The sequence below is a fragment of the Mesobacillus subterraneus genome, from assembly GCF_003937825.1.
GTDB lineage: Bacteria > Bacillota > Bacilli > Bacillales > Cytobacillaceae > Mesobacillus > Mesobacillus subterraneus.
On sequence record NZ_RSFW01000003.1, the window covers coordinates 1 to 57,671 of the forward strand.

Sequence of the window (57,671 nt, forward strand, 5' to 3'; positions counted from 1 at the left end):
GTCTATATACAGAAGGGCGGGCAAAAGGGGCAGGGTAGGGCAGGGTATGTTGTGTCTGTTTTGTGTCATGTGTTATTTTTGCAAGTAGCTATTGAATCTGTTACGATTAAATCGCACACGATATAATTTTTCTCTAAGGAGGAGCAAAAATATGCAGACAGTTTATGATTTTACCGTTAAAAAGACGAATGGCGAAAACCAATCTTTACGGGACTATGAAGGAAAGCCATTGCTGATCGTCAATACAGCCAGCAAGTGCGGCCTGACACCTCAATTCGAAGGACTACAGGAAATGTATGATGAATACAAGGAGCAGGGCTTGGAGATTCTTGGCTTTCCTTGCGGCCAGTTCAATAATCAGGAGTTTGAAAACATTGAGGAGACGACACAGTTCTGCCAGCTGAATTACGGTGTCAGCTTCCCAATGTATGCCAAGCTTGATGTCAATGGCGCCAATGCCGATCCGCTTTTTAAATACTTGAAAGAGCAGAAAGGCGGAGTCCTGACAAAAGATATTAAATGGAATTTCACGAAGTTCCTGGTGGACCGCAATGGCCAGGTCGTCAAACGCTATGCTCCAACCACAGAGCCGGAAAAAATCAAGAATGACCTTGAGGAATTATTATAAGGATGAGTAACCTGGACGACTTTTTAACATTGGAAAATCAACTGTGCTTTGCTGTTTATGAAGCAGGCAGCCAGTTCAACAAGCTGTATACAAAAGCGCTGAATTCCTTCGGGCTCACCTATCCGCAGTACTTAGTGCTGCTGGCGCTGTGGGAGAAGGATGGACTATCCGCCAAAGAACTGGGAGAAAAGCTGAACCTCGGCACCGGCACCTTAACTCCGATGATCAAGAGGATGGAAGCCAGTGGCTGGGTAACGAGGGAGCGATCTACTGAAGATGAAAGGAAAGTCAGCATCACCTTACAGCCAAAAGCATTAGGCGAAAAAGAAGCCATCGTCCAGAAAATAGCTGGGGAACTCAAGCTCTGTAATATTGAGTATGATGAGTATGAGCAATTGATGAAGCAGTTGAGTGTTTTGCGTGGGAAGTTTATTCAATACAATAAGAGTTATTAAGCCGGAATCGAGCCTATGATTTCGGTTTTTTTCTGACAAAGGGTTCATAAAACTGTTTTGGCGCTGCGGGTTAATACTGTTTTCATTAATTCAAGATTGAAGTATGAAATGAAAAAATTATCGATTTCATACAAATTATTACTTCTGTCGACAAGGTTTGTGTATAATAAGAGTCAGCGGAAAATTTATACATAAAGAATCAGGTGTCTTATAGACGGCTATGCCGTTTATAGACTTAATAGGGAAGTTGGTGAAAATCCAACGCGGTCCCGCCACTGTAAATGGGAGCTTTAAGCAAATGCCACTGTACCTAGTATGGGAAGGCGCTTGAAAGCAATGACCATGAGCCAGGAGACCTGCCTGATTCTTCGCGCCACAACCTACGAGGATAGGAGGTGTTTGGATGGATTCTGGCTTTATAAGAGGAACCTCATACAAACATCTCCATGTACATGATGGAGGTGTTTTTTTTAGTTTCATAGAGAACATTCATTGCACCAACGTAAACGAGAGGTTTACAGGAATCGAGAGTATGATGATGAAAAAGTTCGAAAACATTCGGAGGTATGAGAGATGAAAAAGGTTCAAGGATTATTATTTGCTTTGTTCATTACCGTTCTAGCCCTGGCAGGATGCGGAGGGAATGAACAGGAAAAGGCGGGAACTGTAGCAACTACAGCAAAGAAGGACACGGCCCAACAGGAGGCTGTTCAATTTCCGGTCACTTTAACGGATGCAGTACAAAATGAAGTCACCATAGAAGCGAAGCCTGAAAAGATTGTTTCATTGATGCCTAGCAATACAGAGATTGCTTTTGGCCTTGATTTGGGAGAGCAAATTGTCGGTGTTTCTGATTTTGATAACTACCCTGAAGAGGCAGCAAAAAAAGAGAAAATTGGCGGGATGGAATTCAATGTTGAAAAAATCCTGTCCTTAAAGCCTGATCTTGTCCTTGCCCACGCATCAAGTGCTGACGCTGGTGAAGCAGGCTTACAGCAGTTAAGAGAAGCGGGAATCACAGTGCTTGTCACGAACAATGCAGCAAATTTCACTGAAGTCTATGAAACGATCCGTTTAATTGGTACCGCTACTGGTAAGAAGGAGAAGGCGGAAACGGTAATTGCGGACATGGAGAAAAAGGTTGAAGAAATCAAAACAAAAGCCCAGGAGATTAAAGAGGTTGACAGAAAATCAGTGTTTGTCGAAGTATCACCCGCGCCTGAAGTTTATGCCGCTGGCAAAAATACCTTCATTGATGAGATGTTGCAGATCATCAATGCCAAGAACACTGTAACAGAAGAGGGATGGCCAAAAATGGAATCAGAGGCTGTCATTAAAAGCAATCCAGAGGTGATCATTACCACTCATGGATACTACACGTCAGAACCAGTTAAAAATGTTATAAGCCGTGAAGGCTGGCAGAATATCAGTGCCGTGAAAGAAAACCGCGTCGTTGATGTCCACTCTGATAAGGTAACTCGTACGGGCCCTAGATTGACAGAGGGAGTAGAGGAGCTTGCCAAAGCAGTTTACCCGGACATTTTCAAATAAAGAATTATTCGCTGGGGATCGATATGTTCCCGAGCATGGACGGGGGAGAGTATAAATGGCAATTGGACAAGGTTTGCTCAAAATGTCTGAAGAGTTCGTTGTTTTAGAATCTCCTATTCTATTAAAAACGATGTCTTCAGGTGTGGTCGGCTCGGGAACCGGGTGGCACAGCACGTTCGTAAACAGGCATGTGAACAAGAATTATGACTGCAGTGACCACAGGAAAGAGATGGCAGAATATATATCAGATCATGGATTAGACCCTGGCGAAACAGTCGGGATGATGACGGCTGTCATGCTGGAGGATGTCTGTTTTAAGCTGTACGAAGAAGAAGGGTTCTCTGTTTTTATCGTTGTGACGGCGGGTGTAGGCAATGCAGTTGACGCCTCTAAAAGCGCTGAGTATACATACGAGAAATCACCCGGCACAATCAATACATGGGTATTCGTCAACGGGGAACTGACGGAGGAAGCTTTTATCCAGTGTATTATGACGGCTACTGAAGCGAAGACAAAAGCGTTGCATGATTTAGACATCAGGGACCGTTCGTCCGGAACCATAGCTACCGGGACTTCAACCGACAGCATCCTGATCGCAGCCGCCCAACAAGGTGAAAAACTAGAATATGCCGGGACGATTACCCCTCTGGGCCAGGTTGTTGGCAAGGGTGTTCATGAATGTACCGTTAACGCTATTCAGAACAGCAGGAATAGAGCGGTAAAATGATTCTGAACCACCTCATTGCTCTTACTATAGCTGTCATCATTGATATGGTCTTTGGCGATCCTCCCCATTGGCCACACCCGGTAAAATGGATGGGATTACTGATTTACAGGCTGGAAAATCGGTTGAATAAGGGGTCGAACAAAAAGGGCAAGGGAATTGCCATGACTGCTCTCGTCCTCATAACGGTTGGAATGATAACCACCTTGGTAACATTGGTATCCTATGCTCTGCATCCAGCGGCAGGAATCATCGCAGAAGCCTTCATGATTTCCACTGCAATTGCCCAAAAAAGCCTGAAGGAAGCAGCCTTAACGGTATATAATCCTTTAAAAAACAATGACCTCGGGGAGGCAAGGCATAAGCTTTCCTGGATTGTTGGCCGTGATACAGAGAGGCTTGAAGAACCTGAAATTGTTAGGGCCGCGGTGGAAACTGTTGCAGAAAATACAAGTGATGGCATTACTGCGCCGCTCTTTTGGGCAATGATCGGCGGTGCTCCTCTTGCACTGATCTATCGGGCTATTAATACATGTGATTCCATGGTCGGTTATAAAAACGAAAAATACCTGGAGTTTGGCTGGGCTTCTGCAAAGCTTGATGACGCTGCTAACTGGATCCCGAGCAGGATTACATCGCTCTGCATGCTGATTGGCAATCGTCCACTTTTCAGATCCCGAGCTGATGCCTGGAGAGTGATTCGCCGTGATGCAAGGAAGCACCCGAGCCCGAACAGTGGGTGGGGTGAGGCTGCTGTTGCAGCGATTCTTGGCATCCAGCTCGGCGGCATAAATTATTATAAGGGCATCATTTCAGAACGTGCGACAATGGGTGATGCTCAGATAGAAATGGAAAAAAATCATATTTTAGCAGCAAATAAAATCGTCACGTCCACTGTGCCAGTATTTTTGCTTTTGCTGTGGCTCGGGGGTGTTCTCTTTGGACTGGCCGTCTCATGGATCCAATCCTCATTATTTATATGAAGCTATGAATCTGCCGTTTCCGGAGGAGCGGATTGATTTCAGCGCGAATATCAACCCGCTTGGGCCTCCCCCCATCTTAATAGAAAACTGGGGGGAGCTCCTGCATACGGTAACCCAATATCCAGATCCTGCTGGGAGGATACTTAAGAAAAAATTATCCGCCCAGGAAGGTTTGCAAGAAAACCAGGTTCTAATAGGAAATGGCGGAGCGGAAATCATTTCTCTGATTGGCCGGGTGCTTGCCGGGAAAAAGGCGGTTATTGTACAGCCTGCTTTTTCGGAATATGAAGAAGCCTGCAGGGTGAATCAGTGCAAGGTACAATACCATCAATTGCATGCTGACAGCTGGGATTGGAGGAATGATGATCTTAGCGGAAAATTGATGAATGCAGATGCACTATTTCTTTGCAATCCAGCCAATCCAACCGGTGTATTTTATCCGAAACCGGTCATTCTTCACTTGCTTGAAGAATGCAGGAGGAATGACTGTTTTTTGATTGTCGATGAGGCCTTTTATGATTTTCTGCCGGAATATGAATCCATAGCCCATTATATTAGTAAATATCCGAATTTACTGATCATCAGGTCCATGACAAAAATGTTTGCCATCCCTGGCTTAAGGCTGGGCTATTTGCTCGCGGATTCGGCAGTGATCAAAAGAGTCGCTGCGTTCCAGCCACATTGGAGCACGAATGCTCTTGCCTTAAAGGCAGGTGAATGGTGCCTAGAAAGTGAATCGTACATAAAGGAAACCATTCGATTAATAGAAAGAGAAAGACAACGCCTCTTTTATTTTTATCAAGAGAGGAACTTATTGGTTTCACCCTCGAGTACCAATTTTTACTTACTGAAGGATCCATCGATTCAAGATCAGCTTCCGTTTCTGCAATTCCTGGTTAATAGAGGGATTGTGCCGAGACACACAGTGAATTTCCCAGGGCTTGAGGGAGGGTGGCTCCGATTTGCCATCAGGGGATCCGGCGATAACGACAGATTGATGGAGGGAGTGGATGAATGGATAAGCAGTCGACGTTAATTTTTATTAGTGGTGGTGCCCGCAGCGGAAAAAGCCATTTTGCTGAAATCCTTGCTGGTAAATGGTTCGAGATGACTTCTGGGCAGCTGCATTATGTCGCCGCTGGGATGCCAAGTGATGAGGAAATGGAGGATCGGATCCTTCGGCACAAACAGGACCGTGAATATAGCGGCTTGCACTGGAGGACATGGGAGATACCCAGGAATCTCTCCCCGTTTTCAAGTGTTCTTACCAAGAATGATATAGTCCTGCTCGACTGCCTGACCACCTTATTGAATAATGAATTTTTTCAGGAGGAAGACCTGTGGAAGGACAAGGATTTTCCAGAAATGATTTATTTTAAGATTCTAAGCGAAATAAGACAAGTAGTCCGGCAGGCCAGGGCGACCCTCATTGTCAGCAATGAGGTGCATTGGGAACCAATCGGGGACCATGGGCTGGTCCTTTCCTATTCAAGGATACTGGGTCTGCTGCATCAGGCACTCGTCAAAGAGTGCGATGAAGCGTATTTAGTGGAAGTGGGTATTCCGATTTTAATGAAGGGCGAGGGAATCTCATGAAAGGAATCATGATACTTGGCACAGCATCAGACGTGGGAAAAAGCCTGATTGCGACTGCGATTTGCCGTGCCTACGCCAATGAAGGAGTACGCGTCGCACCGTTCAAGTCACAGAATATGTCCAATAACTCCTATGTAACAAGTGATGGAAAGGAAATCGGCAGAGCACAAGGGATTCAGGCAGAGGCAGCAAGGACAGAGGCAACTGTCATGATGAATCCGATTTTGTTGAAGCCCAGTTGTGATCTGCAGTCAGAAGTGGTTCTGTTTGGAAAAGCCGCCAATACGATGTCCGGGAAAGCGTATCGAGAAGATTTTTATGAACTGGGGCTTGAGGCGATCCAAACCGCATTAGAGGATCTTGGTCAAGACTTTGAAATGATCGTCATGGAAGGAGCAGGGAGTCCGGCAGAGATGAACCTGAAAGACCGTGAACTGGTCAATATGAAGGTAGCCGAAATGGCCGACGTACCTGCCATACTGGTGGCTGATATTGACAGAGGAGGAGTGTTTGCCAGCATTGTCGGGACCCTGGAACTGCTGACGCCAACTGAAAGGTCACGGGTACAAGGACTGGTCATCAATAAATTCCGCGGTGATTTGTCCCTGTTCGACGAAGGGATAAAATGGCTGGAATTAAAGACAGGGATACCAGTCCTGGGTGTCCTTCCGCACTTGGACAACCATATGATTGACGGAGAGGATTCTTTGTCCATTCCTCCCGCAACCAGCAAGGCTGGACTTGATCTTGCGGTAATCAAACCTCCATATATTTCAAACTACAGTGATCTCGAGCCATTTTATTCCGAACCGGATGTCTCCATCCGCTGGGTTAGCAAGGTGGATGAAATAGGGGATCCTGATGGGGTCATTTTGCCTGGTACGAAGAGTACGATTCGGGACCTGCAGTTTTTCAAGGCAACGGGTTTGGCTGACTGGCTCGTTGACTATGCAGCAAAAGGCGGCTTTATTGTGGGGATTTGCGGCGGCTATCAAATGCTTGGCGAGAGTCTCCTTGATCCACATGGAAGGGATACAGGGACGGTTTCAAGCCAGGAAGAGGGACTGGGAATCATTCCGGCGGTGACAACATTCCTTCCACACAAGAAGACGGTTCAAAGAATGGCAGCGGCTCACCCGGGAACAGGGATTCGCAGGACTCTTGAAGGCTATGAGATTCATGTTGGAGAAACAGTCTTCTCATCTGCGTATCAGAGTTTCCTATTGCTGGAGGATGGCAAAGAGGAAGGATATTATGGCCAAGGAGGACGGATCATTGGCACCTACCTGCACCATCTGTTCCACAATGATGAATGGAGAAACCACTGGCTCAATTCAATCCGCAAAGCGAAGGGCCAGCCTGTTCGTGCCCCTGTTTATATCGGCAGGGTAAAAGATCGCAGGTACGATGAGTTGGCGGCTCATTTTACCCGTCACATCGATTGGGACAAGCTTAAGGAAATTTCCGAAAAATGGAGTACTAGACATGAGCTGGCTTAAGGGATTTTTGATTAACCTGCAATTTTTCACCACGATTCCCATCAATTTTGCCTTGCCGATGGACAAGAGGCATCTTGAGAGGGCGATTCAGACATTTCCCTTGCTGGGGTTGCTGCAAGGAGGAGTTCTTTCCGGATTGCTGTTTGCCATTGTTGAATGGACACCTTTTTCAGCATTGGCGGCGGCATTTGCCATTTGGCTGTCTGCCATCATTTTAACAGGGGGAATCCATCTCGACGGCTGGATCGATTCCAGTGATGCATTTTTCTCTTTTGGTGATCTGGATAAGCGGCTGGAAATTATGAAGGACCCAAGGACAGGGGCATTTGGCGTTTTATCCGTCATTGTCCTGTTGAGCGCAAAATTCTTCTTCATTTATGAAATCGTAACAAGATTGCAGGGTGCTACTTACTTGCTAGCACTCGCTATCCCTTTTTTAAGCAAGATGTTAATGGGCGGGCTGCTTCTCTCGATAAAGCCGGCCAGGAACGAAGGACTGGGTGCATTATTCAGAGAAGCTTCATCCAAATGGACTTTATGGATCTACCCTGTTTATCTGCTTCTTTTTGCCGGAACCTCACTTTTTTTGGATCTATCCTATGAGTTTGCCTGTCTGCTCCTTACAGCGATTTTCGTTTTCCTGTTCCTGCGGGAAAAGTTGATCAAATGGTTCGGAGGGATGACAGGTGATACTCTTGGAGCAAGTGTCGAACTGACGGAGGTAGTACTATGGATGACCATGTGGTTATTACATTATTTCGCCATGGGTTAACAGAGGATAATAAACGCCAGGCTTATCTTGGCTGGACGGATTCCCCATTGGTCCCGGGTCAAGTTTTTCCTGAGGTTCTTGTTTCTTATCAACAGATCTATACAAGTGATCTTAGGAGATGCAGAGAAACGGCAGAGGCCCTTTTTCCTGGCAGAGTTCCAGTGAAGATGGAAGAATTCAGGGAAATGAATTTCGGAGAGTGGGAAGGCCGTACATATGAGCAGCTAAAGGCCAAGCCGCTGTATCAAAAGTGGCTTGCTGACCCTTTCGCCGCTGTTCCTCCGCATGGAGAATCCTTTTCAGAGTTTGCCCGCCGAGTGGAATCCGGCTGGAGCAAAATAACACGGGAAATCCTTGAAAATGGAATAAAGACATCGGCCATTGTGACCCATGGGGGTGTGATTCGATATTTATTAACACAATACGGATCGGAAGAAAAATCCTTTTGGGATTGGAGAATTCCTCATGGCCATGGTTATGATTTTATATGGAAGATAGAGGGATTAAGGAGGGGAGAACGTTGCACTTTGTTACAGGAGGTGCCTTTCATGGAAAAGCAAAATGGGTCAAGGAGCAATATCGGTTAAAGGAAAATGAGCATTCCTGGCATTCAGCATATAAAAAAGATCCGCTTATAGAACCTGGCAAGGTGGATATCGTTATTTTCGAAGGAGTGGAAGCCTGGCTCCGGGAATGGGCTCGCTGCATAGGACCAGATGTGATCAGGCAGAACTGGCATTCATTAGTCCAGGACTGGCTTGTATGGGAAAGTCAGCATCCACAGCGGAAATTCGTCGTCATAGGTTGTGATATCTCAAAGGGGATTGTACCGCTGGCACCTGAAGACAGGAACTGGAGGGACGTGACTGGATGGGTCTATCAAGACCTGGTGTCTGCTGCTGAACGGGTTGATATCATCTGGTATGGAATAAACCAAAAACTAAAATAAAGGGGTTTTAAAAATGAGATTATATACGAGGACAGGCGATAAAGGCCAGACGAGTATTATTGGCGGAAGAGTGGAGAAGGATGATATTCGTGTGGAGGCATATGGTACGGTGGATGAAGTCAATTGTTTTGTTGGACAGGCTGTAACCCAGCTGGATGCTGCCATTTTTCAAGATGTGCTCGAAGACCTTGAAAAGATCCAGCATGAACTGTTTGACTGTGGCGGAGACCTGGCGAATGTGACAAAGACAAGGGAACTTAAGCTGACAATGGAATCGATTGACTACCTTGAGACGAAAATTGATGAACTGATTGCTGAAGCTCCTGAGCTTGAACGCTTCATTTTACCAGGAGGTGCCCCGGCTGCCGCTTCTATTCATATTGCCCGGACGGTGACAAGAAGAGCGGAGAGGTTAACCGTTTCATTGCTGAAGGCTGACCCGGAATGTTCAGAAATAGCATTGAAGTATTTAAATAGATTATCAGATTATTTCTTTGCACTTGGTAGAGTGATTAATTTCAGGCTTAACCATAAGGATGTTGAATATGTCCGCAGCGCAAGAGTTTTTAGAGAAGGGAAGCGCAAGGAGGAGAATAAGGGTGAAGAGTAGGAGGTTGTCATGGATCGCCATGCTGGTTGCCCTTTCTGCGGTTGGGGCGTCCCTTAAAATTCCTGCTCCGATTGGAAGTGTGGCATTGGACTCTTTTCCCGCTTTGCTGGCCGCTGGATTATTTGGCGGGCCTGCAGGAGCGGCAGCAGGAAGCCTGGGCCATTTGCTTTCGGCTTTGATCGGCGGATTGCCTCTCGGCCCATTTCATGTATTGATTGCTGGCGAGATGGCTCTATTGGCGTATGTGTTTGCATTGTTGTATAAAAATGACAAGCGGTTGTCTGCGGGTATGCTCTTTGTCATCGGTAACAGCTTTGTCGCACCGCTTCCGTTCATTTTCATTATGGGAATGCCATTTTATATCGCGATCGTGCCATCCCTTTTCACCGGTTCTGTTTTGAACACAGTGCTCGCTTTCCTGGTATTGCCGAGGATAGCTCGAGTGTTTGAGCGTTCCCCGCTATTCTCAAGGGAAACCTAGAGAAGGGTTTATTTTAGAGGAGGGTTTTCCTTGAGGGACATATTGATGATTCCTGTTAATGAAGAAATCAGCCTCATTATGGCAAGTGACAATAGCGGGTCAGTCGGAATGAAAGAGAAGGATGCGGTCCAGGTTCCTTATGAAACCGTGGCTTACTATTCGTTCAGGGTCGCTGTCATGGAATGCATAAGTGCCGGTGCTGAGCCATTTGCCGTCACACTCCAAAATTTCTGCGGTGAAGATGCATGGGAAGCACTAGTAAAAGGAATTGAGCAGGGTATGACGGAGCTTGGGAAACAGAATGTGAAAATCACAGGCAGCACAGAGAGCAATTTTTCTTTGAGCCAGTCGGCGATTGGTTTAACTGTACTTGGAAAGATCGCAGGGAGAACAGAACACGATCAGCTGACCTATAATGATCAAACCCTCATGGCAGTCATCGGCCAGCCGCTTGTAGGACAAGAAGTGGTAAAAAGGAAAGATGACGTTGTCCCGTTAGCAGTATTCAAAGAGATTTGCGCGCTAGAATCGGTAGTGACGATTCCGGTAGGCTCCAAAGGGATTTTATATGAATTGAATGGTCTTTTTACGAACCTACAGTTTTCGGCGAAGAATCTGGAAACAAACCTTGATCTGATTAAGTCTTCAGGCCCTTCAACCTGCTTTATTGCTGTCTATCCGGAATCATTAAAAACGAAGGTGGCTTCCATAGCAGGCCGCCATTTTCACGAAATCAATTATTTGGGGTGAAAACGTGCTTCATTTATATGTAATCAGACATGGGGAAACAGAATGGAATAAGGAGAAGAGGAGCCAGGGGCGGCTCGATTCTGCACTCACAATGAAGGGAGAGGAAGATGCCATACTACTGGGTGAAAGACTTAAAGATACAGAATTCCGGCAAATCATCTCCTCCCCAAGCGGGCGAACATTGGATACTGCAAGACTGGTAAAAGGAGAGCGGCTAATCCCTCTAATAACGGACGAAAGGCTGATGGAGATTGACCTCGGAACGTGGCAGGGGAAAACGGAAGCCGAGATTAAATCTCACTATCCAAATGCTTTCGACTCCTATTGGAACCAGCCCGAAGCATACGAAAATGAAGACGGAGAGACCTTTCTGCAGGTTCAGCAAAGACTACTGCAGTTTCTAGAAGATCTAGAGAAAAAAATGACGGAGGGAAATGTCCTGATTGTGACACACGGAGTCGTCATTAAGACTCTGCACCTCCTATGTCGAAATGCTTCAATCAGCCAGGTTTGGGATCCGCCGTATATCCACGGCACGAGTTTGACGGTTTTGACATTGAGTGGTGGGAAAAAAGAGCTGAAGCTTGAAGCCTGCATATCACATTGGTCCTCATACAAGTCTGGTTAGCCATATGAGATGACCCAAATCAATTTCCCGGCTTCAGCCTCTTGAAGCCAAGTGTTTACATAAAAAAACTTATCGTGCATGTTTCAATTTCTGTCTCTACTGAGACAAACTGTCTTAGATATTATCCGGACACGGGTCGAACATAGAGGAATCTTTATCCTCTTCAACATCAAGATCCGCGCCATAGAAGTACAGGGTAAGCCCTGTGTTCATTTGCGATATTGAGTATGCAGAATATGTACAATTGAGGAAACAGTTGAGTGTGCTCCGCGAGAAAATGAAGCTGTATAACCAAGCTTGATAGGAGAGAAGCATAAGGACTTTACCTTGTGCTTCTTTTAAGTGAACGAATGCTAAAATCATTTCAGAGACATATATTCAAAAGTCTTATATAATAATGGTCAAGGAGGTGAAAAAGTATGGAAAAGCAAATTTTAGAAATCTTAATGGGAATGCAAAAAGATCTACTAGAAGTTAAAACAAACGTACAAAGAGTAGAAACAGACATACATGAGGTAAAGGCAAATGTACAAAGAGTAGAAACAGACGTACATGAGGTAAAGGCAAATGTACAAAGAGTAGAAACAGACGTACATGAGGTAAAGGTGAACTTAGAAAGAGTAGAAACAGAAGTTCTAGAAGTCAAGTCTAATGTACAAGAAATCCAAAAAACGGTCAAAAGAATTGAAATTTCTCAAAATGATGATGTCATTGCAATTTTGAAAGTAAACAAAAAGAAAACAGATCTGGAAGTTGACTATTTTAACAACAGATTAATTGAAATGGACAAGCGATTATTTGTTTTGGAGAAAGCGATCCAAAGTTAGTATATACGCTAATATAGCTGAGCAACTAGCCGAATGGTTCTGTAAACTGCTTAGTTCAGGAACATTTCTGCCTTTTGCGGTGAGCATTGATAGTCTACAAATGGAAGTGCAAGATATGAGTGAACTGAAAGAAATGCGTGCAGTTTTGAACGAGTTGATAGAAGGTCAGCAAAGACTGGAAATTGGCCAGGCGAAAATTCAACAGAATCTTGTTGAGAGTTTGGGCTTTTACACATACAAGATTGTTGAACATTTTGATATAAAAACTGATGTTTTAAACAATAGAGTCTATAGACTGGAAACAAAGATTGAGCGACTGAGCAAGCAGTAAGGTACTAAATACGCCTACTGTCTTTTGAAGCATGTACGGATGTTTTTCAATTAATTATAAGATCCTTCATAAATTCTCCGATTTTAAATCTTCTAAGTAGCACAAAAGCCAAAATAAAAAACTCTTCTTGTGTTTCACCCACTCTTTAACACGTTCTGTTATGAAACTATTTAAATACGAAAAAACACCATAAAGGTGTTTTCTCTTATGAATTTATATTGCAGCTACTTGTTTAAATCCCAGGTCTGATAAAGCTCTTTCTAAAGAACTGTAAAATTTGGTTATGTTAAAATCAAATCCAATTCGGGTGATGGTTTCAGCAATTGCTGGACGGATGCCGGTAATTATAGTATCTACACCTATCAACTTTAATGTTTTAATGATTTGAAAAAGTGAATTTGCAACTACATTATCGATTACTGTTACTTTTGAAAAATCCAAAATAAAATGTTGAAGTTTAAGTCTAATAGACTCATTTAACGAAACTTGCATGATCATCTTGGAGCGTTCAAGATCTATTGTTCCAATTAGTGGTAAGACTGCAACCCCCTGTGTTATGGGAACAACCGGGACAGAGAGTATTTCTAATTCTGCAGAGAATGATTTAACACGCATAAGATTATTATTTTCGTGAACCTCTCCAATGATTCTGAAGACGGAATCAATCAGTTTATCATACCTTTCCGTTATTTGGACCAAAGTGTTGCATTCAATGCGATTTTGTTCTAATTCTTCCGTGAACAGTTCCCAAATGATTAAGCGAAACAATGAAATAACTCTTAAGGATTGTGTTAAAGTGACACCATGCTTAATGGTCAGGTTGGCTGCGTTTTTAGCCCATTGGCGTACAGATTCATAAACTTCTTCTTGGTTTTTATATAATGCTTCTCCAAAGAGTCCAATTATTTCAGTAGTATATTTTTTGTACTCCGATTCAGGGATATTAAATTTCTCCAGTTGCTCAGTAGTATTTCTTTGATCGTTATCAGTAAATAATTTAGCGAGTACATGCCGATTTCCAAAGATTTCCATCCCAATAAATTCAAATTCTACTTTATTTGTCATATGACGTCTCCTTTCGTTCTATATATTGAACGATAATTTTAAAGCATGGAGTGTAAAATGAGAAAGAAATCAACCAATAATAATTAAGAACACAAACGGGTGAATAATAGGGCTGTTAAGGAAAGATAAAGAAAGGAGCTCATTGAGGAAAGGTGGAAATTCGAATGTTCACTAAACATAACACACTAAAATTGGAAAAGCGAGTTAATCACAGGAGTGAGATTGAAAGATTATCGTCATATTTTGCTAATTAATTTATATGATTCGACTATGGAAATAAAAAAGGTAAAATAACATTCTATATAGAATAAAACATAAGGCGTTACATCAAAAAATAGCAGGGAGGTGGAGGTGTGATTCAGAGACTGGGAAACGCACCATACCTGCTTCTGGTTGGAGCAGCGCTTTTTTGGGGCGGGAATGCGGTGGCCGGGAAGTTCCTTGCTGGTTCTCTTCCGCCAGTGACCATTTCATTCACTCGGCTGACGATTGGTGTCCTGATCATGTCGCCATTGATCATTAGGCTTTTCCGGAGGGAGAGGGCTGCACTAAAGGAGCATTTTAAATTGCTGGTTTTTCTTGCCGTGACAGGCGTGGTCGGATTCAACCTCTTGATTTATTGGGCGGTCCACTATACATCGGCGATCAATGCGACGCTGTTAAACAGCACTAGTCCCTTATTCATTTTCCTTTTATCTGCGCTGTTGATTGGCGAGAAAATGGAATTGAAGTACTGGGTATCGATGGCGATTTCGATGATTGGCGTGCTCGTGGTCATCACTCAGGGTTCGTTTGAAAGACTGATTGCCTTACAGTTCAATATGGGTGACTTGATCATGGTTCTTGCCGTCATTTCTTGGTCCTTGTATTCTATTTTTATCAAAAAGATTTCCGGAAAGCTGCCTTCGCTGGCGATTTTCGGATTCACGCTCGCCATTGGGTTTACGGTGATGATTCCTGCGGTTGCGATTGAGCTGGCAATTGTGCAGGTTGATGTACCAACAATGGCAGAGTGGAGTGCTTTATTTTACATAGGGATCTTCCCGTCGATTTGTTCGTTTCTATTATGGAATCGTGCCGTGGCGATGATTGGACCGTCGAAAGCGTCGATTTCACTGAATCTCATACCGGTGTTTGGAACGATTGCCGCGTTCCTTGTCCTGGGAGAAGTGATCACGATTCCGCAGGTACTTGGTGGATGCCTTGTTTTTATTGGCGTCTTTATTACTTCTTTTACGAGAAAGAAGAGTGTCCAATTGGCGGAGGAAGCATAGGGAAAAAATTTAGGAGGAATAGCTGATGTACGAAGAAGGTTTTGTGGAGGTTACCGGCGGGAGAGTCTGGTATGAAATTTACAATAAGGATGCGAAAGACACGCCGGTCGTTATTTTACATGGAGGGCCAGGGTCTTCCACTTATTCGCTAAAAGGACTGAAGGCGCTAGGCAAGGATCGTCCGGTTGTTATGTATGACCAGCTTGGCTGCGGAAAATCAGACCGCCCGACGGATAAAGCGCTGTGGAATATCGACCGTTTTGTCGAGGAGCTTGGCCAGGTGAGGGAAGCTCTGAAGCTGAATGAGGTCCATATCCTTGGCCATTCATGGGGGACAACTTTGGCTGCGGCTTATGTGCTGACGAAGCCGAGTGGGGTGAAGAGTGTGGTTTTTTCCAGTCCATGCCTCAGTGCGCCGATGTGGGAAGAGGACCAGAAGCGGAATATTGCCAAGCTGCCGGTTGACGTGCAGGAGACGATCCGCCGCTGTGAAGAGAGCGGAGATACCGATTCCGAGGAGTTCAAGGCCGCGATCAAGGAGTTCAGCAAGGAGTTCGTGCTCCGCGGGGAACCTGATTTGGAGTGGCTTAAAGCGGGTGCCGGGATGAAAAACCCGGATGTCTACCAGACGATGTGGGGTCCATCCGAATTTACGGTGCTTGGCAATCTCAAAACGTTTGATTGCACACCTGAACTCGGTGAGATTAAGTGTCCGACGCTGTATACATGCGGCCGTTATGATGAAGCAACACCTGAATCGACAGAGCATTTTAGCCGGTTGACGCCTGGTTCTGAGTTCCATGTGTTTGAAAAGAGCGCGCATATGCCGTATATGGAAGAGCCGGAAGAGTATCTGCAGGTCATCGGCGATTTTCTGAATAAAGTCGATCGCCAGGTGTGACTTTTGCTATACTGCCTTTTGCCATCCTTATGCTAAGTTTATAGTGTTAATTTAGCGTAAAGGAGATTTTTCATGAGCTGTGGTTGTTCAAGACTAGAAGATGGCAAAGCGATTGTTGACCATGTGAAAAATAAAGGAAGAGATCAATTGAAGCCGCGTGTGGCGCACCAAATCGCCTGCGAATGCGGGGAAATGTTCACGATGGAAACCATGGTGATCAATTGCCCAAGCTGCGGCATGACATACGGCGTGACACCATGCAGTTCCGGTAATCTTCATAAAGTGAAGCCTGCGGGTATTCGATACGCATGATGGAAAATCTCTCGAGAATTCGAGGGGTTTTTTTGTTGGATTGTGCTTGGATCAGCTGCATGAAAAAAGACCTTCGAATTACGAGGGTCTCTTTTTTACAAATAGAAGTGTAGTTGATTTTATCATTACCGGTTAAGTTAAACTTCGGGTTTGAGTTCATCATTGGGTTCAAAGTGTGTTTTAAAAACGGTATGCTTTTTCCCAAGTTTGTTGATGACGGTATAGGTGTTTTCAAATTCTCTTTCGACTTCATATTCCTCATCGATGTTGAATTCCAGCTCTATGCCATTGTTATTTTTGCAAATAACTTTTCTCATGATTATCCTCCTATGACACTGAACAACTTTATTATATCTTTCGCCTGTAGTTGAATTTTTATGTCGCAGGAATTTGTTCGATGGGCAAAAAAATGGAAGATATAATGAAAATTTTCCAGTTCGCTATAAAAATGAGATTATCGCTATAAAATTCTTGTTTTCGCTATTAAAACTATAATTTCGCTATAAAAAATAAAAAATCGCTATTAAAATTAATTTTCGCTATAACCTGTTTTGATAGGCGAGAAAACAACTGGAAAAACCGCTCATAATTTCCAGTTCGCCAATAAATGTGTTGTTTTCGCCAATAAAATCGATTTTTCGCCAATAAATCTTTATTTTTCGCCAATAAAATGAAATGATCGCCAATAAACAGCTGGTTTTCGCCAATAAAAATAGGAACGGATAAAATAGTGGTCTTCCAATCTCTGGTTTGAGCCAAAATAAAGCTATTATTATGATAAAATCATAAAGAGATTACATTCGGGGGATCAAAAATGAAGACGAATACATATTTTTATCAGTTTTTGGAGCCAATTTCGAGAGAATTGGCGCTTGTGGCGAAGGAATTGGAGAATAGTATCTTTAACAGTCCGAGGACGATGCTGACTCATTCGCGGGTATTTATCGAAAATATCCTGCAGCAGGTGACGAAGGCAGAGGGAATCATTGAGGATCCGCGGACTGGGCTTAAAGAGCGGCTGGATCTTCTTAATGATCAGGGTTACCTGATTCCGGAAATCCGTGATGCGCTGCATCTGGTGCGCAGGCTGGGGAACCAGGCGGCACATGATGCGAGGATGTTCCGTTATTCTGAGGCGCTTTTATCATGGGAAGCATTGTACAGCATTGTGAAATGGTATGTTGAGGTGTACGGGCCAGTCGATGTGACGGTGCCTGATTATCAGGATCCTGCGCCGCAGACCGAGAATGTGTTTGATATGACCGAGCTCGAGATCCGTCTCAAGGGACTGGAGGAATTGCTCAAGAATCCGCCGGTACAGCAGGTGGAGACAGCTGCAAGAGAAGAAGTAGCCGTGGCGGTTGCACCTCCGCAAATTGAAGTTCAGGAGACGCCTGGTTTCACACCAATCAGGACCATCACCTATAAAGGTCGATCGCTGGAGATTCCGTATTTTCTCCGTGATGCGTTCCTATTGCCGCAGCGGTTTGATAAATCTGAAACCTTCCTGATCCGTCTTGGTGCTGAACAGGAAGCGCGGATTATGAGCGAGCTGCCGAGCAATCTTGAAGGCCTTCATAAAAATGTGAAACGGTACAGCGAAAAGAATGATGAGCAATTTTTCGAGGAGCTTGGTGTTTTTATCGAAGAGGAAAAAACTCGCAGAAACCTGACGCTAAAGCGGCAAGGGGAGCTGTTCTTCTTTTACAAGGCGAACCATATTGTCGTTACTGATGAATTGAAAAAGGTACGTTTGACTGCGGAAGAGTTCACTGGAATTCCGAGCCTGTTAAGACAGCTGAACGAAGACCAGATCGAGACGGTCGGCCAACTTCCGATGGAGTTAGTGATTCTTGCGAAATATGATAATGTCGGGGTCGGGACTGTTGAGAAGCTTTTCGAGCAGCTGAAGGCAAAGGTGAATGAAACAGCGGTTAACAATGAGGAGGAAGTTCTCATTGAGCGGAAAAGCTATAAGAAATGGGAAGCGTTGTATGTGAAAGTTAAGATGGGCAGTACCAAGACTGTTATCGAGGGCGAGAGTGTCCCAGCGATTTGGAAAGCGGCGCTAAAATGGATCGAGGATCAGCGTCTGCCTCTTCATGAGATGGTCAAAGAGGGGATTATCCTTGGTTCGACCGACAATGGCAAGCGCTATGCGATTGCCCTGAAGCCGGTCCATCCAGACCAGAGACCGTTCACGCAGCTGCATACCTATCAATCTCAAACAACGGGTGCTCTTTATTATCTAGAGATGAAGATCAACCCTAAGTCTGGACTTGAAACACTTGGGAAGATCCTCACTTCACTTGGTGTTGAAGTTGATATTCCACTTCTGAAGCTTTAAAAATCATGCCAGAAAGGTTTTGTTCCTTTCTGGCACTTTTATATGAATCTTACAAAATGAACAGTACACGCTGTACATCTTTTAACATTATGTATAGTGCAAACAAAAAAGGAAAACTGTAAAATAAGCATAAGTTTCTAATTATTCAGAAAACAATGAGAAGGAGGTTACTAAAAGTACATACCATGCCAAACATCACGAGATTTGTCGTTTACTAAAGAATTATGTAAGCGCTTACAAAATGCGACAACAAATTTTATAAGAGGGGGAATCAGAAATGTCGGACACTGTAAAAATCGGGCTAATTCAGGCATCCAATGATGTGGATGGCCGTGAGCCTGTGGAGGTTCATAAACAAAAAGCGATCGAGAAGCATATCAGGCTGGTGAAAGAAGCGAAGGATCAAGGAGCACAGATTATTTGCCTTCAGGAGATTTTCTATGGTCCGTATTTTTGCTCGGAACAGAATGCAAAATGGTATGACGCGGCAGAGGAGATTCCGAATGGACCGACGACAAAGCTGTTCCAGGAGTTGGCGAAGGAACTTGGTGTTGTCATTGTCCTGCCTATTTATGAAAGAGAAGGAATTGCTACGTACTATAATACAGCCGCGGTGATCGATGCGGATGGTTCGTATCTAGGAAAATACCGAAAGCAGCATATCCCGCATGTTGGTGTTGGGGACCAGGGATGCGGTTTCTGGGAGAAGTATTATTTCAAACCAGGAAATCTTGGATATCCAGTTTTCGACACAGCTTTTGCAAAGGTAGGAGTCTACATTTGCTATGACCGCCATTTCCCTGAGGGTGCGAGATTACTAGGATTAAAAGGTGCTGAAGTTGTGTTGAACCCGTCTGCAACAGTTGCCGGTTTGTCGGAATACCTCTGGAAGCTGGAGCAACCGGCCCATGCTGTAGCGAATGGCTACTATGTTGGGGCGATCAACCGGGTTGGAATGGAAGGTCCGTGGAATATGGGCGAGTTTTATGGCCAATCTTATCTCGTCGACCCGCGAGGCAATTTTGTTGCGATGGGAAGCCGGGATCAGGATGAGGTCATTATTGGCGAAATGAATAAGAAGTTGATCCGGGAGGTCCGCGATACGTGGCAGTTCTATCGTGACAGACGTCCGGAAACGTATGAGGATATGACAGCACTTTTACCATAACCATCATGACTACAGTAAGGGCTTTACAGCAGGAGCACGTAAAGCCCTCTTTCTGTCTGATTTTTTAAAAAGGGGGTTAATTGAATGAGTAAAGGGAATGTCTCGAAAATTTCATATGAAGATCTGCGAGTGAACTTTGAGGAAGTCCATCCAGGACTGACCAATCAGGATGCAATCGAGGAGTCAAACCGGTGTCTGTACTGCTATGATGCGCCATGCATCCAGGCTTGTCCGACGGGAATTGATATTCCTGCTTTTATTAAAAAGATTGCTTCTGGAAACCTGAAGGGCTCCGCGAAAACGATCATGACCGCGAACCCGATCGGGGCCAGCTGCTCTCGTGTCTGTCCTACTGAAGAGCTGTGTGAAGGTGCGTGTGTGCTGAACCATTCGACAAAGCCAATCATGATTGGGAATCTGCAGCGCTATGCGACAGACTGGGCGATTAAAAATGAGCAAGTACTTTTCCAGGCTGGCGAAAAGAATGGGAAGACAGTAGCCATCGTCGGCGGAGGTCCTGCAGGGTTATCAGCAGCAAGGGAGCTCGCCTTGCTCGGTTATGATGTCACGATTTTTGAAGCGGAGGAAAAAGCAGGCGGACTGAATACTTACGGAATCGTTTCATTCAGGCTGCCTCAGAACATCTCCTTCTGGGAAGTAAAGCAGGTTGAGAGCCTTGATGTTAAAATCCGCACCAATACAAGAGTCGGAGTCGATATCTCTGTTGAAGAAATCATGGACCAGCACGACATCGTCATTTTAGCAGTCGGGATGTCCAAGGTGCCGGGGCTTGGGATTGATGGAGAAGAACTTGATGGAGTGTATGACGCGATTGAATTCGTAAAGGCGACGAAAACGAAACCGATCGATAATCAATTTTTAGGTAAAAAAGTAGTGGTGATCGGAGCCGGAAATACAGCGATTGATGGAGCGACATGTTCCGTCAGGCTGGGCGCGGAAAACGTTAAAATTCTTTATCGCCGGACCGTAGATGAAATGACGGCATACGATTTTGAATATGAATTTGCCAAGCAGGATGGCGTTGAGTTCCGCTGGCTGACTGCACCGGTGAGGATTATTGGCGATGAGAACGGAAAGGTCAAGGCGATTGAATGCGTGAAGATGGTGCTTGGTGAACCAGGCGAGGATGGACGCAGACGCCCGGTACCGCTCGAAGGATCCGAATTCATTTTGGAAGTTGATGCGGTGGTCAAGGCGATTGGCCAATCAAGATATGTCGGATTGCTGGAAGCATTCGGACTGGAGCACCAGGGCGGTGTCGTGAAGATTGATCCGGATACGTATCAAACCTCGAATCAAAAAGTATTCGCTTGTGGCGATGTCATTTTTGGCAAAGGACAGGGCGAAGCGATGGTTGTTTCAGCGGCCCAGCAAGGCAAGGACACGGCCTTTGCGGTCCATCAGCTTCTATCCAAGCCTGTTCAGGAAACAGCTTAATACACAAAGGGAGGTAAGAATATGGCAGATTTACGTATCAATTTGGCGGGAATCCAGTCGCCTAATCCGTTTTGGCTGGCTTCTGCTCCGCCGACGAACTCTGGCTACCAGGTTCAGCGCGCCTTTGAAGCTGGGTGGGGCGGCGCGGTATGGAAGACGCTTGGCGATCCGATTTTGAACGTTTCTTCCCGTTTTGCGGCGGTCAGTTTTAACGGCCAGAAAGTGGCTGGCTTTAATAACATTGAATTGATCACCGACCGGCCGCTTGAAGTGAATTTAAAAGAAATCTATGAAACGAAGAAAAAATTCCCGAATCACGCCATCATCGCTTCTCTGATGGTCGAGCCGAAGCAGGAAAAGTGGCATGAGATTGTAAAGCGTGTGGAGGATGTTGGGGTCGATGGTCTTGAACTGAACTTCGGCTGTCCTCATGGGATGGCTGAGCGCGGCATGGGTGCTGCATCCGGCCAGGTGCCTGAGCTCGTCCAGAAGCAGACTTACTGGGTGAAGGAAGTCGCCAAGACTCCAGTGATCGTGAAGCTGACTCCGAATATTACGGATATCACCGTAACAGCAGAGGCGGCGGTTGAAGGCGGAGCGGATGCGATCAGTATGATCAATACGATTAACAGCCTGGCCGCGGTTGATATCGATACGTGGGATACCGTGCCGCATGTTGGAGGAAAAGGAGCCCACGGTGGGTATTGCGGTCCTGCGGTGAAGCCGATTGCTCTCCATATGGTTGGGGAGTGTGCCAGAAATCCGCGCATCAATGTGCCGATTTCTGGTATAGGGGGCATTTCCAACTGGCAGAATGCTGTTGAATTCATGCTGATGGGCGCAACAGGCGTACAGGTTTGTACCGCTGCGATGCATCACGGCTTCCGGATTGTCGAGGATATGATTGAAGGGCTGAATAATTATCTTGATGAAAAAGGAATTGCTTCCGTTTCGGAGCTGGTCGGCAAGTCTGTCCAGAAATACTCTGACTGGGGCGACCTGGATCTCAACTATAAAATTGTAGCGCGAATCAATAATGATACATGTATTAACTGCAATAAATGCCATATTGCCTGTGAAGATACGTCACATCAGTGTATCGATATGCTGAAGGATGAAAGCGGAAAGGGCTATTTGAAGGTCAGGGAAGAGGATTGCGTTGGCTGTAATCTATGTTCGATTGTGTGCCCGGTTGATGGGGCGATCGATATGGTCGAAGTCAAGAGCGGACTGCCGCCGATGACCTGGAATGAACGTCAGGCAGCACTTGGAATCCTGGCTTGCGGTGTCGATCCGGTTACGAAGTGATGGTTTTTCCGAAATAGATTGGAATATTTCCGGCTTTTAAAAGGAGGAGAATGCATGAAAAAAGTGATTAAGAATGGAACGATCGTAACGGCAACGGATACGTTCCATGCAGATGTGTTGATTGAAAATGGTGTCATCAGCATGATTGCCGATAACCTAGATGAACAGGGAGCAGAGGTCGTCGATGCGACTGGATGCTATCTTTTCCCTGGAGGCGTTGACCCGCATACCCATTTTGAGATGCCATTCGGCGGAACTGTGACGAAGGATGATTTTGAAACGGGTACGATTGCGGCTGCGTTTGGCGGCACGACGACTGTTATTGATTTTTGCTTAACCGATAAAGGGGCCCCGTTGAAAAATGCAATCGACACCTGGCATGCAAAGTCGAAGGAGAAGTCGGTGATTGACTATGGCTTCCATTTGATGATCGGGGAAATCAATGATGATGTCCTGAACGAGCTTCCTGTGGTAATTGATGAGGAAGGAATTACTTCCTTCAAAGTGTTTATGGCATATAAAAATGTCCTGCAGGCGGATGATGAAACCTTATTCGAAACACTGCTTGCAGCCAAGGATCTTGGCGCACTTGTAATGGTCCATGCCGAAAACGGCGATGTTATTGAGTATTTGACGAAGCAGGCGCTGGCACAGGGGAATACCGACCCAATCTATCATGCCTTGACGAGGCCGGCGGAGATAGAGGGAGAAGCGACTGAGCGGGCGGCGACATTCACGGGCCTGGCGAAGTCACAGCTGTATGTTGTTCACGTTTCCTGTGCTGATGCTGCAAGGAAAATTGCCGAAGCACGAAATAAAGGGATTGAAGTATGGGGTGAGACCTGCCCTCAGTATCTGGTGCTCGACCAATCTTACCTCGAAAAGCCGGATTTTGAAGGGGCGAAATATGTCTGGTCTCCTCCTCTCCGTGAAAAATGGAATCAGGATGTCTTGTGGAATGCATTGAAAACCGGCCAGCTGCAAACGGTCGGCTCAGACCAGTGTTCGTTTGATTTTAAAGGGCAAAAGGAGCTGGGGCGTGGCGACTTCTCGAAAATTCCGAATGGCGGACCAATCGTTGAAGACCGCGTTTCGATTCTCTTCTCTGAGGGTGTGCTGAAGGGAAGGATTTCGCTCAACCAATTTGTCGATGTTACTTCAACCAGGGCTGCCAAGTTATTTGGATTATATCCGAAAAAAGGAACAATCGCTGTCGGTGCAGATGCTGATCTTGTGATTTTTGATCCAACAGTCGAGAGGACGATTTCAGCGGAGAGCCACCATATGGCGGTGGACTACAGTGCGTTTGAAGGAATGAAGGTCACCGGGGAACCAGTTTCCGTTTTATCTCGTGGAGAGTTTGTCATTCGCGATAAGACGTTTGTCGGGAAACCAGGTGCAGGCCAGTATCTCAAGCGCGCTAAATATGGCGAGACAAAAGCAAACCTGACAAAAGAATCTCTTACTCTATAATTCCAGTACACCCTGCAAACTATTTCAAGAATTCGAGACAGTGAATCCCATACCACGGCAAGGGGGATTACCCCTTGCTGCTGGATATTTCTTTTAAAAAAATCATGGAGGTGAGGATTAAGAGCTTGCCAATGTCGATCGTTTCTTTCTGTCTTTTGAATTCAGAAAATTAAGTTTATTTTATCTGGGGGTGTCTGAATGAGTAAAAAAGGAAGTTACCTGAAATCGCCTGATTTGCTGCCAATCTCACATGGCGACAGGAAAATCAGTGCATTCGGATTTGCAGTCATTTGGGTCGGTATGGCGGTCGTCCTGGCTGCGTTTGCGATTGGCGGATCCGGGATTCAAAGTCTGCCTTTAGGCTGGGTGATTGTTGCCACGCTCATAGGATCCGTGGCAATCGGGATTTTCATGACGATCATCGGTGATATCGGTGTGGAACACGGGCTCTCGTTCCCGGTCTATATGCGGGCGCCATTTGGAACGTTCGGGACCCATATACCTTCGCTGGTGCGCGGAGTCACCGCTTCTTGCTGGTTTGGGATTAACACTTACTTTGGCGCAACTGCCATCAACGGAATCCTGAATTTATTGTATGGCTTTGATAACTGGTTCATCTGTTTCGTGTTATTTGCCACTGTACAGCTAGTGAATACTGCTCTCGGAATCAAGGCGGTTGAACGCTTTGCTGATCTGGCCGCTCCGATCATCATCATCATTTCTTCGTGGATGTATGTGTCACTATCGGATAAAGCGCTGGCAGAAGGAAGAGATATTTGGGTTTGGGTGGAAAGTCCAGTCGCTGGCGGTGCTGCTTTCACTGCATTCATGGTTGTCGTCATGGCAAATATGGGTTTCTGGGCTACACTTGCGGCTGATATGCCGTCGTTATCGAGGTATTTTAAAGCGCCGAAAAACGAGCGGAATTGGCTGAAGCGCAATAAAGCTCAAATCGCCGGCAGCATCATTGCCATGCCGATCGTCAATACGTTCATGGTCATCATCGGTGCAGTTTCTTATGTTGCGGTTCTCAACTATGATCCAGTTGTTGGCCTTCAGCAGGCGGCAAGCGGCTTTATTTTAGGGATTCTTTTGTTAATGATTGTGCTGGCTCAATGGTCAACGAATACTTCTGCCAACGTCATTCCGGCTGCAACGATCTTCTCCAATGTTGGCGGACCAAAGGTTCCATTCTGGGTGGGTGTCATCATGGCTGGTGTAGTTGGTATCGTGGTACAGCCTTGGAGTCTGTTTGGAATCATTATTCCCGCATTGCTAATCATTGGCGGTATTTTATCAGCCATCGTCGGCATCCTGTTCACGGATTACTATATTCTCCGCAAACGGCGAGTGAATGTCCAGGAGCTGTATGAAGAGCATGGGCAATTCAGGTATATGAATGGATTTAATATGGCCGGGTTGATCGCCTGGGTAGTCGGAGGAGCGGCAGCTTATATGATGCCATCCTACTCGTTCCTGGTCGGTTTTGCTGTCGGCGGGATTGCCTACTATGTGCTCGCGAAGTACTGGTGGTTTGAGAAATACAAGCAGGCGGAAATCGAGGATCCATCCGATGAAAAGTATCTCGGTATCACTGTAGGACGTGATTGGAGCATTGAAGAAGGCGTGGAAACGGTCGTGGTTCCAGAAGCGACAAACCCGATCAATACGTAAAGGAGCGTGAAATCTTTGTCTGAGTACCAGGATTTTTTACAGGAAAGAGACCGGCTTGATTTTATGATCCAGCAAGGCTACAGCATTAAAAACATCATTGAAAATTTAAGCGGTGCATTTGTGGAATTAGAAAATAAAGAGGGAGAGAAAGAAACGTTGCAAATCCTTACTCCTGATGGACGCAAGTATTTTTCGGTACTTTTGTTGAAACAGCAGAAAACTGGTGCCTTATAAGAAAGGGAGGGTTGAACAGTGGAATATTTATTGAAATGCCGGGGGAGCGCCTTTCCCTGTGAAGTGACAATCGATGAAGACAATGGACGCTATATGATCAAGAAAGCCGATTCAAGTGGCGAGGTGTTCAACTCTTCAACCGAGGTGGTCCATTGGATTCTGGAAAACTGGGGAATTGATGACTTTTACGATCAGGCACAGTTTGAGGAAATGCTGCGTGAATTGCAGGACACTCATTTAGTATAATTCTGTTACGTTAACAGCTAATCAGCCGGGTTTCGGGTTGATTGGCTGTTTTTTTTATAGGTAAATATACTGAAAAAACAGAAAACGACACATTTTACGGTTAAATTATTTTATAGTAGAGAATAACCCTATGAAAAGGAGGTTTTGCTTTGAATTCATATCTCACTGTAAAAGACCTTTTACAAAGGAAGCATTTTGAAAATATCGAAGTCGTGGCTGGCAAAGAGGGACTATCCAGACTGGTTAAATGGGTTCATGTGGTCGATGTGACGAAAATCAGAAATCTGCTGAACGGGAATGAATTGATTTTATCAACCGGGCTTGCCTGGAAGGAGGACAAGGCATTATTCCTTTCGGTTGTAGAGCAGCTGATCGAATCGCAAGCAGCAGGGCTGTGTATTGAAATCGGAACCTATTCTACTTTTTTGCCAGAGGAAATTATTGCTTTAGCTGATGAGCATCACTTTCCGATCATTCTATTTAAACAAGAAGTACCATTTGTTGAAATAACCCAGGATATACATACTCTCCTTATCAATCACCAATATCAAATGATTTCAGATTTAGAAAGCTATTCACAGGCACTGAATAAGAAGCTTTTAACGATTGAAGATCATAATGAAATCCTTCATTTTATCCAGCAGTATTTAAAAATTCAGGTTGTTACCATTTTTAGCCATCATGAAATACAGTTCACACCAAAATTAAATGAGAAGGAACAGGGTCACCTTTTGGATATTATTGAGAAGCGCGCAATAGGACCTGCTTCTCCATCTGTTGCGAGCATGCCAATCCAGCTTCTTGGGGACAGCAAAGCCGAGCTGATTATCTATTCCAGGGATAGGGCTATTACCGATTTTGATCAGCTGATCCTCGACCGGACTGCTACTGCTCTCGCTCAGTTTCTGCTAAGGAAGCATTATGTGGAGGAGAAAAGGCGTGCGGAGGAGTCTGAATGGCTGATGAGCTGGCTGGAGGGAGAAATCAGTGAGGAGTCGATTCACGAATATCTTGCGTATCATATCCCGGCAGTCAAGCCAAAAGGGGCATTCGTTTGTCTTTGCAAACTCGACCCATTGAACCAATATTCGAATGTTGATTTGACGTATTTTAAGCTGTACACCAGAACGATTTTTGAGCAGCAGGGCTTTACACTGTTTTCGATTGAAAAAAGAGATTCGCTGATTTTTATCTTTTTGAATAAAAGAAACTCAACTACCTGGAAGCAGCGAATTCGGGAAGGGATTGAAAAACTGGTTCAGCAAGATCTCAAGATTGGGAAGCATAAATCCAAGCTGGTACTGGGGATAGGTAAGTATGTAGAGGATTTGACAAATCTCAATCTCAGTTATCAGACAGCGATTGAAACGATCCGGATCCAGAATCGCTGCGGCCAGCAGGAGATAAGCCATTTTTACGATGATCTTCATATCTACAGGCTTATTTCCCATTTGAACCGTCATCTGGATTTGAATGAGATTGTACAGGAATATCTTGAGCCGGTGATCTGCTATGACAAAAAGTATAATGGCAAGCTGATGGAAACGCTGAAAACCTATTTAGCCTGCAATGGATCGAAGCAGGAGACGGCGAAGCGGCTGTATGTTGTGCGGCAAACCCTTTATCACCGAATCGAAAAACTTGAAAAATTGCTTGGAAGTGATTTCATGAACCATGAAAAACGGCTTGCGATAGAGTTCATGCTACATTCCTATGAGTTTTTGCTTTCCTCCAAACAGGGGAAATGGGCTGAACAGGAAACTTTGTAGCTAGAAGTCTGTTGATTAGTATTTAATTTTAGTACACATGCCATGACTCTAAAAACAAACTGATCAAAAAATAAGTATGGAGATGAAAAAAGGAGAATGAATAATATCGATAAAAGAAATCGTTTAGGAGACGAACCTTTCAATTTTCGAGTGACAAAGGACAATACAATCTTTTTGGATTTTAATGGTAGACAGGTAAAGATTTTAAAAGGTTCAGATGCAGAGAAATTTCTAGAAAGAATAAATGCTGCTGAAAATACAGCAGAACAACAATTAATAATGGCAAAGATAACTGGGAATTTCAAAAGGGGCAATGAAAGGAAAAATGGAGGAAACTCAGTCTGAATTTTTCTGGTTTTTTAACTTTGAAAGATTAACTAAACAGTGAGGAGAGTGGTTATATGCAAGTTGTAACCAATATGTTTTTAGAACAACTCGACATGCACTGCCATGAGAATGATTGGTTTGCATCCATGGATCAGGCGCTACAAGGAGTAATAGCAGCTGAGGCAGCCTGGACAAGTTCGGGAAACAGCAACTCGATTTGGCAGATTGTCAACCACTTAATATTTTGGAATGAAGACGTGATCCATCGAATTAAGGGCACAGAGAATCCGAACAAGGCGGAAGACAACGAAGAAACCTTTGGAAATCCAGGGGATTCAGAAGACGAAATTGGGTGGGCCCAGACAGTGCAGCGCCTTAATGAAGTCATGAATCGATTAAAAACGGTCATTTCGGACCTTGATGATGAAAAGTTAAAAGCTCCGTATGCAGCTAACAGGTACTCGATTGAGAGGTTGCTCAGCCATATCATGATGCACGATACGTATCATCTCGGCCAAATTGTTCTCTTGCGAAAGCTGCAATCCTCTTGGGATGGCGTTGATTGGTCCTAAAGCAGCATAATTCAGTGACCTTCATCGCCCAGACGCAGGATTAGTATTGAAGTCAAAAGGGGTGCCATTCCTTTGAATGTATTTAGAAAAGCACCTAACCATTTCGAAGGTCATAATACACCCCCAAAAAAACTATATCCTTTAAATTAACTCGCACACCTTTAGCGAGTTTTTTTACTATCATAAAAACCATTTTTTCATTATGTGAAAAAAACAGCCGGAGTTATTTTACATAATGTCTAATGAAAGCATGGATCAAATAAAAGATAATTTTACTATAAGGTGAGTTTTTTAAATATTTAGAAAAAATAAGGAGGTTAAGAAGTAATGACTGTCATAAAAAATGAAACAGCTGTCTTGAAGAATTATATCAATGGGGAATGGGTGGATGCGCAAAGCACAGAAGCGCTTGATGTGCCAAATCCGGCAACAGGTGAAGTGCTGGCGAGAGTCCCTATTTCATCAAAAGCGGATGTAGAGCTTGCGGTAAGCGCTGCGAATGAAGCCTTCAAAACATGGAAGAACACGCCGGTGCCAAAAAGGGCGCGAATTTTATATAAGTACCATCACCTGTTGACGGAAAATCATGAAAAGCTGGCAAAGCTGATCGTCCAGGAGAATGGAAAAGCCTATAAAGAGGCACATGGAGAAGTCCAGAGGGGCATTGAGTGCGTGGAATTTGCGGCTGGCGCACCAACTCTGATGATGGGGGAAAGTCTTTCAAATATTGCAGAGGATATCGACTCTGAAATGTTCCGTTATCCGCTGGGGGTAGTTGGCGGAATTACTCCGTTCAACTTTCCGATGATGGTACCGTTGTGGATGTTCCCATTGGCGATTGCATGCGGTAATACATTTGTCCTAAAACCATCTGAACGGACACCGCTTTTAGCCAATGAATTGGTTGAGCTCTTCAGTGAAGCAGGTGCTCCAAAGGGAGTTTTGAATATCGTTCATGGTGCCCATGATGTCGTGAATGGACTGCTGGACCATAAGGATGTCAAGGCAATCTCTTTTGTCGGGTCACAGCCAGTCGCCAAATATGTCTACGAAAGATCGGCTGCTCAAGGGAAACGTGTTCAGGCATTATCTGGAGCGAAAAATCACCACATTGTCATGCCGGATGCGGATATGGAAAAGGCCGTTACGCATATTGTCAGTTCTGCTTACGGAAGTGCCGGTCAGCGATGCATGGCGTGCAGTGCTGTCGTTGTTGTGGGCGAAGGTGAGCAGTTCGTCCAGGCGTTAAAACAGAAGGCAGACGAGCTTGTGATTGGGAATGGTCTGGATGATGAGGTTCTTTTGACTCCGGTCATCAGGGATTCACATCGTGAAAAGGTACTGGGTTACATTGAAAAAGGTGTCGAAGAGGGTGCGACTCTCCTGCTGGATGGCCGAAATGAACTTGATAAATTGAAGGACGGAACGTTCCTGGGCCCAACAATTTTTGATCATGTGACCCCAGATATGACGATAGCAACGGATGAAATTTTTGCACCGGTATTAAGCTTGTTGAGGGCGGAGGATTTGGATGAAGCACTTGAGTATCTTCGAAAATCCCGTTACGGAAATGGTGCGACCATTTATTCGAAGGACGCAAGGGCCATTCGACAGTTCAGAGAGGAAGCAGATGCAGGAATGCTGGGAGTCAATGTTGGCGTACCGGCAACCATGGCCTTCTTCCCATTCTCCGGCTGGAAAGACTCCTTCTATGGAGATCTTCATGTGAATGGCAAGGATGGCGTTAACTTCTTCACTCGTAAAAAAATGATCACTTCACGTTTCGATTATTAAATATAGGTATAAGTATGAAATAGAGCTTGGGAGGGAGGCAGGTATGACTAAAATTAAACAAGGTGAGGATTTCCTTACAAAGGACCGGGATTATGTCTGGCATTCGATGAAGCCGTACAGCCCTGACAGTACGTTGATTGCCGAAAAGGCGGAAGGCTCATGGGTGACGGACCATAACGGAAAAAAATATCTGGATGCCATGGCTGGACTGTGGTGTGTGAATGTTGGATACGGAAGGACAGAGCTTGCGGATGCAGCCTATGAGCAGCTGAAGCAAATGGCCTATTTTCCGCTCAGCCAGAGTCACATTCCTGCGATTAAGCTAGCGGAAAAATTAAATGAAATCCTTGGTGACGAGTATGTGATTTTCTTTTCGAACAGCGGGTCGGAAGCGAATGAAACGGCCTTCAAGCTGGTAAGGCAGTACCATCAGCAAAATGGAGAGCCTGGCAGATACAAATTCATTTCCCGCTATCGTGCTTACCATGGAAATTCGATGGGGGCGCTTGCTGCAACAGGCCAGGCGCAGCGGAAATACAAATATGAACCGCTTGCTCCCGGCTTCCTTCTTGTAGCACCGCCTGATTTGTACAGGGATGCCGATCAGGTTGACACGGATGCCGCTGATCTGCAATCGATCAAGGAAATCGACCGGGTGATGACCTGGGAACTGAGCGAAACGATTGCCGGTGTCATCATGGAGCCGATCATCACAGGCGGCGGAGTCATTGTTCCACCGGACCAATATATGAAGGGTGTTAAAGAAGTTTGTGAAAAACATGGAGCCTTGCTGATCGCTGATGAGGTCATTTGCGGCTTCGGCCGGACAGGGAAGCCTTTTGGCTTCATGAATTACGATGTCAAACCGGATATCATCACGATGGCAAAGGGAATAACGAGTGCCTATCTCCCATTGTCGGCAACGGCAGTCCGCAAGGAAATCTACGAAGCTTTTAAAGGCTCGGAGGAATACGATTATTTCCGCCACGTCAATACATTTGGAGGAAACCCTGCAGCATGTGCCCTGGCCTTGAAGAACCTTGAAATCATGGAAAATGAGAAACTTTTTGATCGCTCAAGAGAACTGGGGGACTATTTAAAACAAAGTTTAGCGTCAAAACTTAAGGATCACCCTTTTGTTGGGGATGTCAGAGGTAAGGGATTGCTTGTCGGCATTGAGCTGGTGAAGGATCAGGCAACCAAGGAACCTCTTGGAGCTGATCTTGTGAATAAAGTCATTGGCGCCTGTAAACAAAAGGGATTGATCATTGGCAAGAACGGAGCCACAGTGGCTGGTTACAACAATGTCCTGACCCTTGCGCCGCCGTTGAACATTGAAATGGAAGACCTGGATTTCATCATCCAGACACTGTCTGAAGAGTTGAAAGGAATTCTGTAAAATCACCATCTATGACACTCGTAATCCTATCCGCTGAGCGGGATTACGAGTGTTTTGTACAAATGACTATTTTACTTGAAAGGTAGATGGACGATGAGAATTGGTGTACCTAAAGAAGTCAAAAACAACGAGAACAGGGTCGGCCTTACACCAGCAGGGGTGATGCAGCTGACACAGCACCAGCATCAGGTTGTGATTGAAAAAGGGGCCGGAGTTAATTCCGGGTTTATCGATGAGCTTTATATAGAAGCTGGAGCCGTGATTGCCGAGACCGCCACCGAGGTGTGGAAAAGCGAGATGGTCATCAAGGTCAAGGAGCCAACGCCAGATGAGTATAAATACTTTTATGATGGCCTGATTCTGTTCACGTATTTGCACCTTGCTGCAGACCGAGCGTTAACGGAAGCCTTGATCGAAAAGAATGTTGTCGCTGTGGCCTATGAAACGGTTCAGCTTCCGAATCGGGCATTGCCGCTGCTCACACCGATGAGCGAGGTTGCCGGCAGGATGGCGACGCAGATTGGGGCTGCCTATCTTGAAAAAACTCACGGCGGAAAAGGGGTATTGCTTGGCGGGGTTCCTGGTGTGAGCAGGGGAAAGGTGACAATCATTGGCGGCGGCGTGGTGGGTACAAATGCAGCGAAGGTTGCAGTGGGGCTGGGTGCGCAAGTGTCGATACTGGATGTAAGCCCGGACCGGCTCAGGGAACTGGATGACATTTTTGGGCATAGCATCACAACGCTGATGTCCAGCCCATACACGATCGCTGATACTGTTGCTGAATCCGACCTGGTCATTGGGGCAGTCTTAATCCCAGGTGCAAAGGCTCCGAAGATTGTTACGGAAGAAATGGTCTGCATGATGCAGGAAGGCTCCGTGATCGTCGATGTGGCAATCGACCAGGGAGGAATATTCGAAACGGCCACCCATGTTACCACGCATGCGAACCCAACCTATGTAAAACACGGCGTTGTCCATTATGCGGTCGGAAATATGCCCGGTGCTGTCCCGCGGACATCGACAATCGCGCTGACCAATGTGACAGTTCCATATATTTTACAAATCGCCAATAAGGGATACGAGCGGGCATTTGCAGAAAACGAAGCCTTACATAGAGGGCTGAATGTCTTGAATGGGAAAATCGTCTATGAAGAAGTGGCAAAGGCACACCAGATGACAATGATCTAGATTGGATGAACCTATAAGGCTAAAATACTCTGCAAAAATGGAGGCGAAAAGTATGACTCTGCAAACCATAACCATCAATAAACTGCGCCTGGAGCAGCGGATCAATGAACTGGCGGAAATCGGCAAAATTGGTGAAACCGGCGTATGCCGGGTGACCTTAACAAAAGAGGACAGGCAGGGCGTAGAGAAGGTGAAGAGCTGGATGGAAGAAGCCGGCCTGACTGCGAGGATTGACCATTTTGGCAATTTAATCGGCCGGCTTGAAGGTGAAAATCCAGATGCGCCGATTTTGATGCTTGGCTCCCATATCGATTCTCAGCCCTATGGCGGAAGGTTTGATGGTGTCATCGGCGTGCTGGGGGCACTGGAAGTCGCGCAGACGATGAAGGAGCAGAACATCGTACCGAAAATGCCGATTGAGGTGGTTGCTTTTAGCGATGAAGAAGGCTGCCGATTCAATAAAGGATTATTCGGTGTCAGGGGAATCCTTGGTAAGCTGGAAGATGGGGAGCTTGAACGGACGGACAAGGATGGTATAACAAGACGGCAAGCCTTAATCGACTTTGGCTGTGATCCAGATAAATTACAGGAATCTGAATATCCAGAAGGAAGCATCGCTGCTTTTCTGGAAATGCATATTGAACAGGGTCCTGTTCTCGAAAAAAACAATTTGCCGGTCGGAATTGTCACCGGGATTTCTGGTCCGCTATGGCTGACTGTCGAGCTTGAGGGCTTTGCGGGACATGCTGGCTCAGTGCCGATGCCAATGAGGCAGGATGCGCTGGTGGGGGCTGCGAAGGTGATTGTTGCTCTTAACGAACTTGCCAGTGAAGACTCCGATGCTCCAACTGTCGGAACCGTGGGAAGTCTGAACATATTCCCGGATTCGCGCAACATAATCCCTGAAAAAGTCACGTTCACTGTTGATTTAAGAGATATTGATATTGATAGGAGACACAGGATCGAAGAAAGGCTAAGAACTAGAATTTCTGAGATTACTGCCCAGCATGGATTGACATGCACAATCTCCGAGGATACAAACAGTGAGCCGCGGTACTGTGACAAGGAAATCATGGACGTCATGAGGGAAGAGAGTGAAAGGATCGGCCTTGATACGATGGAACTGATGAGCGGGCCATTCCATGATTCCCTTGCCTTGTCCTATGTGTGTGATTATGGGATGATTTTTGTCCGCTGCAAGGACGGAATCAGCCACAATCCAAAGGAATTCTCAACATTTGAGGACATTACTTTAGGTGCTGAATTGCTTTATCGAACAGCAGTCAGGATGGCCGAACAAACCTAAACAAAGAGGAGATGAGACAAGTTGAGCAAAGCGAAATTTAATACTCTGTATATTGCAGTAGGATTCATACCCTTTTTGATGCTCGTGTTCCCGTTTTTCGAAATCGCGAACAGGGCCACACCGATTATTTTCGGATTACCTTTTTCGTTCTTCTGGGTAATTTTGTGGATCTTCATCACTTTTGTGGCTCTGGTTGTTTTATACCGTTTTGACCCAGATCAGGATGAGGAGGGGGATGTGTGATGCCAGGATGGCAAATAGCACTTGTCATGATGATTTTGTACCTTGTTATCGCTCTCTTTGTCGGTATTATGGCAGGCAGGGGAAGAGATGGCAGCTCGCTCGATGAATTTGCAGTAGCAGGCGGCAAGCTTGGATTGTTCGTGATGTGGTTCCTGATGGGCGGAGCGGTCTTCAGTGCTTTCTCGTTTTTGGGAGCACCAGGATGGGCCTATTCTAAAGGAGCACCGGCTTTATATATTATTACTTATACGGCCTTTGCCATTTTACCGTGGTATATCATTGGCCCTAAAATCGGGAAAATCGGCAAGAAGCACAGGCTGTATACGGTGGCTGGATTCCTGAAAGGCAGGTTCAACAGTCCTGCCCTGGCTGTCATTGTTGGTTTGATTGCGCTTTTTGCTTCGATTCAATACCTGGCTACTCAAATGTCAGGAATGGCGATTATTTTTGAAATCATGACCGAGGGAAGAATCCCGTTCTGGTTAGGTGCACTTTTATCCTATGGAATTGTTGTTGTTTATGTTGCGACAGGAGGCTTGCGCGCGGCTGCCTGGTCGGATGTTTTCCAGGGATTATTGATGATTTTGATTTCCTGGATTGTTGGTTTGACGATCGTCTATCAGCTTCATGGCGGTACGACGGATATGTTTGCCACCATGGCAAGGGAAACACCTGAATTCCTTCAGATCGGCAAAGAGGGATCATCAATGGGGACGGTTGCTTATACGACAACCATTTTGGTTTCGGTTATCGGGTTCTTAATGTGGCCGCACTTATTCTCAAAATCGTATGCATCCAGCCCGCGAACCATCAAAAAGACGGTTCTTGCATACCCAATTTTCGCACTTTTCCTGGTTCCGCTTTTGCTCGTAGGGTTTGCAGCGAAAGGAATTGTTGACTCTGGCCAGCTTCAGAGTGCTGATCAGATTCTGCCTTATTTGATCACAACCGTCATGAATTTGCCTGGCTGGCTGTATGGACTGGTTGGGGCTGGCGCGCTAGCAGCAGCGATGTCCACTGCTGATGCGATTACACATAGCGCCTCATTGGAAGTGACAGATGGGGTAGTTAAGTCCATTTGGAAAAACCTTTCCGATAAGACGACACTCTTAATCATGCGGGTTGGCGTGTTCGTCATTGGTGCTTTGGCCTATTACATCACCGTTTTCGGAGGACAAGGCCTGATTGCCTTGCTATTAGGAGCTTATGGATCCATCGTCCAATTTGCTCCAGGAGTTTACAGTGCCCTTTTCTGGAGAAGAGCCACAACCCATGGCGTCATCTCTGGTTTGGTTGTAGGGACACTGGTGAATTATTATTTCCAGCTGGTGGCCACGTCTACGCCATTTGAAATCCATGCAGGAATTTTAGGACTGATTTCTAATATTGTCATTATGGTAACGGTTAGCTTGTTGACGAAAAAGCAGTCAGAAGAAGATATTAATCGCTATGTGGATGTAGCTTAATCTGAAAAAATCGTCAGGCTGAGTCTGGCGATTTTTTCATAACAGAAGGGAGAACCAATGAAGGCAGATCTTATTTTTATTAATGGTGAAGTCATTACAGTTGATGAACAAAATCGTGTTGCAGAAGCGGTTGCGGTTAAGGGGAATCGGATTTTTGCGGTCGGGACAACGGCTGAAATAAAGGAATTCACGGCAAAAACAACGACTATTGTGGATATTGAAGGCAAGACGTTAATGCCTGGTATCATCGATGCCCATATCCATCTGACGATTTATGGAACGAATCTATTGGGAGTCAGCTGTATTGAACCCCATATTCAGTCATTGGAAGACCTTTTCATTGACCTTCGTAAAAAAGTCCAATCGACACCAAAGGGCGAATGGGTAAGAGCATGGGGGTTCAAAGAATCGAACTTCAAGGAAAATCGTTACCCTACTAAAGAAGAGCTTGACTCTATTTCTGCGGTTCATCCTATTGTCATCATCCGAACATGCAATCACACAAGCATAGTGAACAGTAAAGCACTGGAGATTGCCGGAATTGATGAAAACACGCCTGACCCTGAAGGAGGAATTATCGAAAGGAATACAGATGGCAGCTTAACTGGAAGAATGATCGAAAACGCGCATATGCAGGTTTTTCAATATGCGAGCTATTCGAATGAGGAAATTCGAAAAGGAATGAAGCTAGCCTCTGAGGAATTTATCAAAGCGGGGATTACTTCCATTCATGATGCTGGCGGGTATGGTGATGGAGCTGAAATTATCCGGATCATGCAGCAGGCAATCAAGGCAGAAGAAGTGAAGATCCGGGTCTATGCTATGGTAGGGTCTTTAACCAATTCTCACGAGTTTGTGAAGAGAATGGTCGATGCTGGGCCGATTTCAGGACTGGGTGATGAGCATTTTAAAATTGGACCGGCAAAATTGTTCACAGATGGAAGCAGCGTAGGGCCGACAATTGCTACGAGAGAAGGATACACGCATGACCCTGCTGACAACGGAATTATCTATTACAGCCAGGCAGAACTGAACCGGATTTTAGGAGAGGCTCATGAAAAAGGATTCCAGCTTACTGCCCATGCACAGGGGGACAGAGCTGTCGAAATGCTGTTGAACTGTTATGAAGAAGCCCTGGCTAAACATCCACGAGTGGATCATCGCCACCGCATTGAGCATGCCGGGATCTCATCGCCTGATTTACAGGAAAGAATGAGAAAACTAGGCGTGGTGGTAACGCCGAACCCAGTGTTTATGTATGCGAATGGAGATAAGTATCTCGAATACTATGGAGAACGTGTGGACGTCATGTATCCGATTCGGGATTTGATCGACAAGGGAATCACAGCCGCGATTGGTTCAGATGCACCGGTGACATTTCTCGATCCGCTGTTAGGCATACATGCGGCAGTTAACCGGCAATCAATTGATGGCCAGGCAGTAGGAAGCAACCAATGTATCGATGTAATGGAAGCAATCAGGGCTTACACCTGGAATGGGGCATATGCCAGCTTTGAGGAAACAATCAAGGGAAGTATCGAGCCTGGTAAACTAGCTGATCTGGTGGTCCTTGATTCTAGCATTATGAAAAAAGAAAAAAGTGAAATTAAAGAGATGACAGTAGAGTTAACCATGGTTGACGGGAAAGTTCTATATGATCTGAAAAAGGTTGCTGAAAGGGAAGTTGAATACGAATATTAACTATCAGAACAAGCTGATGACTTCAGCTTGTTTTTTCTATTTGATAATAATCTTGCTATTCCGTCTATTTTGTAAGCGCTTGCTATGTGAAACTATTCACAAGTATAATAAGAGTGTAAATAAAACAATTAATCCATTCCGGGAGGAACTCAAAATGTTAGCTGACCTCATTTATGAATTCAAGAGCTGGTGGTTTACGGATATGCCAAAGGTTGGGAATGAGGAATTCGAAAGAATAGAGTCAAAGCATACTAGAGTTCATCATGATGAAGATATTTATGAAATCATTCGAGTGCATTAGGATAAATAATAGCAAATTGCAACAGGCCAAATCGCGTTTTGATTTGGCTTCTTTTTATTTTCTTTATCTTCAAGTATAGTTTGATAGAAGAGTTAGGGGGTTAGAGGGTGAATCAACTTACTTTACATAAGTTTCAATCCAAAGATTTTGATGACTATTTTCGATTGGTTTCGAATGAGGCGGTCATGGCGATGATTACAGAACGGTCGATTCCGTTGAATGAAGCAAAAGAGAATTTTCGAAGGATTGTAGAGCGTAATGCCAGGCTTAATGAATTCGGGTCTTATAAGGTGGTTGACAGAATTACCAACCAATTTGTAGGTTTCGGCAGTTTGATTTTAAATGAAGAGCAAGCCGTTGAAGCGGAACTAGGTTATATGCTGTTGCCGGAGCATTGGGGAAAAGGGTACGGCAGCGTGATTGCTGATCTCTTGATAAAAAAAGCCAGTAACACGACGGTAAACCGGTTAACTGCGATGATTGATCCAAAGAATATAGCTTCAAGAAAAATATTAATCAAAAAAGGATTTGTCTCAGAAAAGGTGTGCGAGATCGATGAACTGCCCGGAGAGATTTTAACCAGGGAAATTTAATATTAAAAAAGCAGTGTTTACGTTGGGGATCGTAACACTGCTCATTTTTATATTGAAAATAGAAAAGTCATGTGATAAAGTTATATAGATATGCATTGTTTAATTAAATTTTAATATATTTATCCTTATTTTAATTATACAATGAAATCTATTTGACAGTCAACCCTAAAATTCATTTTTTTAAGGAGTGTATGCCATGAATTTGGAGTTTCAGCGGGAGCAAAGACGAGCGGACAGTGTGATGGAGAGAATTGCTGAGGAAATCAACAGGTTGGAGACTGAGACCTCCAGGCGAAAAAATGAAGTGGTTCATATCCGGAAACACTTCTGGGATGAGATCAAAGTGAATACTGACACTTTTGATGATTACCTGGAGACGATCATCGGCTTGAGGCAAGAGGCCCAGGCCCTGTCCGTAAGTCAAAGCACACATAAGCATGCATCCAAAACATTGTCCACGTTGCGCAGGATGCAGGAAATTCCTTACTTTGGCAGGATTGATTTTATTGAAAATGGCAGTTCCACTGAGGAAAAAATCTATATTGGAATCTCTACCCTTACAGATACTGCGGGCGATGATTTTCTAATTTATGATTGGCGGGCTCCGGTTTCCAGTGTCTATTACGATTATCAGCCTGGACCTGCTGCGTATACAACTCCTGAAGGTGAAATCCATGGTGAATTGAAGAAAAAAATGCAATATTTGATCCGTGGCGGTGTTCTGCAATCGATGTTCGATACGAGTCTAACCATTGGGGATGAAATTCTCCAACAGGTTCTCGGCAAAGGTACCGATAAACAAATGCATAATATTGTCGCCACGATCCAACAGGAGCAAAACCGGATCATCCGTCATGACCGAGGAAAGCTTCTGATCGAGCACGGTGCAGCTGGGAGCGGCAAAACATCAGCTGCTTTGCAGCGAATCGCTTATTTGCTCTACAAATATCGGGATCAACTGAATGCTGATCAAATTATCCTCTTTTCTCCAAATACGATGTTCAACAGTTATGTATCGAATGTGCTGCCGGAGCTCGGTGAGGAAAATATGCAGCAGGTGACCTTTCAGGAATACCTCGATCAACGGTTGAGTAAAGAGTATCGAGTGGAAACCCCATTTGAACAGTTGGAATATGTATTAACAGCAGCCAGTAATCCCTCGTATCGCCCCAGGGTAATGGGCATCCAGTTTAAAGCATCGAACCGCTTTTTCAAGGCGATTGAAACTTACAGGAAATCACTTGAGCGATCAGGAATGTTGTTTAAAGGAATCAACTTTAGGGGAAAACCGGTTGTCACTGCAGAAGATATTGCAGATAGATTTTACTCTGTCGGGACGTCTAACCGGTTCCCTAACAGACTTGAACAGTTGAAGGATTGGTTATTGATCAAATTGAAAGAAGCCGAAAAGGCCGAACGGAATAAGCCGTGGGTTCAGGAGGAGATTGAGCTTCTAAGTGACGATGAGTATCACAAGGCACATGCGTATCTGGCGAAAAAACGAGGGTATCAACGGGAATCGATGGGCGAATATGAGATGGAGCCAAAAGCACTTTCGCGATTGATCGTTCGCCGTAAATTGAAGCCGCTGCGAAATCAAATTCGGTCGTATGCTTTTATTGATATAAAAGGGATCTACAAACAGCTTTTTGCGGATCCTCAGGAAATCAGAAAGTGGATTGTGGACGAATCACCCGAGGGATGGGCGGAGATTTGTCAGTTGACACAGGATAGGCTGGATCATGGTCAATTATTGTATGAGGACGCCACTCCGTTTTTACATTTGAAAGAGATGATTCTTGGTTTTCAAACAAACAGTTCCATTAAACACATCGTGGTGGATGAGGCGCAGGATTATTCACCATTTCAATTTGAGTTCCTGAAGCGTTTGTTCCCTGCGGCAAAGATGACCGTGCTCGGTGATTTCAATCAGGCCATTTTCGCCCACGCAAGCGAAATGGTTGATTTTCAGCCGCTGACCAATCTATATGGAAAGGACGAAACCGAAGTGGTTAATATGGCAAGAAGCTACCGGTCAACCAAACCGATCATCGAATTTACAAGAAGTCTCGTTCCAAACGGCGAAAGGATCATTCCCTTTGAGCGAGACGGCGAGCGTCCTGTTCTGAAGCAAGTGAACAATCGTGATGATCTGCATAGTTCTATTGCTGGGAAAGTAGAAGAGTTGAGGAGCCAAGGTTATCAAAGCATCGCGATCATATGCAAATCTGCGGAAGAAAGCAGCAGAGCCTTTGAAGTACTGTCCGGTGTCGGTGTTGAAGAGCTCAAACTCCTGAAGAGCAGTTCGCTTGAATATGAACAGGGGATCGTTGTCGTGCCGTCGTACCTGGCGAAAGGAATCGAATTTGAAGCTGTCATTCTTTATGATGCCTCTGAGAAGATTTATGGTGACGAAAGCCTGCGACGGGTATTCTACACCGCCTGCACAAGAGCTATGCATCAATTGCAGCTATACAGCGCAGGCGAACCGAGTCCACTTTTGCAAAAAGCTTTGCGGGATGGGTTAATTGAGGGATGAAGCTTTGTGATGTTAAGCTGTATCGTTCATATACTTTTATAGGCTTTAGACTAAGACGCTTTTCGATTATAGAAAAGCGTCTTTTTTTGAGAATCGGTGGTGAAAAAGAGGGGTTTAATCCAGTTTTATGGAAATCTTTTATACCACAACCAATGGGCCGGCACAGTGAGGGCACTATGCACAGCTTTATTCTTCAGCTCAGCTTTGCGGTTTTATAACTTCGGACATTTTGGCAGCCATTCCACGAGATTTTGTCCGAAGTCCTGTCAACTTCGGACATTTTTGCAGCCATTCCACGAGATTTTGTCCGAATCCTGTCAACTTCGGACATTTTGGCAGCCATTGCACCGCATTTTGTCCGAAGGCATGGGAACTTCGGACATTTTGGCTGCCATTGCACGAGATTTTGTCCGAAGTCCTGCCAACTTCGGACATTTTGGCAGCCATTGCACGAGATTTTGTCCGAAGTCCTGTCAACTTCGGACATTTTCACAGTGGTTCCAGCGGATTTTGTCCAAAGTCATGCCAACTTCGGACATTTTGGCAGCCATTGCACCGCATTTTGTCCGAAGGCATGGGAACTTCGGACATTTTCAGAGTCGTTTCACTAGATTTTGTCCGAAGGTATACCAACTTCGGACATTTTAGCTTTTGAATTTAAAATGATTGATAGTTCAACCAAAACTACTGTTTATAAGAAATTTATATACTGAATTCAATAGTTTTAGCAGTTCTTTCTACAGCAGATTGTCCCAAAATTTGTTCAACAATATATAGTGCCATATTTATTCCTGATGAAACTCCACCAGAAGATATGAGGTTCCCATCTTGTACAACTTTTTGATCCGATAGTACTAGAATTTCAGGATACTTTTCTTGTAGCAATTTGAGCGCTAGATGGTGGGTAGTTGCCTTCTTTCCATTTAACAAGCCAGTTTCCCCTAATATCTATGCTCCAGTACATACTGAACATATATATTCGATATTTTTATGCCTATCAATCCACTCTATTATCTTTTGTTTTTTAGCCACAGATTGTACCGCTCTTAAAGGCCCGCCTGGCACTATTAAGATATCTAACTCAGGACTTTCGTCAATGCTATAATCAGGTTTTACTTTTTACACCTGAATGAGTTTTTATTTCCATTCTTGTTTCCGAAATGGTGAATACTTTAAATGGCATAGTCGGTAATAAATGCTTTTTATAAAGGGTTATTGCTTGTTCAGCTATATTATTTGCCGATAATGATAAACCTCAGCGGGACCAGCAAAATCTAAAATATCTACATAGTCATACAGTAAAATTAAACAAAAAACTCTGCTCACGTTTCGAAAAGTGAGTGACTTTTGTTGTTGCACGTGTGATACATTAAGATGGACGTCTTTTATAAATAATCCTTTAAATCAAATGAATAAATTTAGATATTAAAGGAATTGCATGCACAAGTTATAGGGGACTAGACTGAGAGATTTCTGCAAACTCGCGACTTCCACTATAGCAGCGGTTAACTTTAAGAAGATTTTCTTCATTAAACCATAGAATATTTATACCCACTTGAAACCAAAGAATAAATAACAAAAATAAAAGCAGAGGTAATTGTCTAAGAAAAGTAGAAATCTATAAAGAAATAAGGAGGTGTAGATATTGCCTGATCAGTTTATGAAAAGCGATGATAGAAAACAATTGAGTGCGGACTGCGAAAATTGTTTTGGTTTATGTTGTGTGGCTTTATCATTTACTGCCTCCTCGGATTTTGCTTTTGATAAAGGAGAAGGGACTCCTTGCAGAAACTTAAAGACAGACTTTCGTTGTGGAATTCATAAAAACTTAAGAATAAATGGTTTTAGAGGATGTACGGTATATGAGTGTTTTGGGGCAGGTCAAAAGGTATCTCAAGTGACATACAATGGAGTTGATTGGCGGATTCGTTCTGCAATAGCAAAGGAAATGTTTTTAGTATTTCCTGTAATGCAACAACTTCATGAAATGCTTTATTACTTAAATGAGGCTCTTAGTTTAGAAGCTGTTCAACCAATCTATAAGGATTTAGAGCAGGCAGTAAAGGAAACAGAACAGCTTACATATCTAAGCTCAGAATCTATCTTAGACCTCTATATCCCAAGCCATCGTGACAAGGTTAATGAGTTACTGAAGAAAACTAGTGAGTTAGTTCGAACCAAGGTAAAGAGTAGCATAAGCCATAGAAGGATGAGAGAACGAAAAAAGATTAGAGGTCGTGATTTGATCGGTGGAAATTTTAGAGGTGCAAACCTTAGAGGAGTCAATTTGAGAGGAGCTCTACTTATTGCTTCCGACCTTCGAGGAGCGGATTTAAGGGAAACGGACCTAATTGGTGCTGACTTAAGAGATGCTGATTTAAGCGGTGCTGATCTAACAGGATGTATTTTTCTTACCCAGGTACAAGTAAATTCGGCCAATGGGGATATTCATACAAAATTACCGCTTTCATTAAAAATTCCTGAACACTGGCTTGTTTAATTTATTATTGGTCGACCTTATATAGCTGCAGAAGCAGGCTTGGTTTAATTAATTCAGAGTGCAGGGAGACTGGATCCCTACACTCTGATAATTCTGTATTATTTTGTATTCGTAAATCCTCCATCGATTCTGATCACTTCGCCGTTTATATATTCCGCTTTGGAAGTTAGGAGGAATGTGACCAGCTCGGCAACTTCTTCAGGCTTCCCGAGGCGTTTTTGCGGAATTCCTTTTGTCGCATTTTCTTTCATTTCTGGGTTGGCTGCGTAGAATTCCTTGACCATTGGTGTTTCAGTTGGTCCTGGTGCAATGGCGTTTACCCGCAATCCATCTTTTCCATATTCGGCTACCATACTTTTGGTCAGGCCGATGATTCCGTGCTTGGTAGCGGAGTACGTTACGACTGAATCCTGTCCAATGACCCCGGCACTTGATGCAGTGTTCACAATGGATCCCCCGCCATTTTTAAGCATCACTTCAGCGACATAACGGACACCATATAGTGCGCCCATTAAGTTGATTCCAACGATTTTATCCATTTCTTCAATGGCAGAATCCAGGAAGTACACGCCGCTGCCCGAAATCCCCGCATTGTTGAAGAAATAGTCGATCGTTCCAAAGTGCTCAACGGTTTTATCTACATAATTTTTAACTTCTGCATGATTTGAAACATCCGCTTTGATAAAAATCGCATCCACGCCTGCTTCTTTTAGCATTGTTACCGTTCCATTTCCGCCTTCTTCGTTCACATCAACCACTGGAATGTTGACGCCCTCTTTAGCTAATCGAAGGGCAGTGGACTGTCCTAATCCGCTGCCTCCGCCTGTGATTACAGCAACTTTACTCATGAAAATTACCTCCAATATAACTCTTTTTTTCTTATTATGTCCGATTAAATGAAAACCATGGCCCTTTCTATAAGTACCCTGAATTATTCTGAAAAAACGTTCGTTCTATCTGGATCAATTTAAGTCTTCTTGAAGGAAATCGTCATCTTTCTGTGGAAGATAGTGGAATGAGAGTAGCAAGGAGGTCATTTATGAAAAAGTCATCCATTTTGATTCTTGGAACAGACCATTTTTCTTCACAAAATAACGGAGATCTGTTCATGACGGAAAAAGAGAATATGCTATCAGAAACGAAACAAGTTGAACTAAATGAAGTCATAACTTGCTTGAAAGGGTACAGGCCAACAAAAGTGGCCTTAGAAGTTTTAAAAGAAAACGATGTTGAATTGAATAGACAATATACTTCATATGTAAAAGGGGATTATAGGTTAACCATTAATGAGGTCGATCAAATAGGATTCCGCTTGGCGAAGGAATGCGATCTTCAAGGAGTTCATGCTGTGGATTGGAATAAAGACCAAGATGGTGTCCCGGATTTTAATGAGTTAGGTGGATTGGTGGAGTCTGATGAGTACAAAGCATTTTTAAAATTAGGACAGGAACTAACCGATACATCAAATTCATACGCACAAAATCATACGGTAAAAGATTTTTTCCTCTGGCTTAATGATCCGGTCAATATTTTAAGAGGCCAAGAAATTTATATGAAACTGGCTTTAGTAGGGAGTGAGAGCAACCCGGCAGGCGCCATGTGGACAGCAAAGTACTGGTATTATCGCAATTTACTCATCTATAAAAACCTGGTCAGTTTAATCGATTCATCTGATGAACGGATTTTTGCGCTATATGGTGCAGGCCATCTTCATTTACTTTTACAGTTTATAAAAGAGGGCGGACTCTTTGAGGTAGAATATGTAAGTGATTATTTAGGTTAGTATTTAATCTTCGTTCATTATATCCCTTTAAGCACTATACTATGGAAACCTATGAGGAATAGTAAATGGTTCAAAAAAATGAAATTATGAAGATTCTTACTGAGAAAAGTTTGTTAGAGAACAATGGTCTGGAATTTAAGGCTATGAAGGGTGGAACCACCAACGGTTTGTTGTATACACTCTTTTTAGAAAATAACCCTGCGTATGTAGTGAAAATTGACCGTCCAAGCATTATAAGTGCCACTGAGGATTTCCTTTTAGCTTATCAAGATATTCCATTACTCCCAAATGTAATTTACACCGCTGTAAATAAGGAATACATCGTTTACTCGTATATTGCTGGGGAAACTCACTTTAATCGGTGTTCAAAATTGGAATGGATGGCACAAATAACAGAAGGGCTTTTTAATCGATATAAAAAGGTGGATCAGGAAATTCCCTGGGGCAGGATAATTGGAACTGAAAGGATATCCTGGGCAGAGTTTAATCGTATCAGTTTAGAGTCAGCAAAAGAAAGTATTGGCGATATTCTTCCAAGCGAAGACCATAGAAGAGTGGGAATGACCGTAGATTCGCTAAAAAAATATCATGACAAGGAAGAAAAGTATTATCTGCATGGAGATACTGGTGTACATAATTTTGTATACTCTGCTAATGAATTAAAAGGAGTGATTGATCCATCGCCCTTAATCGGTCCGAAAATATACGATTTTACTTACGCCTTTTGTTCGTCACCTGATGGTTTAGATATAAGTACACTTATGAACTCGTTTTCGCTATGGAAAGGCAGCACGTCCATAAGCAGAGAGCGCTTGATGCATGAAGTGGTTTTTCAATTATATACACGTATCGGAGTTTGTAATAAGGTTCACCCCCATGACCTTAACGAATATATGGAAGCTTGGGAGATGTGGAGAGAGTACCTGGAGTAGAGATGGAACTTACAGAACTTTTGAGGGGCCTCAAGTTAATTCTCGTAGGGAAAACAAATTTAGAAGATAAAGGAGAAGAAATATGTCCTGGTATTTAGACAATGTTTATGAACTAAACAAAGAATCGCCCTATACGTTTTATCTTCCCAGCACTGAGGTGTTGGATCAGTTAGAAGTCGGGGATTCGGTAAAATTAATCTTCACAACCGAGGAAGCCGATCACGATGGATTCAGAGGAGAGAGAATGTGGGTTGAAATCACTCATATTAATGGAACAGAATTTGTGGGAAAGCTTGAAAATGAACCTCACCGTCTACAGCTAAAAAGAGGAGATGAGATCCCCTTCAAGATCGAAAACATTTGTGACACTGAATATGAAGACCCTCAATCATCTGATTGGGATTTTTATTTTGACACTCTCGTAACAGTCAGTGATGATGTCCTCGATAAAAGAGAATTCAACTTTCTTTTAAGAGATGAGCCGCACGGCGAAGGTGATTCTGGTTGGTCAGTACTTAGCGGCTATGAAGAGGATGAGTTTCTAGGTGATGCTGAAAACTTTCAAGTTGTCTCGATTGGAGTCATCCTAAATATCGATGATTCCGTTTTGGAATTTATCCAGGAACCACCATTGTGTGCATATGAAAGAGATGATGAAGGTGAATTTTATAGAATAGAGGATTATGATTGGGAAAGTTATTTAAACGGTTAAGATTGAAAAGAATGAGTTCATTTTTTCTATTGAATACAACCGTTAGGACTAAAAAACCCTTTTTTGAAGAGTTCGTGCTTCATGGGATGATTAAAGGGAGAGAACAAGATATGAATCAAAACTTGATAGGTATATATAAAGGTGAATTATCGGAACGTCAGATAAATGAATTAAAAGATCTCACCAGGGTTTTTACCCAAAGTTTGAATACTGGGATCTTAACAACTTCAATTCAAACCCTGACCTTATTGGTTGCACAAGAGGATTCTCAATTAACTGCCGGGCATACTGACCGGTATTACTTATTAACACAAGAATTACAAAAACTGCCTCACTGCGAGGATGAATTCTATTTTGTTTATGATTATCGAAAGAGAAAATTCGTAGAAAATCCTATGAGAAAGTGTTTTTCTTTGATGAAAATATCAATTGTTCCTTCTAAGCTGGAAGATCTTATTCAAACAGTGAAAGACATAAAACAAGATGTATTTGCAGGGTTTAACATATGTGCAGTTGAATCTGGAATTTTGGTAGTGGATGTTCTTCTTACTTCACCGATTTTAGAGAGGATTCATAAAGGTGGAAAAATTCCTGATTCATTGAGAAGTGACCAACATTATCTTTATTTGGCTGGATTAACAGAATTACTTGCTGACCCAGCAATATGCAACTATGTTCATACAAGGGCCATTGGTGACAGAACTGAATTTTAATATGATCAAAGCGTATTAAAACTTGAACAAAACCTCTAGGCGACTTAAGTAGTTTGTTCATTGACCATATAGAGCAGTATTCCTGTAATAAACACCCCGGTAACGACATAAACAATAAGAATAGACTGGAACGGGAGTGTTGTTTTTGAAAATACTGCTCACTGGATCGACAGGACAACTAGGTTCGGCTTTGCTCCATCAACTAAAAGATACAGACTATGAAATAAAACTTACTTCCAGAAGAAAACCTAATGAAGCGGGAGAATACAAGTGGGTTTATAGCGATTTACTGTCAGGTGAAGGTTTGGATGAAGCAGTAAAAGATGTAGATGTAATCATTCATGCTGCAACAAGTCCTGTAAAGAATTCAAAAATCGTTGAAGTACTGGGTTTTGAGGAGTTATTAAAAAAGGCTGAACATGTTAGGCATTTCATTTATCCTTCCATTGTTGGGATTGATCAAATACCATTTGCCTATTATAAACATAAATTAAAAGCGGAAGAATTGTTGGAAAGCAGCGGTATCCATCATACTATTGTACGCGCGACTCAGTTCCACCATTTTGTCGAAAATTTATTCCTGACAAAACCTTTTTTAAAGAGATATATCGTCCCAGGGAACTTTAAATTTCAAAGTGTCGATGTAGGAGATTTTTCAAATCATCTAATGAGTTTGGTGGAAAAAAAACCACAAGGAAGAGCAGATGATTTTGGCGGTCCAGAAATTATGACATTAAGAGAAATGGCTGAATTGAAAATCAAAATGAATGATGAAACAAATAAAGCATTGAGCATACCTCTAGCTGGAAAGCTGTATAAATCATTCTGCGAAGGGAAAAACACTAATCCTTCAAGGAAAATGGGAACAATCTCTTTCGAAAACTATCTTAGCAATAAGCTGGATGGGTAGAAACATGGAAGGGTTACAACTGGTTACACCATTAGAATCAACGCTTTATTAATCGATCATCTTAGGTGGGATTAAAAAGTTGAAGTTAAAATGGGTGTTATTGGAATTTGATTGGAACATAAGGAATTAATTTGGAAAATTCTATTAATTAGAGTGTGGTTATGTTAAGCTTAAGGTATTCCTAAACTCGAAGGGATAAAAGGAGTTATTCCAATGTTCGTATTATCACGTAACATTAATGGAGCTAATGAAAACCTTAAGAATTCAAACAGCCATGTGGATAAAACGTTTAAAGAACTTTCTGCTGCATTGCATTTTGCAAATAGGATAAACAGGAACACGGTCCCTTCATTCTCTTGGTGCGTGAAAAGGTTATAAAATTCATTAAGTTGGTGAATGCCAGCTTTTTTTTTAGCTCATTTATCCCCTTTATGGGCTCACCAGCCCACCTCAGATTTTATCAATCCTAAAACCATGGTCGCGTTACCCAATACATGAACCATTCAACAGAACTAATTCAATGAGATATTTCGCTTGTTTATTACCCGTATTAATCCAATAATCGATCTGCATATTAACAGCTTAAAAAGTAAGCTGATCAGGGAGTGGTACCATGTCCAACCCTTTCTCCAGGTGATCAGCCTCGTACTCTTTGCTGCAAGAGTCTCTAGTGCAATTTGAGGTATTAAGAAAGGAAAAAGTTTTAGAATCATACCAGCAAAGTTACTGTTCAATGTCCATTGATTATAGTAAAGCAACATTAAAGGGTAATGGATGAAATCAAAAGGGAGATGAATCTTGTACTTCGGGAAGAGCTTCTCTTTATATTTTAAGTATCCTTTCGAAACAAGGTATTGGTCAGCAAAATAATTGCCGATAAAGCTCACTAAATAAACGATAATCCAGTCTTTGAATGGACGTTTTACAATTGCAAAAGGGAGCAGAATTAAGCCAGTTATGGTTGTGAAAATTAAAAAGTAGTATGGAAGTTCTTTCTTCTGCATTTATGTTCCTCCTCTTTTAGAATCACGTTTCCACTAAATACTTCCTCCAATACATAGGCGATATTATTTTCCCCAATGGCATGACACTCATACGCCCACAAGAGAGTAGGGTAGGGTGTCATTGAGGGTGAATGTTTCCTCTTAACCAATGAAAAAGAACGCTTGGATAGCAGAATCCAGCGTTCTTTTTCGATTATATTGGAGGTGCTTTCCTATAAGCACAAGAACCATTACCTCAAAAAGAGGCTCCATGTCATTTACCTTTTTTCAAGAATTAATAGATGTTGTGGGGGGATGACCAAATACATTTTCTTCTTTAAAATCTGATCGACTATCTCATTTGGAACTGAAGCAATCAGTGTGATGGCATCTGCAGTCTTAACAGTTAAGTTTGTTTGATGAATGCCTTTAACGATGTCGGTGATTTTGAACGGAAATGCATTAAGAGACTGGTTGTCTTCGTTAAAATGAATATTCTCTGAGAAGATGCCGATATGGCTAATGTTTTCTGTAACATGCTGTTTCTCCAATTTCAGTGTAAGCCCCTGAACCTGGCATTGTGTCTCTGTAATTGAATCGACAGGGATGATATTCTGGCAGCCGATTATTTTTGCGGAAGTTATGTTTTTTGGTTTTTCAAAAATCTCTTCTTTGCGCCCGGCCTGAATGATTTGGCCCTGGTCGTACAGGATGATCTGGTCACAAAGCCTGTAGGCTTCTTCCATGTTATGGGTGACGAGCAGGACGATCCCTTCGTAATTTTCCTTAAGAATTTTCATCAATTCCTGCTCAAGCAGATGCTTTACATGATGATCGAGTGCCGAGAAGGGTTCATCCAATAACAGCAGGTCAGGTTCTGTCACCAATGTCCGTGCAAGGGCGACTCGTTGCTGCTGGCCTCCGGAAAGCTGGGCAGGGTAGTGCTTTTCATAGCCTGAAAGTTGAACCTTCTCGATCATGCTTGATACTTTTTGTTTTTTCTCTGCTGTGAGCAGTCCTTTAAGTCCAAACTCGATATTTTGCTCAACGGTCATGTGAGGGAACAGGGCATAGTTTTGAAAGACATAGCCGATTTTTCGGTCCTTCGCTTTCAGGTTTATCCGCTGATCTGGCTGGAATAATGGTTTGCCATTCAACAGGATTTTACCATGATCTGGTGTTAATAGACCGGAAAGGCATTGTAATGTCACGCTTTTTCCGCAGCCTGATGGACCGATGATTCCGGTGATTCCTTTAGATGCCTCGAAGCTGGCATTCAATTTAAAATGTTTGAGAGTTTTCGAGATGTCTACAGTGAGCATAGGATTATCCAGTTCCCTTCGTCATTCTCTTTTCCAGGCGGTTGATAATGTAGAGGATGATAATGGCGACGGCCGTCATGATAATGACGAGAATGTTTGCCAGTTCTCTGTTTCCGGCCAACAAGGCATCATAGATGGCAATCGGCATCGTCATCGTTTCATTCGGGATGCTTCCGGCAACCATGAGCGTCGCACCGAAATCTCCCAGTGCACGTGCAAATGAGAGGGTGATCCCGGCAGCAATGCCCCTCCACGCTAAAGGAATCGTAATGGTCAAGAAGATATTGAGCTCGGACCTTCCGAGTACCCTTGCCGCATTCAGCAGGGAAGGGTCAATTCCAGCAAATGCGGACCTGGCCGATTTGATCAGGTATGGTATCGACACCACCATCGCAGCGATGACGGCTCCAGTTGGTGTGAAAACAATCGTCATGTCGAAAGTCTCTTCCAGAAACCTACCTATGGTACTTTGGCGGCCTAAAAGCACAAGCAGGTAATAGCCGAGGACAGTTGGCGGCAAAACGATCGGCAAGGTAATCAGCGTGTCAAGAATGTCGGCTATTTTTCCATTCGAGCGATTAAGATAATAAGCAATTGGAATCCCGATGATAAAAGCAAATAGAGTTGCTGTGAGAGCAACCCTAAATGATAAAAATAATGGGAATAAATTGATGCTTTCGGTCATTTACTTCCCCTCCGGAATGGTAAAGCCATAACTCTCCATGATCGGTTTTCCAGTCGGACCCTTGATAAAATCAATGAAGTCCTTCGCCAGCTTTTCCTGTTTTGTCCGCTTGATGACAGCGATTGACTGTTCAAGTGGCTCATGCATGTTGTCATCAATAAGGTGGAAATTCAAATCATCTTCCCGGTGGAGGGATAATGCGATTATTCCAGCCTCAGCATTTCCTGTTTCAATAAATGTCAGCGTGTCAGATATATTTCGTCCATAGACGAGTTTGCCCTCAATTTGATCCCAGATCCCGGCGGCTTCCAATGCCTGCTTGGCTGCCAGTCCATATGGAGCATGCTCAGGGTTGGCAATGGCAATCTTCTTCACTTCAGGTTTCTGTAAATCATCCAAAGTTTCGACTAATAGGGGTCTCTTGGCTAATGTCGAAATGCCGATTCTGCCAAAGGCGTACGTCGTTTGTGACTCAGGAATGATAAGATCCTTTTCTTTCAACTGGTCGACGAACGAAATGTTTGCAGCTGCGAAGATATCAAAAGGAGCACCATTTTCAATCTGGTCCGCCAGCTGTCCTGAGGAACCAAAAGAGAAGGTTACTTTTGCTCCAGTCTCTTTCTCAAAGAGAGGTCCAATATCTTTAAAGGCCACTGCCAAGTCAGATGCAGCCGCAATTTTAATTTCCGCTGGCTGAGTTTCGTTCGCGTCGTTTTTACTGCAGCCACTGATTAATATACCGGCCAATAGAGCCAAGGAGATCATTATGTAGGAAGTTTTCTTTTTCACCAGATTAACTCCTTCGTGCTAAGTAGATTCTAGATATCATTATAGAGGTTTATTTGCTGCTGGTACAATGATATTCTTCACAATCAAAACCACCGCAGGGAAATCGAATTATTTCTCGGGAAAGCGCAGGATTTGACTTTATTTTCGCTGATTGTCAGATTTTCGGGTTTTATGGCGAGGGGTACTTTTACCTAGACAATTGCTTCGTAATCCGCTAAGTTGTCAGTATAGAAAGAAAATTCTAAAAGAGTAGGAGTGGGGAATATGGTTCAATTCAAGAAGCCGGATGTGGAGAATTTCTACCGTACCTTTAATATTCAAGCTTTTACCGTAAGTCCTGATGAAAAGCAGCTCGTTTTCAGCACGAATTTGACAGGAAAATACAATCTGTGGGCAATGGATTTGCCAAATCAGTATCCTTATCCGCTGACGTTTGTGGATCAGAGTTGCCAGGCGTTGACTTATTCGCATGATGGCAAGTTCATGGTCGTTGGCTTTGATCGAGATGGAGATGAAAATGGTCAGCTATATGCCATGTCTCCTGCAGGGGGCGAGCTGGTGCCGCTTCGCGTCGCAGAGGGTCATCGCCATATGCTTCCGTTTTTATCAAAGGATGATCAGCGACTTTATTACACGTCTACAAAAGGCAATGAGACGTATTTGAATATTTATCGGTATGATCTCGAAAACGATGAAGAAAGCGTTGTTGTCGAAGGAAATGGAGCCGCCAGCATTCTCGTCGCCGTTGATGAGAATGAAGAGAACTTTGGGTATATCAAGCAATATGCGAATACATACTCACCTGGTTTTATTTTTCAAGATGGAAAGTCATACTCGGTAACACCTGAAACGGATGAACAGTTTACCGTGGGTGAAGGTGCGTTCGTCGAGAATCACTATTACTTTGTGACAACCTATGCTGGGGACAGGGCGTATCTAGCCAAGTTCAACCTGGAAACGCATGAGTTTTCCAAGGTGCTATCGATTGAAAAAGAAGAGTTTGGTGCCGTTCGTTATGACAAGAGCACCAAGAGTCTTTATTTTACAACATCACAGGGAGTGCAGGATTATCTGTATAAATATCATCTTGCAGACGGGAATTATGAAAAGGTTGAGTATCCGGCTACCATCATTGTGGGCGGTCAGGTTGCGGAGAGCGGAAACCTCTATATTTTAGCAGGTTCTGCGACGAAGCCGTTTAATATCTTCCTTAAGGAAGCAGGAAGTTCAGAATGGAAGCAGCTGACCAATCTGGCTGTTCCTGGTGTGAAAGAGGAGGATTTGGCGGAACCAGAGGTCCTGAACTATTCTTCCTATGATGGCTTGATGATGGAAGCTTTATTTTTCAAAGCAAAGGAAGACGTCAGCAACGGGCACGTGATCCTTTGGCCGCATGGAGGGCCACAGGCTGCGGAGCGAACCTTTTTCCGGGGTATGTTCCAGTTCCTGGTGAACAGGGGATACAGCATCTTCGCTCCGAATTTCCGTGGTTCCACTGGATATGGGCTGAAATTCATGAAAATGGTTGAAGGCAATTGGGGTGAAGGGCCGCGGCTGGACAATATCGCCGGTCTGGAATATCTGTATGAAAATGGCCTGGCTGACAGGGATAAAACATTATTGATGGGCGGAAGTTACGGCGGGTATATGGCATTATTGCTTCACGGCCGCCATCCGGAATATTTCAAGGCTGTTGTTGATATTTTCGGGCCATCGAATCTCTTCTCGTTCATTCAATCCGTTCCGGAGCACTGGAAACCGATCATGAACCAGTGGGTAGGCGACCCTGTGAAGGATTTTGATAAGTTAACTGAGTTTTCACCAATTACTTACTTGGACCAGATGACAAAACCAATGCTGATCATCCAGGGCGCGAATGATCCGCGGGTTGTTAAGCAGGAATCAGACCAAATCGTAAAAGCTCTTCAGGAAAAAGGCAGGGAGGTCAAATACCTTGTGCTTGAAGATGAGGGCCACGGATTTTCGAAAAAAGAGAATGAGATATTGGTAAACAAGACGATTCTGGAATTCTTTGACCAGTTTGTCGAGGCAAAGGTATTTGCTGAGTAAGTTTTCACGAATGATTCCCCGCTGACACTTGTTGGCGGGGAGTTTTTGATTATCTTGCTTGAGTCGTCGGATATTCTATAAAGCCGCCTAAGAAATTTTCAACAGTTGAAAATAAAGCATGAAGGGAAGAAAAGCAGTTTCATTAACGCTTATTAAAGCATTCAAAAGGAATTGGATAAAGGATGGCGCGGGTTTAAACATAAATATGTAAGATGTTAGAATCATTAAGGTGTCGATCCGGAGGGATTGGCACTATTTTTTGATTTTATCAACTTTTTTCAAAGTCTTGTTAAATTTTTCAAAATATTGAAACCTAATCCGATCCGAAACGTAATTACTTTTAACCTGGAAGGAGTAAAAAATGGAATACTTTGAAAGAGTAAAAGAAATTCAGCAGCTTCAATGGCAATTATTGATGGATTATTGGTATTTGCATACTGGACTTCTTTTTGCGGGATTAGTCTTTGTGGTGTTTTGGGTTTTGAGGAGAGGAAACTAATGAGATTTAGGGAAACTTTTTAGAAGGAGTTATAGTATGATTCCAACTGCAAACACTGCGCTTAAGATTTGCATTAGTCTTATAGCCCTCATGGCAATGATTTTCTATCTGGCAAAAACAAAAAATGTGGATGTTACATATCAGCAAACTTTGGGTAGTTTTGATCAATACCAGGACGTGGTTGAGGATTTTCTCAAACATCCATCTGATGAGAAACTTTCCGCAGTAAGTCATCATCAAGGTTCATTTATCTATCATTATCAGACGCTAATAGACCATCAAACTGCATTTAACAAGGTTTTTAAAATTGAACCGATCCTGACTGAGCAGGAAATAGCTTTTTTAAAAGAATTAAAGAATCAGGAACAGAAGCTAGATGAACAATTGATCGACACTACTTGGAAGGAAGTCTATATAGCTGCTGATTTTTCAGGATTATTAGAAGAAGCAGAGGAAAATGGTGAGTTCCAGTCTGAGACAATACAGATAAAAAAAACTGGAAGAGATTTATATCAAATCACGATTATTGGTACGTTTCGAACAGAGGATACAACCAATATCCTAAGAAGATACTTTCTAATCGAAACAGAAAAAGGGAACTTCTATTGGGAAAAGCCTTCTGATTACTCCATAAAATTGAGCGACATAGAAGCAGAGCTCAAGATTGGGAGGAACAAATACAGTATAACGGGCAGAATCATTTCGAATCTGGATGAATAGTGTTTGTAACTTTGTTCATAGTGTTACCTCTAAGAGGATTAGCTTTTTGTTTTTAGTGTTTAGAAATTTATAAGAATCTCCCTGGTGACGAAACTCCCAGGATTAGAAACGGAGGAAATATAATGGAGAATCAAAATTCAGTTGCTAAACTGCTGCGCATCATCGGAATTGTCGTCATGATCGGTGGAGTTCTCTTTGCGTTGATGGTCGATACCAGCACACCAGAGGGCGGCCTGCATTGGGGGAGAACCTTGACTGTCCTGTTTTCCAGTTTTGTTTCAGGCATGCTTTTCATTGGGTTTTCTGAAGTCATTGCCCTGCTTCAAAAAATTCACCTTCAACTCCAACAAGGCGGATCAAAGGCTTCCGCTACACCGGTAAACGAGCGCGAGGTGGAACAGCCACAGGAACAAACAGAGTGGCAGCCGTCACCGCAAGACCTGGAAGACATCAGAGCACTTTACCACGGCCGAAAAATTACAAAAATCGAAGCATCGCCTTATCAAGACTATTGTGCCGTCCAGCTCGAAGGCGAAGCCGACATTGAAGTCGTTGAGCTGGGAGGGTTCAAGCCAAAGAAAGTTTCTGCTGCTGCTAAACCTGACTTAGTAGACAGGATTCGTAAATGGTTTAACAATCTTCATTCATCCTAAGACAGGGGAGGCACCTTTGCAGATTAGAAGCAGAGGCCCGCCTTCCTCTTTTTATTTTCTTTAATTTACCTTTATAGGGGGAAACTTTCTGAGTATCCTTCAAAAAATAGGGAAAACAAATTCAGGTAAAGTAAAGGAGGAATACACAATGGCAAAAGTTTTAGCGGTTTTATCAAGTGGACATAGGGATGAAGAAAACAATTATGAAACAGGCTGGTGGGGTGAGGAATTGTTTGCCCCTATGCTACTCCTTGAGGAAGCGGGTCATCAAGTCGATTTGGCTTCGCCACTGGGAGGCAAGCCGACTATCGATAAAATGAGCATAAGTGAAGAGTATGATCCGAATGGTACGTATAAGGACCTCTATGAATCAGGTAGAGCGGATGAAACACAAAAGCTGTCGAACGTGAATGCCGAAGACTATGATGTGGTACTCATAGTGGGCGGACATGGTGCGATGTATGACCTGGCGAAGAATGAAGATCTTCATAACATCATGAATAATGTTTATGACCGAGGCGGCATCGTCGCTGCAGAATGCCATGGTCCTGCTCCATTGGTATATGCAAAGCGACCGAACGGAGAAAGCTTTATCGAAGGTAAAAAAGTAACCGGTTATCCAGATGAAATGGAGCCGGAAGGTCTATTGGATATCCTCCCGTTCAGCCTCGAGCAGGAAATGCGGAAAATCAGCCAGTATGATCAAGGTGACCTTGAAAAGACAGGACATGCTGTATGGGCAGACGATCAACTAGTTACCAGCCGCGACCCATTTTCTTCCGAGTTGATGGGTGAAGAGCTGGTGAAGGCACTAAATAAAAGAGAAAAGTAAGGCGATAAAACAGGGGGACGGTTCTAGTGTTTTGAAAACACTAGAACCGTCCCCCTGTTTTGGTGTTATATTTATTGAAATGAAACCTGGAAAAAATCCAAATCGTCTAATTATCAAAAAATAAGG

General features: G+C 43.7%; 60 protein-coding genes, 1 pseudogene and 1 riboswitch. Of the genes and pseudogenes, 53 read left to right on the forward strand and 8 right to left on the reverse strand.

The window, feature by feature from the left end; genetic code table 11:
• Window positions 1-151 precede the first annotated feature (151 nt).
• From EJA10_RS02175 to EJA10_RS02255, 17 genes are all read left to right on the forward strand, one after another.
• Window positions 152-628, forward strand: a complete 477-nt coding sequence (locus EJA10_RS02175) for a glutathione peroxidase (protein WP_125478373.1) — start codon at window positions 152-154, stop codon at window positions 626-628.
• Between the two features lie 11 nt (window positions 629-639).
• Window positions 640-1,083: a MarR family winged helix-turn-helix transcriptional regulator gene (locus EJA10_RS02180; RefSeq protein WP_125478532.1), complete on the forward strand. Its 444-nt coding sequence runs from the start codon at window positions 640-642 to the stop codon at window positions 1,081-1,083.
• A gap of 184 nt (window positions 1,084-1,267) precedes the next feature.
• Window positions 1,268-1,461: riboswitch (cobalamin riboswitch) on the forward strand.
• A gap of 195 nt (window positions 1,462-1,656) precedes the next feature.
• Complete coding sequence (locus tag EJA10_RS02185; protein WP_125478374.1) at window positions 1,657-2,634, forward strand: ABC transporter substrate-binding protein; 978 nt, start codon at window positions 1,657-1,659, stop codon at window positions 2,632-2,634.
• 55 nt (window positions 2,635-2,689) lie between these two features.
• The gene (locus EJA10_RS02190; protein ID WP_125478375.1) at window positions 2,690-3,361 is read left to right on the forward strand and encodes an adenosylcobinamide amidohydrolase; all 672 of its coding nucleotides are present in this window, start codon (window positions 2,690-2,692) and stop codon (window positions 3,359-3,361) included.
• On the forward strand, window positions 3,358-4,341 hold the full coding sequence (gene cbiB / locus EJA10_RS02195; RefSeq protein ID WP_125478376.1) for an adenosylcobinamide-phosphate synthase CbiB: 984 nt from the start codon (window positions 3,358-3,360) through the stop codon (window positions 4,339-4,341). The genes EJA10_RS02190 and cbiB overlap by 4 nt, the downstream gene beginning before the upstream one ends.
• Window positions 4,298-5,377 carry a threonine-phosphate decarboxylase CobD gene (gene cobD, locus EJA10_RS02200; protein WP_125478377.1) on the forward strand — a complete coding sequence of 360 codons (1,080 nt, stop codon included), beginning with the start codon at window positions 4,298-4,300 and terminating at the stop codon, window positions 5,375-5,377. Before cbiB ends, cobD begins: the two co-directional genes overlap by 44 nt.
• Complete coding sequence (locus EJA10_RS02205; protein ID WP_125478378.1) at window positions 5,356-5,937, forward strand: bifunctional adenosylcobinamide kinase/adenosylcobinamide-phosphate guanylyltransferase; 582 nt, start codon at window positions 5,356-5,358, stop codon at window positions 5,935-5,937. The genes cobD and EJA10_RS02205 overlap by 22 nt, the downstream gene beginning before the upstream one ends.
• Complete coding sequence (locus EJA10_RS02210; protein WP_125478379.1) at window positions 5,934-7,436, forward strand: cobyric acid synthase; 1,503 nt, start codon at window positions 5,934-5,936, stop codon at window positions 7,434-7,436. The genes EJA10_RS02205 and EJA10_RS02210 overlap by 4 nt, the downstream gene beginning before the upstream one ends.
• Window positions 7,423-8,208, forward strand: coding sequence for an adenosylcobinamide-GDP ribazoletransferase (gene cobS / locus EJA10_RS02215; protein ID WP_125478380.1), 786 nt, complete (start codon window positions 7,423-7,425; stop codon window positions 8,206-8,208). Before EJA10_RS02210 ends, cobS begins: the two co-directional genes overlap by 14 nt.
• On the forward strand, window positions 8,166-8,795 hold the full coding sequence (locus tag EJA10_RS02220) for a histidine phosphatase family protein (protein WP_125478381.1): 630 nt from the start codon (window positions 8,166-8,168) through the stop codon (window positions 8,793-8,795). The genes cobS and EJA10_RS02220 overlap by 43 nt, the downstream gene beginning before the upstream one ends.
• The gene (locus EJA10_RS02225; RefSeq protein ID WP_125478382.1) at window positions 8,729-9,157 is read left to right on the forward strand and encodes a bifunctional adenosylcobinamide kinase/adenosylcobinamide-phosphate guanylyltransferase; all 429 of its coding nucleotides are present in this window, start codon (window positions 8,729-8,731) and stop codon (window positions 9,155-9,157) included. The genes EJA10_RS02220 and EJA10_RS02225 overlap by 67 nt, the downstream gene beginning before the upstream one ends.
• 13 nt (window positions 9,158-9,170) lie before the next feature.
• Window positions 9,171-9,767: a cob(I)yrinic acid a,c-diamide adenosyltransferase gene (locus EJA10_RS02230; protein ID WP_125478383.1), complete on the forward strand. Its 597-nt coding sequence runs from the start codon at window positions 9,171-9,173 to the stop codon at window positions 9,765-9,767.
• The gene (locus tag EJA10_RS02235) at window positions 9,757-10,248 is read left to right on the forward strand and encodes an ECF transporter S component (protein WP_125478384.1); all 492 of its coding nucleotides are present in this window, start codon (window positions 9,757-9,759) and stop codon (window positions 10,246-10,248) included. Before EJA10_RS02230 ends, EJA10_RS02235 begins: the two co-directional genes overlap by 11 nt.
• A 30-nt stretch (window positions 10,249-10,278) precedes the next feature.
• Entirely contained in the window at window positions 10,279-10,998 is a 720-nt protein-coding gene (locus EJA10_RS02240; protein ID WP_125478385.1) for an AIR synthase related protein, read from the forward strand.
• A gap of 4 nt (window positions 10,999-11,002) precedes the next feature.
• Complete coding sequence (locus EJA10_RS02245) at window positions 11,003-11,626, forward strand: histidine phosphatase family protein (RefSeq protein ID WP_125478386.1); 624 nt, start codon at window positions 11,003-11,005, stop codon at window positions 11,624-11,626.
• A 419-nt stretch (window positions 11,627-12,045) separates the two neighbouring features.
• Window positions 12,046-12,453 carry a hypothetical protein gene (locus tag EJA10_RS02250; RefSeq protein ID WP_125478387.1) on the forward strand — a complete coding sequence of 136 codons (408 nt, stop codon included), beginning with the start codon at window positions 12,046-12,048 and terminating at the stop codon, window positions 12,451-12,453.
• A 115-nt stretch (window positions 12,454-12,568) separates the two neighbouring features.
• Complete coding sequence (locus EJA10_RS02255; protein ID WP_246017648.1) at window positions 12,569-12,784, forward strand: hypothetical protein; 216 nt, start codon at window positions 12,569-12,571, stop codon at window positions 12,782-12,784.
• Window positions 12,785-12,997: 213 nt separating this feature from the next.
• Here EJA10_RS02255 and EJA10_RS02260 read toward each other — a convergent pair whose 3' ends face one another.
• Complete coding sequence (locus tag EJA10_RS02260; RefSeq protein ID WP_125478389.1) at window positions 12,998-13,849, reverse strand: STAS domain-containing protein; 852 nt, start codon at window positions 13,847-13,849, stop codon at window positions 12,998-13,000.
• A gap of 353 nt (window positions 13,850-14,202) precedes the next feature.
• Here EJA10_RS02260 and EJA10_RS02265 point away from each other — a divergent pair, with 353 nt between their 5' ends.
• The 3 genes from EJA10_RS02265 (at window position 14,203) to EJA10_RS02275 (ending at window position 16,336) form a co-directional block, all read left to right on the forward strand.
• A complete protein-coding gene (locus EJA10_RS02265; protein WP_125478390.1) occupies window positions 14,203-15,123 on the forward strand; it encodes a DMT family transporter in 921 nt (306 codons plus the stop codon).
• 25 nt (window positions 15,124-15,148) lie between these two features.
• Window positions 15,149-16,024 (forward strand): proline iminopeptidase-family hydrolase, encoded by an 876-nt coding sequence (locus tag EJA10_RS02270; protein ID WP_211340519.1) that lies wholly within the window; start codon window positions 15,149-15,151, stop codon window positions 16,022-16,024.
• 72 nt (window positions 16,025-16,096) lie between these two features.
• The gene (locus EJA10_RS02275; protein ID WP_125478392.1) at window positions 16,097-16,336 is read left to right on the forward strand and encodes a hypothetical protein; all 240 of its coding nucleotides are present in this window, start codon (window positions 16,097-16,099) and stop codon (window positions 16,334-16,336) included.
• Between the two features lie 137 nt (window positions 16,337-16,473).
• Here EJA10_RS02275 and EJA10_RS02280 read toward each other — a convergent pair whose 3' ends face one another.
• A complete protein-coding gene (locus EJA10_RS02280) occupies window positions 16,474-16,653 on the reverse strand; it encodes a hypothetical protein (RefSeq protein ID WP_125478393.1) in 180 nt (59 codons plus the stop codon).
• Between the two features lie 497 nt (window positions 16,654-17,150).
• Here EJA10_RS02280 and EJA10_RS02285 point away from each other — a divergent pair, with 497 nt between their 5' ends.
• The 21 genes from EJA10_RS02285 (at window position 17,151) to helD (ending at window position 41,442) form a co-directional block, all read left to right on the forward strand.
• Entirely contained in the window at window positions 17,151-18,683 is a 1,533-nt protein-coding gene (locus tag EJA10_RS02285) for a DUF4145 domain-containing protein (RefSeq protein ID WP_246017649.1), read from the forward strand.
• Between the two features lie 277 nt (window positions 18,684-18,960).
• Window positions 18,961-19,851 carry a nitrilase-related carbon-nitrogen hydrolase gene (locus EJA10_RS02290; RefSeq protein ID WP_125478394.1) on the forward strand — a complete coding sequence of 297 codons (891 nt, stop codon included), beginning with the start codon at window positions 18,961-18,963 and terminating at the stop codon, window positions 19,849-19,851.
• 84 nt (window positions 19,852-19,935) lie between these two features.
• Window positions 19,936-21,309, forward strand: a complete 1,374-nt coding sequence (locus EJA10_RS02295; protein ID WP_125478395.1) for an NAD(P)-dependent oxidoreductase — start codon at window positions 19,936-19,938, stop codon at window positions 21,307-21,309.
• 21 nt (window positions 21,310-21,330) lie between these two features.
• Window positions 21,331-22,617, forward strand: a complete 1,287-nt coding sequence (preA, locus tag EJA10_RS02300; RefSeq protein ID WP_125478396.1) for an NAD-dependent dihydropyrimidine dehydrogenase subunit PreA — start codon at window positions 21,331-21,333, stop codon at window positions 22,615-22,617.
• 54 nt (window positions 22,618-22,671) lie between these two features.
• Window positions 22,672-24,090 (forward strand): dihydropyrimidinase, encoded by a 1,419-nt coding sequence (gene hydA / locus EJA10_RS02305; protein WP_125478397.1) that lies wholly within the window; start codon window positions 22,672-22,674, stop codon window positions 24,088-24,090.
• A gap of 198 nt (window positions 24,091-24,288) precedes the next feature.
• Window positions 24,289-25,764 carry an NCS1 family transporter gene (locus EJA10_RS02310; protein WP_125478398.1) on the forward strand — a complete coding sequence of 492 codons (1,476 nt, stop codon included), beginning with the start codon at window positions 24,289-24,291 and terminating at the stop codon, window positions 25,762-25,764.
• A gap of 15 nt (window positions 25,765-25,779) precedes the next feature.
• Entirely contained in the window at window positions 25,780-25,998 is a 219-nt protein-coding gene (locus EJA10_RS02315) for a hypothetical protein (RefSeq protein WP_125478399.1), read from the forward strand.
• 18 nt (window positions 25,999-26,016) lie between these two features.
• Window positions 26,017-26,244: a hypothetical protein gene (locus tag EJA10_RS02320; RefSeq protein WP_125478400.1), complete on the forward strand. Its 228-nt coding sequence runs from the start codon at window positions 26,017-26,019 to the stop codon at window positions 26,242-26,244.
• A gap of 149 nt (window positions 26,245-26,393) precedes the next feature.
• A complete protein-coding gene (locus EJA10_RS02325; RefSeq protein WP_125478401.1) occupies window positions 26,394-28,013 on the forward strand; it encodes a PucR family transcriptional regulator in 1,620 nt (539 codons plus the stop codon).
• A 96-nt stretch (window positions 28,014-28,109) separates the two neighbouring features.
• Window positions 28,110-28,358, forward strand: coding sequence for a hypothetical protein (locus EJA10_RS02330; RefSeq protein ID WP_125478402.1), 249 nt, complete (start codon window positions 28,110-28,112; stop codon window positions 28,356-28,358).
• Window positions 28,359-28,414: 56 nt separating this feature from the next.
• Window positions 28,415-28,912 carry a DinB family protein gene (locus tag EJA10_RS02335; RefSeq protein ID WP_125478403.1) on the forward strand — a complete coding sequence of 166 codons (498 nt, stop codon included), beginning with the start codon at window positions 28,415-28,417 and terminating at the stop codon, window positions 28,910-28,912.
• Window positions 28,913-29,239: 327 nt separating this feature from the next.
• A complete protein-coding gene (locus EJA10_RS02340; protein ID WP_125478404.1) occupies window positions 29,240-30,706 on the forward strand; it encodes a CoA-acylating methylmalonate-semialdehyde dehydrogenase in 1,467 nt (488 codons plus the stop codon).
• A 43-nt stretch (window positions 30,707-30,749) separates the two neighbouring features.
• Window positions 30,750-32,105: an aspartate aminotransferase family protein gene (locus EJA10_RS02345; protein ID WP_125478405.1), complete on the forward strand. Its 1,356-nt coding sequence runs from the start codon at window positions 30,750-30,752 to the stop codon at window positions 32,103-32,105.
• 93 nt (window positions 32,106-32,198) lie between these two features.
• Window positions 32,199-33,293, forward strand: a complete 1,095-nt coding sequence (gene ald / locus EJA10_RS02350) for an alanine dehydrogenase (protein WP_125478406.1) — start codon at window positions 32,199-32,201, stop codon at window positions 33,291-33,293.
• 52 nt (window positions 33,294-33,345) lie between these two features.
• Window positions 33,346-34,599: a M20 family metallo-hydrolase gene (locus tag EJA10_RS02355; protein WP_125478407.1), complete on the forward strand. Its 1,254-nt coding sequence runs from the start codon at window positions 33,346-33,348 to the stop codon at window positions 34,597-34,599.
• Window positions 34,600-34,620: 21 nt separating this feature from the next.
• Complete coding sequence (locus EJA10_RS02360) at window positions 34,621-34,842, forward strand: DUF3311 domain-containing protein (protein ID WP_125478408.1); 222 nt, start codon at window positions 34,621-34,623, stop codon at window positions 34,840-34,842.
• On the forward strand, window positions 34,842-36,308 hold the full coding sequence (locus tag EJA10_RS02365) for a sodium:solute symporter family protein (protein WP_125478409.1): 1,467 nt from the start codon (window positions 34,842-34,844) through the stop codon (window positions 36,306-36,308). Before EJA10_RS02360 ends, EJA10_RS02365 begins: the two co-directional genes overlap by 1 nt.
• A 57-nt stretch (window positions 36,309-36,365) precedes the next feature.
• Window positions 36,366-38,009, forward strand: a complete 1,644-nt coding sequence (locus EJA10_RS02370; protein WP_125478410.1) for an amidohydrolase — start codon at window positions 36,366-36,368, stop codon at window positions 38,007-38,009.
• A 154-nt stretch (window positions 38,010-38,163) separates the two neighbouring features.
• Window positions 38,164-38,310, forward strand: a complete 147-nt coding sequence (locus EJA10_RS23185) for a hypothetical protein (protein ID WP_170169037.1) — start codon at window positions 38,164-38,166, stop codon at window positions 38,308-38,310.
• A gap of 107 nt (window positions 38,311-38,417) precedes the next feature.
• Window positions 38,418-38,903: a GNAT family N-acetyltransferase gene (locus EJA10_RS02375; RefSeq protein ID WP_125478411.1), complete on the forward strand. Its 486-nt coding sequence runs from the start codon at window positions 38,418-38,420 to the stop codon at window positions 38,901-38,903.
• Window positions 38,904-39,099: 196 nt separating this feature from the next.
• On the forward strand, window positions 39,100-41,442 hold the full coding sequence (gene helD / locus EJA10_RS02380; protein WP_125478412.1) for an RNA polymerase recycling motor HelD: 2,343 nt from the start codon (window positions 39,100-39,102) through the stop codon (window positions 41,440-41,442).
• Window positions 41,443-42,144: 702 nt separating this feature from the next.
• Here the strand turns inward: helD and EJA10_RS02385 are convergent.
• Complete coding sequence (locus EJA10_RS02385; RefSeq protein WP_125478413.1) at window positions 42,145-42,390, reverse strand: DJ-1/PfpI family protein; 246 nt, start codon at window positions 42,388-42,390, stop codon at window positions 42,145-42,147.
• Window positions 42,391-43,102: 712 nt separating this feature from the next.
• Here EJA10_RS02385 and EJA10_RS02390 point away from each other — a divergent pair.
• The gene (locus tag EJA10_RS02390) at window positions 43,103-43,942 is read left to right on the forward strand and encodes a pentapeptide repeat-containing protein (protein WP_125478533.1); all 840 of its coding nucleotides are present in this window, start codon (window positions 43,103-43,105) and stop codon (window positions 43,940-43,942) included.
• A 98-nt stretch (window positions 43,943-44,040) separates the two neighbouring features.
• Here the strand turns inward: EJA10_RS02390 and EJA10_RS02395 are convergent, their stop codons facing one another.
• Window positions 44,041-44,790, reverse strand: a complete 750-nt coding sequence (locus EJA10_RS02395; protein ID WP_125478414.1) for an SDR family NAD(P)-dependent oxidoreductase — start codon at window positions 44,788-44,790, stop codon at window positions 44,041-44,043.
• A gap of 191 nt (window positions 44,791-44,981) precedes the next feature.
• On the opposite strand from EJA10_RS02395, the gene EJA10_RS02400 reads away from it, so the two are divergent.
• From EJA10_RS02400 to EJA10_RS02420, 5 genes are all read left to right on the forward strand, one after another.
• Complete coding sequence (locus EJA10_RS02400) at window positions 44,982-45,725, forward strand: DUF5694 domain-containing protein (RefSeq protein ID WP_125478415.1); 744 nt, start codon at window positions 44,982-44,984, stop codon at window positions 45,723-45,725.
• Window positions 45,726-45,790: 65 nt separating this feature from the next.
• Window positions 45,791-46,657 carry a hypothetical protein gene (locus tag EJA10_RS02405; RefSeq protein ID WP_125478416.1) on the forward strand — a complete coding sequence of 289 codons (867 nt, stop codon included), beginning with the start codon at window positions 45,791-45,793 and terminating at the stop codon, window positions 46,655-46,657.
• A gap of 82 nt (window positions 46,658-46,739) precedes the next feature.
• Window positions 46,740-47,369, forward strand: a complete 630-nt coding sequence (locus EJA10_RS02410; RefSeq protein WP_125478417.1) for an immunity protein Imm33 domain-containing protein — start codon at window positions 46,740-46,742, stop codon at window positions 47,367-47,369.
• Window positions 47,345-48,082: a hypothetical protein gene (locus tag EJA10_RS02415; RefSeq protein WP_125478418.1), complete on the forward strand. Its 738-nt coding sequence runs from the start codon at window positions 47,345-47,347 to the stop codon at window positions 48,080-48,082. The genes EJA10_RS02410 and EJA10_RS02415 overlap by 25 nt, the downstream gene beginning before the upstream one ends.
• 145 nt (window positions 48,083-48,227) lie before the next feature.
• Window positions 48,228-48,992 (forward strand): SDR family oxidoreductase, encoded by a 765-nt coding sequence (locus tag EJA10_RS02420; RefSeq protein ID WP_125478419.1) that lies wholly within the window; start codon window positions 48,228-48,230, stop codon window positions 48,990-48,992.
• A 512-nt stretch (window positions 48,993-49,504) separates the two neighbouring features.
• On the opposite strand, the gene EJA10_RS02425 is transcribed toward EJA10_RS02420, so the two are convergent.
• The 4 genes from EJA10_RS02425 to modA all read right to left on the reverse strand — a co-directional run bounded on the left by EJA10_RS02425 (window position 49,505) and on the right by modA (window position 52,771).
• Entirely contained in the window at window positions 49,505-49,996 is a 492-nt protein-coding gene (locus EJA10_RS02425; RefSeq protein WP_125478420.1) for a CBO0543 family protein, read from the reverse strand.
• A gap of 257 nt (window positions 49,997-50,253) precedes the next feature.
• Window positions 50,254-51,297 (reverse strand): sulfate/molybdate ABC transporter ATP-binding protein, encoded by a 1,044-nt coding sequence (locus tag EJA10_RS02430; RefSeq protein WP_125478421.1) that lies wholly within the window; start codon window positions 51,295-51,297, stop codon window positions 50,254-50,256.
• 4 nt (window positions 51,298-51,301) lie between these two features.
• Window positions 51,302-51,982 carry a molybdate ABC transporter permease subunit gene (gene modB, locus EJA10_RS02435; protein WP_125478422.1) on the reverse strand — a complete coding sequence of 227 codons (681 nt, stop codon included), beginning with the start codon at window positions 51,980-51,982 and terminating at the stop codon, window positions 51,302-51,304.
• Entirely contained in the window at window positions 51,983-52,771 is a 789-nt protein-coding gene (modA, locus tag EJA10_RS02440; RefSeq protein WP_246017650.1) for a molybdate ABC transporter substrate-binding protein, read from the reverse strand. It lies immediately after the preceding gene.
• A gap of 264 nt (window positions 52,772-53,035) precedes the next feature.
• On the opposite strand from modA, the gene EJA10_RS02445 reads away from it, so the two are divergent.
• The 6 genes and pseudogenes from EJA10_RS02445 (at window position 53,036) to EJA10_RS02460 (ending at window position 57,545) form a co-directional block, all read left to right on the forward strand.
• On the forward strand, window positions 53,036-54,841 hold the full coding sequence (locus EJA10_RS02445; RefSeq protein WP_125478423.1) for a S9 family peptidase: 1,806 nt from the start codon (window positions 53,036-53,038) through the stop codon (window positions 54,839-54,841).
• A 120-nt stretch (window positions 54,842-54,961) separates the two neighbouring features.
• A pseudogene (locus tag EJA10_RS23695) lies at window positions 54,962-55,060 on the forward strand (DNA alkylation repair protein); the annotation flags it as partial.
• A gap of 142 nt (window positions 55,061-55,202) precedes the next feature.
• Window positions 55,203-55,340, forward strand: coding sequence for a hypothetical protein (locus tag EJA10_RS23190; protein WP_170169039.1), 138 nt, complete (start codon window positions 55,203-55,205; stop codon window positions 55,338-55,340).
• Window positions 55,341-55,376: 36 nt separating this feature from the next.
• Window positions 55,377-56,060, forward strand: coding sequence for a hypothetical protein (locus tag EJA10_RS02450; RefSeq protein WP_125478424.1), 684 nt, complete (start codon window positions 55,377-55,379; stop codon window positions 56,058-56,060).
• 122 nt (window positions 56,061-56,182) lie between these two features.
• Entirely contained in the window at window positions 56,183-56,713 is a 531-nt protein-coding gene (locus EJA10_RS02455) for a hypothetical protein (RefSeq protein WP_125478425.1), read from the forward strand.
• A 148-nt stretch (window positions 56,714-56,861) separates the two neighbouring features.
• Window positions 56,862-57,545: a type 1 glutamine amidotransferase domain-containing protein gene (locus EJA10_RS02460; protein ID WP_125478426.1), complete on the forward strand. Its 684-nt coding sequence runs from the start codon at window positions 56,862-56,864 to the stop codon at window positions 57,543-57,545.
• The last annotated feature ends 126 nt before the right edge of the window (window positions 57,546-57,671 follow it).

Excerpts from the sequence above, each read along its gene's own strand:
- EJA10_RS02175 (WP_125478373.1), top strand. The coding sequence starts at position 152 with ATGCAGACAGTTTATGATTTTACCGTTAAAAAGACGAATGGCGAAAAC.
- EJA10_RS02185 (WP_125478374.1), top strand. The coding sequence starts at position 1,657 with ATGAAAAAGGTTCAAGGATTATTATTTGCTTTGTTCATTACCGTTCTA.
- EJA10_RS02190 (WP_125478375.1), top strand. The coding sequence starts at position 2,690 with ATGGCAATTGGACAAGGTTTGCTCAAAATGTCTGAAGAGTTCGTTGTT.
- cbiB (WP_125478376.1), top strand. The coding sequence starts at position 3,358 with ATGATTCTGAACCACCTCATTGCTCTTACTATAGCTGTCATCATTGAT.
- EJA10_RS02205 (WP_125478378.1), top strand. The coding sequence starts at position 5,356 with ATGGATAAGCAGTCGACGTTAATTTTTATTAGTGGTGGTGCCCGCAGC.
- EJA10_RS02210 (WP_125478379.1), top strand. The coding sequence starts at position 5,934 with ATGAAAGGAATCATGATACTTGGCACAGCATCAGACGTGGGAAAAAGC.
- cobS (WP_125478380.1), top strand. The coding sequence starts at position 7,423 with ATGAGCTGGCTTAAGGGATTTTTGATTAACCTGCAATTTTTCACCACG.
- EJA10_RS02220 (WP_125478381.1), top strand. The coding sequence starts at position 8,166 with ATGGATGACCATGTGGTTATTACATTATTTCGCCATGGGTTAACAGAG.
- EJA10_RS02230 (WP_125478383.1), top strand. The coding sequence starts at position 9,171 with ATGAGATTATATACGAGGACAGGCGATAAAGGCCAGACGAGTATTATT.
- EJA10_RS02250 (WP_125478387.1), top strand. The coding sequence starts at position 12,046 with ATGGAAAAGCAAATTTTAGAAATCTTAATGGGAATGCAAAAAGATCTA.
- EJA10_RS02255 (WP_246017648.1), top strand. The coding sequence starts at position 12,569 with ATGAGTGAACTGAAAGAAATGCGTGCAGTTTTGAACGAGTTGATAGAA.
- EJA10_RS02260 (WP_125478389.1), bottom strand. The coding sequence starts at position 13,849 with ATGACAAATAAAGTAGAATTTGAATTTATTGGGATGGAAATCTTTGGA.
- EJA10_RS02270 (WP_211340519.1), top strand. The coding sequence starts at position 15,149 with ATGTACGAAGAAGGTTTTGTGGAGGTTACCGGCGGGAGAGTCTGGTAT.
- EJA10_RS02275 (WP_125478392.1), top strand. The coding sequence starts at position 16,097 with ATGAGCTGTGGTTGTTCAAGACTAGAAGATGGCAAAGCGATTGTTGAC.
- EJA10_RS02280 (WP_125478393.1), bottom strand. The coding sequence starts at position 16,653 with ATGAGAAAAGTTATTTGCAAAAATAACAATGGCATAGAGCTGGAATTC.
- EJA10_RS02285 (WP_246017649.1), top strand. The coding sequence starts at position 17,151 with ATGAAGACGAATACATATTTTTATCAGTTTTTGGAGCCAATTTCGAGA.
- EJA10_RS02290 (WP_125478394.1), top strand. The coding sequence starts at position 18,961 with ATGTCGGACACTGTAAAAATCGGGCTAATTCAGGCATCCAATGATGTG.
- EJA10_RS02295 (WP_125478395.1), top strand. The coding sequence starts at position 19,936 with ATGAGTAAAGGGAATGTCTCGAAAATTTCATATGAAGATCTGCGAGTG.
- preA (WP_125478396.1), top strand. The coding sequence starts at position 21,331 with ATGGCAGATTTACGTATCAATTTGGCGGGAATCCAGTCGCCTAATCCG.
- hydA (WP_125478397.1), top strand. The coding sequence starts at position 22,672 with ATGAAAAAAGTGATTAAGAATGGAACGATCGTAACGGCAACGGATACG.
- EJA10_RS02310 (WP_125478398.1), top strand. The coding sequence starts at position 24,289 with ATGAGTAAAAAAGGAAGTTACCTGAAATCGCCTGATTTGCTGCCAATC.
- EJA10_RS02330 (WP_125478402.1), top strand. The coding sequence starts at position 28,110 with ATGAATAATATCGATAAAAGAAATCGTTTAGGAGACGAACCTTTCAAT.
- EJA10_RS02335 (WP_125478403.1), top strand. The coding sequence starts at position 28,415 with ATGCAAGTTGTAACCAATATGTTTTTAGAACAACTCGACATGCACTGC.
- EJA10_RS02340 (WP_125478404.1), top strand. The coding sequence starts at position 29,240 with ATGACTGTCATAAAAAATGAAACAGCTGTCTTGAAGAATTATATCAAT.
- EJA10_RS02345 (WP_125478405.1), top strand. The coding sequence starts at position 30,750 with ATGACTAAAATTAAACAAGGTGAGGATTTCCTTACAAAGGACCGGGAT.
- ald (WP_125478406.1), top strand. The coding sequence starts at position 32,199 with ATGAGAATTGGTGTACCTAAAGAAGTCAAAAACAACGAGAACAGGGTC.
- EJA10_RS02355 (WP_125478407.1), top strand. The coding sequence starts at position 33,346 with ATGACTCTGCAAACCATAACCATCAATAAACTGCGCCTGGAGCAGCGG.
- EJA10_RS02365 (WP_125478409.1), top strand. The coding sequence starts at position 34,842 with ATGCCAGGATGGCAAATAGCACTTGTCATGATGATTTTGTACCTTGTT.
- EJA10_RS02370 (WP_125478410.1), top strand. The coding sequence starts at position 36,366 with ATGAAGGCAGATCTTATTTTTATTAATGGTGAAGTCATTACAGTTGAT.
- EJA10_RS23185 (WP_170169037.1), top strand. The coding sequence starts at position 38,164 with ATGTTAGCTGACCTCATTTATGAATTCAAGAGCTGGTGGTTTACGGAT.
- helD (WP_125478412.1), top strand. The coding sequence starts at position 39,100 with ATGAATTTGGAGTTTCAGCGGGAGCAAAGACGAGCGGACAGTGTGATG.
- EJA10_RS02390 (WP_125478533.1), top strand. The coding sequence starts at position 43,103 with ATGAAAAGCGATGATAGAAAACAATTGAGTGCGGACTGCGAAAATTGT.
- EJA10_RS02395 (WP_125478414.1), bottom strand. The coding sequence starts at position 44,790 with ATGAGTAAAGTTGCTGTAATCACAGGCGGAGGCAGCGGATTAGGACAG.
- EJA10_RS02400 (WP_125478415.1), top strand. The coding sequence starts at position 44,982 with ATGAAAAAGTCATCCATTTTGATTCTTGGAACAGACCATTTTTCTTCA.
- EJA10_RS02405 (WP_125478416.1), top strand. The coding sequence starts at position 45,791 with ATGGTTCAAAAAAATGAAATTATGAAGATTCTTACTGAGAAAAGTTTG.
- EJA10_RS02410 (WP_125478417.1), top strand. The coding sequence starts at position 46,740 with ATGTCCTGGTATTTAGACAATGTTTATGAACTAAACAAAGAATCGCCC.
- EJA10_RS02425 (WP_125478420.1), bottom strand. The coding sequence starts at position 49,996 with ATGCAGAAGAAAGAACTTCCATACTACTTTTTAATTTTCACAACCATA.
- EJA10_RS02430 (WP_125478421.1), bottom strand. The coding sequence starts at position 51,297 with ATGCTCACTGTAGACATCTCGAAAACTCTCAAACATTTTAAATTGAAT.
- modB (WP_125478422.1), bottom strand. The coding sequence starts at position 51,982 with ATGACCGAAAGCATCAATTTATTCCCATTATTTTTATCATTTAGGGTT.
- EJA10_RS02445 (WP_125478423.1), top strand. The coding sequence starts at position 53,036 with ATGGTTCAATTCAAGAAGCCGGATGTGGAGAATTTCTACCGTACCTTT.
- EJA10_RS23190 (WP_170169039.1), top strand. The coding sequence starts at position 55,203 with ATGGAATACTTTGAAAGAGTAAAAGAAATTCAGCAGCTTCAATGGCAA.
- EJA10_RS02450 (WP_125478424.1), top strand. The coding sequence starts at position 55,377 with ATGATTCCAACTGCAAACACTGCGCTTAAGATTTGCATTAGTCTTATA.
- EJA10_RS02455 (WP_125478425.1), top strand. The coding sequence starts at position 56,183 with ATGGAGAATCAAAATTCAGTTGCTAAACTGCTGCGCATCATCGGAATT.
- EJA10_RS02460 (WP_125478426.1), top strand. The coding sequence starts at position 56,862 with ATGGCAAAAGTTTTAGCGGTTTTATCAAGTGGACATAGGGATGAAGAA.